Annotated in this window: 49 protein-coding genes (2 of these 49 cut by a window edge); 20 read left to right on the forward strand and 29 right to left on the reverse strand. The window is 68.0% G+C overall.

The genetic code is table 11. The features are described 5' to 3' along the window. Positions 1–874, forward strand: partial view of a TRAP transporter large permease gene (locus OHZ10_RS38215; RefSeq protein WP_059241306.1) — the 3' portion only. 479 nt of this gene lie to the left of the window's left edge; only the last 874 of its 1,353 coding nucleotides appear in the window; the start codon falls outside the window, past its left edge; it ends in the stop codon at positions 872–874. A gap of 92 nt (positions 875–966) precedes the next feature. Further along, positions 967–2,058 (forward strand): lactonase family protein, encoded by a 1,092-nt coding sequence (locus tag OHZ10_RS38220; RefSeq protein ID WP_256087735.1) that lies wholly within the window; start codon positions 967–969, stop codon positions 2,056–2,058. A 22-nt stretch (positions 2,059–2,080) separates the two neighbouring features. On the opposite strand, the gene OHZ10_RS38225 is transcribed toward OHZ10_RS38220, so the two are convergent. The 23 genes from OHZ10_RS38225 to OHZ10_RS38335 are packed head-to-tail and all read right to left on the reverse strand — an operon-like array spanning position 2,081 to position 25,790. Further along, complete coding sequence (locus tag OHZ10_RS38225; protein WP_059241308.1) at positions 2,081–2,323, reverse strand: hypothetical protein; 243 nt, start codon at positions 2,321–2,323, stop codon at positions 2,081–2,083. A 33-nt stretch (positions 2,324–2,356) separates the two neighbouring features. Next, on the reverse strand, positions 2,357–3,766 hold the full coding sequence (locus OHZ10_RS38230; protein WP_342706253.1) for an FAD-binding oxidoreductase: 1,410 nt from the start codon (positions 3,764–3,766) through the stop codon (positions 2,357–2,359). Between the two features lie 2 nt (positions 3,767–3,768). After that, positions 3,769–4,311 carry a hypothetical protein gene (locus tag OHZ10_RS38235; RefSeq protein WP_059241310.1) on the reverse strand — a complete coding sequence of 181 codons (543 nt, stop codon included), beginning with the start codon at positions 4,309–4,311 and terminating at the stop codon, positions 3,769–3,771. A 37-nt stretch (positions 4,312–4,348) separates the two neighbouring features. Further along, entirely contained in the window at positions 4,349–5,428 is a 1,080-nt protein-coding gene (locus OHZ10_RS38240; protein ID WP_342706254.1) for an ABC transporter permease, read from the reverse strand. Next, positions 5,421–6,434: an ATP-binding cassette domain-containing protein gene (locus OHZ10_RS38245; protein WP_342706255.1), complete on the reverse strand. Its 1,014-nt coding sequence runs from the start codon at positions 6,432–6,434 to the stop codon at positions 5,421–5,423. The genes OHZ10_RS38240 and OHZ10_RS38245 overlap by 8 nt, the downstream gene beginning before the upstream one ends. Positions 6,435–6,445: 11 nt before the next feature. After that, on the reverse strand, positions 6,446–7,519 hold the full coding sequence (locus OHZ10_RS38250) for a TauD/TfdA family dioxygenase (protein WP_174992314.1): 1,074 nt from the start codon (positions 7,517–7,519) through the stop codon (positions 6,446–6,448). Between the two features lie 3 nt (positions 7,520–7,522). Continuing rightward, a complete protein-coding gene (locus tag OHZ10_RS38255) occupies positions 7,523–8,185 on the reverse strand; it encodes a class I SAM-dependent methyltransferase (protein WP_174992315.1) in 663 nt (220 codons plus the stop codon). A 28-nt stretch (positions 8,186–8,213) separates the two neighbouring features. After that, positions 8,214–9,461 (reverse strand): citrate/2-methylcitrate synthase, encoded by a 1,248-nt coding sequence (locus OHZ10_RS38260; protein WP_256087739.1) that lies wholly within the window; start codon positions 9,459–9,461, stop codon positions 8,214–8,216. A gap of 1 nt (position 9,462) precedes the next feature. Continuing rightward, positions 9,463–11,310, reverse strand: a complete 1,848-nt coding sequence (locus OHZ10_RS38265; protein ID WP_340625891.1) for an acyl-CoA dehydrogenase — start codon at positions 11,308–11,310, stop codon at positions 9,463–9,465. Next, positions 11,310–12,401, reverse strand: a complete 1,092-nt coding sequence (locus OHZ10_RS38270; protein WP_256087741.1) for a hypothetical protein — start codon at positions 12,399–12,401, stop codon at positions 11,310–11,312. The genes OHZ10_RS38265 and OHZ10_RS38270 overlap by 1 nt, the downstream gene beginning before the upstream one ends. Continuing rightward, a complete protein-coding gene (locus OHZ10_RS38275) occupies positions 12,398–13,975 on the reverse strand; it encodes an acyl-CoA ligase (AMP-forming), exosortase A system-associated (RefSeq protein WP_059241318.1) in 1,578 nt (525 codons plus the stop codon). The genes OHZ10_RS38270 and OHZ10_RS38275 overlap by 4 nt, the downstream gene beginning before the upstream one ends. 20 nt (positions 13,976–13,995) lie before the next feature. Further along, complete coding sequence (locus OHZ10_RS38280; protein ID WP_342706256.1) at positions 13,996–15,171, reverse strand: PLP-dependent decarboxylase; 1,176 nt, start codon at positions 15,169–15,171, stop codon at positions 13,996–13,998. Then, a complete protein-coding gene (locus OHZ10_RS38285; protein WP_342706257.1) occupies positions 15,161–16,150 on the reverse strand; it encodes a 3-oxoacyl-ACP synthase in 990 nt (329 codons plus the stop codon). The genes OHZ10_RS38280 and OHZ10_RS38285 overlap by 11 nt, the downstream gene beginning before the upstream one ends. A gap of 1 nt (position 16,151) precedes the next feature. After that, the gene (locus OHZ10_RS38290) at positions 16,152–17,135 is read right to left on the reverse strand and encodes a ferritin-like domain-containing protein (protein WP_342706258.1); all 984 of its coding nucleotides are present in this window, start codon (positions 17,133–17,135) and stop codon (positions 16,152–16,154) included. Between the two features lies 1 nt (position 17,136). Next, positions 17,137–17,757: a hypothetical protein gene (locus tag OHZ10_RS38295; RefSeq protein ID WP_059241322.1), complete on the reverse strand. Its 621-nt coding sequence runs from the start codon at positions 17,755–17,757 to the stop codon at positions 17,137–17,139. A gap of 1 nt (position 17,758) precedes the next feature. Continuing rightward, positions 17,759–18,634, reverse strand: coding sequence for a hypothetical protein (locus tag OHZ10_RS38300; protein ID WP_256087744.1), 876 nt, complete (start codon positions 18,632–18,634; stop codon positions 17,759–17,761). 7 nt (positions 18,635–18,641) lie between these two features. Further along, the gene (locus OHZ10_RS38305; protein ID WP_011350104.1) at positions 18,642–18,896 is read right to left on the reverse strand and encodes an acyl carrier protein; all 255 of its coding nucleotides are present in this window, start codon (positions 18,894–18,896) and stop codon (positions 18,642–18,644) included. Between the two features lie 59 nt (positions 18,897–18,955). Beyond that, positions 18,956–20,050, reverse strand: coding sequence for a hypothetical protein (locus tag OHZ10_RS38310; protein ID WP_342706259.1), 1,095 nt, complete (start codon positions 20,048–20,050; stop codon positions 18,956–18,958). Between the two features lie 13 nt (positions 20,051–20,063). Continuing rightward, positions 20,064–21,404: a hypothetical protein gene (locus OHZ10_RS38315; protein ID WP_256087745.1), complete on the reverse strand. Its 1,341-nt coding sequence runs from the start codon at positions 21,402–21,404 to the stop codon at positions 20,064–20,066. Then, positions 21,394–22,134 (reverse strand): outer membrane lipoprotein-sorting protein, encoded by a 741-nt coding sequence (locus tag OHZ10_RS38320; RefSeq protein WP_059241326.1) that lies wholly within the window; start codon positions 22,132–22,134, stop codon positions 21,394–21,396. The genes OHZ10_RS38315 and OHZ10_RS38320 overlap by 11 nt, the downstream gene beginning before the upstream one ends. Then, positions 22,131–23,348 carry an ABC transporter permease gene (locus tag OHZ10_RS38325; protein ID WP_174992322.1) on the reverse strand — a complete coding sequence of 406 codons (1,218 nt, stop codon included), beginning with the start codon at positions 23,346–23,348 and terminating at the stop codon, positions 22,131–22,133. The genes OHZ10_RS38320 and OHZ10_RS38325 overlap by 4 nt, the downstream gene beginning before the upstream one ends. After that, positions 23,320–24,030 (reverse strand): ABC transporter ATP-binding protein, encoded by a 711-nt coding sequence (locus OHZ10_RS38330; protein ID WP_342706260.1) that lies wholly within the window; start codon positions 24,028–24,030, stop codon positions 23,320–23,322. Before OHZ10_RS38330 ends, OHZ10_RS38325 begins: the two co-directional genes overlap by 29 nt. Beyond that, a complete protein-coding gene (locus OHZ10_RS38335; protein WP_256087747.1) occupies positions 24,027–25,790 on the reverse strand; it encodes a fatty acyl-AMP ligase in 1,764 nt (587 codons plus the stop codon). The genes OHZ10_RS38330 and OHZ10_RS38335 overlap by 4 nt, the downstream gene beginning before the upstream one ends. Positions 25,791–26,170: 380 nt before the next feature. On the opposite strand from OHZ10_RS38335, the gene OHZ10_RS38340 reads away from it, so the two are divergent. The 4 genes from OHZ10_RS38340 (at position 26,171) to OHZ10_RS38355 (ending at position 30,632) form a co-directional block, all read left to right on the forward strand. Then, positions 26,171–27,118 carry a fatty acid desaturase family protein gene (locus OHZ10_RS38340; RefSeq protein ID WP_059241330.1) on the forward strand — a complete coding sequence of 316 codons (948 nt, stop codon included), beginning with the start codon at positions 26,171–26,173 and terminating at the stop codon, positions 27,116–27,118. A gap of 26 nt (positions 27,119–27,144) precedes the next feature. Further along, entirely contained in the window at positions 27,145–27,996 is an 852-nt protein-coding gene (locus OHZ10_RS38345) for a diiron oxygenase (protein WP_059242424.1), read from the forward strand. 638 nt (positions 27,997–28,634) lie between these two features. After that, positions 28,635–29,627, forward strand: coding sequence for a LysR substrate-binding domain-containing protein (locus OHZ10_RS38350; RefSeq protein ID WP_059241331.1), 993 nt, complete (start codon positions 28,635–28,637; stop codon positions 29,625–29,627). A gap of 180 nt (positions 29,628–29,807) precedes the next feature. Further along, positions 29,808–30,632: an alpha/beta fold hydrolase gene (locus OHZ10_RS38355; RefSeq protein ID WP_174992324.1), complete on the forward strand. Its 825-nt coding sequence runs from the start codon at positions 29,808–29,810 to the stop codon at positions 30,630–30,632. A gap of 60 nt (positions 30,633–30,692) precedes the next feature. Here the strand turns inward: OHZ10_RS38355 and proP are convergent, their stop codons facing one another. Continuing rightward, the gene (gene proP / locus OHZ10_RS38360) at positions 30,693–32,162 is read right to left on the reverse strand and encodes a glycine betaine/L-proline transporter ProP (protein ID WP_340625897.1); all 1,470 of its coding nucleotides are present in this window, start codon (positions 32,160–32,162) and stop codon (positions 30,693–30,695) included. Between the two features lie 464 nt (positions 32,163–32,626). On the opposite strand from proP, the gene OHZ10_RS38365 reads away from it, so the two are divergent. Then, complete coding sequence (locus OHZ10_RS38365) at positions 32,627–33,154, forward strand: hypothetical protein (RefSeq protein ID WP_342706261.1); 528 nt, start codon at positions 32,627–32,629, stop codon at positions 33,152–33,154. A gap of 74 nt (positions 33,155–33,228) precedes the next feature. On the opposite strand, the gene OHZ10_RS38370 is transcribed toward OHZ10_RS38365, so the two are convergent. Then, a complete protein-coding gene (locus OHZ10_RS38370) occupies positions 33,229–34,617 on the reverse strand; it encodes an MFS transporter (RefSeq protein ID WP_340625899.1) in 1,389 nt (462 codons plus the stop codon). Positions 34,618–34,748: 131 nt separating this feature from the next. After that, positions 34,749–35,672 (reverse strand): LysR family transcriptional regulator, encoded by a 924-nt coding sequence (locus OHZ10_RS38375; protein WP_342706262.1) that lies wholly within the window; start codon positions 35,670–35,672, stop codon positions 34,749–34,751. Positions 35,673–35,791: 119 nt separating this feature from the next. Here OHZ10_RS38375 and OHZ10_RS38380 point away from each other — a divergent pair, with 119 nt between their 5' ends. From OHZ10_RS38380 to OHZ10_RS38415, 8 genes are all read left to right on the forward strand, one after another. Further along, positions 35,792–36,370, forward strand: a complete 579-nt coding sequence (locus OHZ10_RS38380) for a YceI family protein (protein ID WP_059241337.1) — start codon at positions 35,792–35,794, stop codon at positions 36,368–36,370. A gap of 27 nt (positions 36,371–36,397) precedes the next feature. Then, positions 36,398–37,003, forward strand: coding sequence for an FMN-dependent NADH-azoreductase (locus OHZ10_RS38385; RefSeq protein ID WP_059241338.1), 606 nt, complete (start codon positions 36,398–36,400; stop codon positions 37,001–37,003). Between the two features lie 36 nt (positions 37,004–37,039). Then, positions 37,040–37,891, forward strand: coding sequence for a pirin family protein (locus tag OHZ10_RS38390; RefSeq protein ID WP_256087751.1), 852 nt, complete (start codon positions 37,040–37,042; stop codon positions 37,889–37,891). A gap of 331 nt (positions 37,892–38,222) precedes the next feature. Continuing rightward, positions 38,223–39,185, forward strand: coding sequence for an ABC transporter substrate-binding protein (locus tag OHZ10_RS38395; RefSeq protein WP_342706263.1), 963 nt, complete (start codon positions 38,223–38,225; stop codon positions 39,183–39,185). 75 nt (positions 39,186–39,260) lie between these two features. Further along, positions 39,261–40,775 (forward strand): sugar ABC transporter ATP-binding protein, encoded by a 1,515-nt coding sequence (locus tag OHZ10_RS38400; protein WP_342706264.1) that lies wholly within the window; start codon positions 39,261–39,263, stop codon positions 40,773–40,775. Then, entirely contained in the window at positions 40,772–41,812 is a 1,041-nt protein-coding gene (locus OHZ10_RS38405) for an ABC transporter permease (RefSeq protein ID WP_059241342.1), read from the forward strand. Before OHZ10_RS38400 ends, OHZ10_RS38405 begins: the two co-directional genes overlap by 4 nt. Then, positions 41,809–42,912, forward strand: coding sequence for a galactofuranose ABC transporter, permease protein YjfF (yjfF, locus tag OHZ10_RS38410; RefSeq protein WP_342706265.1), 1,104 nt, complete (start codon positions 41,809–41,811; stop codon positions 42,910–42,912). Before OHZ10_RS38405 ends, yjfF begins: the two co-directional genes overlap by 4 nt. 18 nt (positions 42,913–42,930) lie before the next feature. Beyond that, entirely contained in the window at positions 42,931–43,200 is a 270-nt protein-coding gene (locus OHZ10_RS38415) for a hypothetical protein (protein WP_174992332.1), read from the forward strand. Between the two features lie 37 nt (positions 43,201–43,237). Here the strand turns inward: OHZ10_RS38415 and OHZ10_RS38420 are convergent, their stop codons facing one another. Together OHZ10_RS38420 and OHZ10_RS38425 are read right to left on the reverse strand one after the other, a co-directional pair. Beyond that, a complete protein-coding gene (locus OHZ10_RS38420) occupies positions 43,238–45,586 on the reverse strand; it encodes an ATP-binding protein (protein WP_342706266.1) in 2,349 nt (782 codons plus the stop codon). Then, positions 45,579–46,412, reverse strand: coding sequence for a response regulator transcription factor (locus OHZ10_RS38425; protein ID WP_059241346.1), 834 nt, complete (start codon positions 46,410–46,412; stop codon positions 45,579–45,581). Before OHZ10_RS38425 ends, OHZ10_RS38420 begins: the two co-directional genes overlap by 8 nt. 1,440 nt (positions 46,413–47,852) lie before the next feature. Between OHZ10_RS38425 and OHZ10_RS38430 the strand changes: the two genes are divergently transcribed. Together OHZ10_RS38430 and OHZ10_RS38435 are read left to right on the forward strand one after the other, a co-directional pair. Continuing rightward, positions 47,853–52,397 (forward strand): YadA-like family protein, encoded by a 4,545-nt coding sequence (locus OHZ10_RS38430; RefSeq protein ID WP_342706267.1) that lies wholly within the window; start codon positions 47,853–47,855, stop codon positions 52,395–52,397. A gap of 127 nt (positions 52,398–52,524) precedes the next feature. After that, positions 52,525–53,187: an OmpA family protein gene (locus OHZ10_RS38435; protein WP_342706507.1), complete on the forward strand. Its 663-nt coding sequence runs from the start codon at positions 52,525–52,527 to the stop codon at positions 53,185–53,187. 175 nt (positions 53,188–53,362) lie between these two features. On the opposite strand, the gene OHZ10_RS38440 is transcribed toward OHZ10_RS38435, so the two are convergent. Beyond that, the gene (locus tag OHZ10_RS38440) at positions 53,363–54,085 is read right to left on the reverse strand and encodes a hypothetical protein (protein ID WP_342706268.1); all 723 of its coding nucleotides are present in this window, start codon (positions 54,083–54,085) and stop codon (positions 53,363–53,365) included. A gap of 446 nt (positions 54,086–54,531) precedes the next feature. Here OHZ10_RS38440 and OHZ10_RS38445 point away from each other — a divergent pair, with 446 nt between their 5' ends. From OHZ10_RS38445 to OHZ10_RS38455, 3 genes are all read left to right on the forward strand, one after another. After that, the gene (locus tag OHZ10_RS38445; protein ID WP_059241349.1) at positions 54,532–55,446 is read left to right on the forward strand and encodes a LysR substrate-binding domain-containing protein; all 915 of its coding nucleotides are present in this window, start codon (positions 54,532–54,534) and stop codon (positions 55,444–55,446) included. 182 nt (positions 55,447–55,628) lie between these two features. Further along, on the forward strand, positions 55,629–56,903 hold the full coding sequence (locus OHZ10_RS38450; protein ID WP_342706269.1) for a dicarboxylate/amino acid:cation symporter: 1,275 nt from the start codon (positions 55,629–55,631) through the stop codon (positions 56,901–56,903). Further along, positions 56,900–57,671: the 5' portion of an aspartate/glutamate racemase family protein gene (locus tag OHZ10_RS38455; protein WP_342706270.1), read on the forward strand. The gene runs 689 nt beyond the window's last position; only the first 772 of its 1,461 coding nucleotides appear in the window; its start codon is at positions 56,900–56,902; its stop codon lies beyond the right edge, outside the window. The genes OHZ10_RS38450 and OHZ10_RS38455 overlap by 4 nt, the downstream gene beginning before the upstream one ends.

Raw genomic sequence — 57,671 nt, forward strand, 5'->3', positions numbered from 1 at the left:
CGCCGCGCAGGGCATCACCGGGATGCTGCACGGCCAGCCGGTGAGCGGCGTGTCGATCGGCGACCTGCTGTTCTCGGGGCTGCTGCCGGTGTTGTGGGTGATGGGCTTCGTGCTCGCCGCCGCGTACTGGCAGGCCGTGCGTCACGGTTATCCGCGCCGGGAAGACGGTTCGTCCGCGCTGCCCGCGTTCCCCGGCTGGTATGCGGTGCTGCGCAGCTTCGTCGGCGCGGTGCCCGGGCTGATGGTGATCGCGATCATCCTCGTGTGCGTCGCGAAGGGGATTGCCACGGCGACCGAAGCGGCCGCGATCGCCGTCGTGTACTCACTCGTGCTGACCGCGGTGGTCTACCGGACGCTGACGGCCGAGAAGCTGCGCCGCGCGCTGTCGCATGCGGCGCGCACGACGGGTGTCGTGCTGCTGCTGATCGCGGTGTCCAACATGCTGCGCTTCCAGATGTCGTACCTGGAGATTCCGGATGCGATCGAAGGGCTGCTGAAGCAGTCGACCGCCGCGCCGTGGCTGATGCTGCTGTACATCAACATCATCCAGGTGTTCCTCGGCACGTTCGTCGACATGGCCGCACACATCCTGATCACGACGCCGCTGTTCCTGCCGATCGCGATGGCGTGCGGCGTCGGACCGGTGCAGTTCGGGATCATGCTGCTGCTGAACTGCTCGCTCGGCCTCGTGCACCCGCCGATCGGGTCGGTGCAGTTCGTCGGCTGCGCGATCGGCAACGTATCGATCGGCGAGACGACGAAGATGGCGTGGCCGTACTACCTCGCGATCTTCAGCGCGATCAACATCGTCACGTACCTGCCGTTCTTCTCGACCTGGCTGCCGAGCCTGATCAGCGGGCACGCGGTGTTCTGAGCGCGCGTGTCGCCCGTCGCGGCGCCGGACGACCGAGGTTGTCCGGCGCCGCTGTCGCTTCTGCGGTTCCCTTTCACGTTTCCGGAAGACCCATGAACACGAAGACACTCTGGCGCGCCGTCGCGGCGGCCGCGGTCGGGATGGCCGTCACGCTCTCGCACGCGGCGACGTATGCGTATGTGTCGAACAGCGACAGCCGCGACATCTCGGTGTTCGGCGTCGACATGTCGAACGGCGCGCTGACCGCGATCGAGACCGTGCCGGTCGGCGGCACCGTGATGCCGATGGCGCTGTCGCCCGATCACCATCGCCTCTATGCGGCGCTGCGCTCGACGCCGTATCGTGTCGTGAGCTTCGCGATCAATCCGCTCGACGGGCGGCTGATCGAACTGGGCCGCGCGCCACTCGCGGAGAGCATGGCGTATGTGTCGACCGATGCGTCGGGCCGCTACCTGTTCTCGGCGTCGTATGGCGGCAACCTGCTCGCGGTGAACCGGATCGGGGAGAGCGGTATCGCGGGCGACGTGCAGCAGACGGTGAAGACCGGCCCGATGGCGCACGCGATCCGGCAGTCGCCGGACGGCCGTTATGCGTTCGCGTCGGTGCTCGGCGCCGATGCGTGGCTGCGCTTGCCGTTCGATGCGTCGACCGGGAGGCTGACCGGCGAGGCGACGCCGGCCTACCGGCTACCGGATCAATCGGGGCCGCGCCACTTCGTGTTTTCGTCGAACGGGCGCGTCGCGTACCTGATCGACGAGCTTGACGGCAAGCTGCATGTGCTCGCGCTGTCGCGCGGCGGCGCCGACGCACGGCCGATCCAGACCGTGTCGATCCTGCCGCCGGATTTCCACGGCGACAAGCCGTGGGGCGCCGACCTGCACCTGACGCCGGACGGACGCTTCCTGTACGCGTCGGAGCGCACGTCGAGCACGCTCGCCGCGTATCGGGTCGACGCGAAATCGGGCCAGCTCGCGCGAATCGGCACGTTCGCGACCGAGCAGCAGCCGCGCGGCTTCGCGATCGATCCGTCGGGCCGGTATCTCCTCGCGGCGGGCCAGTTGTCGCCGACGCTTGCCGTGTACCGGATCGAGCGGAACACCGGGCACCTCGCCGCGATCGGCAAGTATCCGGTCGGCAAGGGGGCGAACTGGGTCGAGATCGTCACCTACGACGGGACGAACTGAAAGCCGGCCGCCGAGCGGGCGGTCAGTCCTGTCGCGCGGCCGGCTCGATGTCGCCGTCGACCGACCGCTCGTCGCGCCAGTCCGCCAGCTCGCGCCACAGCGCCGGACGTGCGTGATCGCGCGGCGGCAGCTTGATCACGTACGCTACACCGCGCACGTTCACGACGACACCCGAGTCGGGTAGCGTGGCCGGGATGCCGGACAACGCCGGATCGGCGTCCGGTTCGGAAGCGGGGCCCGGGCCGGGCGGATGTCGAAACATCATGCGAAATTCTCCGTGGCACCGCAAAACGGCGCATCAGTAGCGGACTCGCCCGATCAGACCCAGCGGGTCGACGGCATGCTGAATTGCGGCGGCGAGTTCCCGTTGCGCGGCCGGCACGTGCTTGCGGTAGTAGGCGATATTGACCGGCCCGACGCCGTGTTCCGCGCTGAAGCAGCCGCCGGCGCGCACGACACGGTCGTACAGCGCGCCGCGCAGCGCCACCTGCTGCAGCGGCCCGTAGCGTTCCGCGCTGGCCTGCGGGATCGACACGACGAGATGGCAGCCGCCGTCGCCGAAATGGCCGAACGCATGACAGCGCAGCGACGGGTGGGTGGCGGCGATCCATTGCTCGGCGTCCGCGACGAATCCGGCCACCGCACCGCGCGGAAACGACACGTCGAACGACAGCGGGATACCGTCCTGCGCCACCGCGGCCGGCAGTGCGTCGCGGATGCGCCAGAATCGTTCGGCCGGCGCGCACGCCGCGTCGAGCACCCTCCGTTCGCCCGCGAGTGCGTCGAGTGCCGCGACGGTCCGTTCCTCGAGCAGTGCATCGATCCCCGGCATGCCGGTCGCGATTTCGACGAGTGCGTAGCACGCGGCATCGTTCGCCCCGAACGGAATCCGCCACGCCGGAAACGCGGCGGCGACACAGCGGACCGCCGCCGCCGACATGAATTCGAACGCCGACAGCATCTCGCCGAACGCATGCTCGAACGCGAGCAGTCCGGCGAGCGCCGCATCGTACGACGCGAACGCGACGAACGCCGCGCACGACGACCGTTCGAGCGGCGCGAGCGCAAACGACACGGCCGTGACGAGCCCGTTCGCGCCGTTTGCGCCGATGAAGCACTGCGTGACGTCGAAGCCCGCGTTGCGCTTGCGCAGCGGCGCGAGCGTGTCGATCACGGTGCCGGCTTCATCGGCCAGCACGGCTTCGACGCCGAGCACGTGGCGGCGCACGTCGCCGTACTTGATCAGGCGGCTGCCGCCGGCGTTCGCGCCGACGAGGCCGCCGGCTGCCGGATCGCTGCCGAGATCGATCGGCACGCAGAGCCCGGCTTCGCCCGCCATGCGGTTGATGTCGGACAGCCGCACGCCGGCTTCGACCGTGATGCTGCGATTCGCGGGATCGAACGCGCGAACGGCGCGCATCCGGTCGAACGACACCACGCATTGCGTGCCGCTGCGATCGGGCACGGCGGCGCCGACGAGCCCGGTGCGCGCGCCCTGGGCGACGAGCGCGATCCGGTGCGCGACGGCGACGCGTGCGAGCGCGCGCGTGTCGGCGGTCGATGCGGGGCGTGCGACGCCGAGCGGCACGCCGCCGTACCGCGCCACGTCGCTCGCATACGGCTCGCACGACGCGCCTTCGAGCCAGCCGTGGCCGAGTGCCGCGGCGAGCGCGTGCCGCTGCGCGTCGCGTTCGGGCAGCGCGTTCATCGTCAGTTCGCCCGCACCAGCTGTTTGCGCAGCCGGCCACGCACGACGACCAGCGCGATCAGCGGTACGACGCCGCCCCACAGCGGGCTGTGCCGCATCGTGATCGACACCGCGAGCGCGACGACGGTGACGGCGATCAGCACGAGCGACAGCGAACGCGCACGCGCGTGATCGACGAACGTGCCATCGACGAAGCCGCCGTCCGACCACGCGGTGTGCACGATGCCGACCACCAGCACGCAGACGAGCATGGCGGCGGGCCCGAGTTCCTCGCCCCACAGACGGCTACCTGTCGGCGATACCAGCGCAAGCACCGCGCCGATCACGAGGAACAGGTCGACGCCGATCGCGATGCTGTTGCGATCCGCGCGGCGGACCAGCCACGCGCCGTGCACGAGGGCGAGCACGCCGCCGATCAGGAACGCATGCGTCCAGCGCACGTCCGGCTGTCCGGGGCCGAGCCGGCCGTAGAACAGGAACACGATCGCCGGCAGGAAGTTGCTCGCGTGCAGCAGGTAGTCGGTTATGGGATTGCTCGATTTCATCGGTGTCTCTCCTTCGTCGAAACAGCGTGGCGACGCGTCATGCGTCGTGCCAGCGGAACAGCCGCGCGGCGGCGAACAGGAACAGCGCCGTGCACGCGGTCATGCCGAGCAGTTGCGGCGCGAGCTGCGCGTACGGCGCGCCGTCGACCAGCGCGCCGCGCAGCGCGACGGCGAACTGGTTGGTCGGCAGGAACGCGAGCGCGGCTTTCAGCCACGCGGGCGCGTCGTGCATCGGGATCGTCAGGTCGCTGAAGAACAGCAACGGGTAGTAGGTGACGTTGCACGCGAGTTCGGCGGCCGCGAGCGAGCGGGCGCGGCTGGCGAGCAGCACGCCGATGCTCAGCACCATCGCCGCGCCGAGCAGCACGATCGGCAACGCGCGCAGCCCGTCCGGCGTCGCGATCGGCAGCGCGATGCCGAACGCGACGCGCGCGACCGTCAGCAGCACGAGCGCCGACAGCGCCATCATCGCCATCCGCGCGACGATCAGCGCGGCAAGGAACACGCCGCGCGAGACGGGGAAGCACACGTACAGCTTGAACGTGTTGCGCTCGCGCAGCGACGCGATCGCGGTGGTCGTCGAGTTGAGGCCGATCGCCATGAACGCCATCACCAGGATGCCGGTCGCGAAGAACGCGCCATAGTCGAACGGGCGGCGCGCCGGCGCCGCATTCTCGAAGCGCGCCTGTGCGGCCGGCACCCCGAGCTGCTGCGCGGCGCAGCGCGCGAGCGCGATCTCGACGACCCGCGATGCCGCCTTGACCGCGAGCGAGCCGTTGAAGTCGTAGCGGATCGTCGCGGGCGTGCGCTCGTCGGCGCCGAGCACGACAGTCACGCGATCGGCCGGCGCACCGCGGCCGCCGAAGGTCGCCTTCACCGTGTCGCTGTGCGACAGGCTGGCGACGATCTGCGCCTGGCACGCCTGGTTGTACGGCGTTGCGCCGCCGGGCAGGTCGAACGCGATGTCGGCGGTGCCGAGCGAGCCTGATCCGCCGAACGCGAACAGCATCACGCTCAGCAGGAACACCGGGAACACGAGCGTCCAGAACAGCGACGAGCGGCTGCGCAGATAGCCGAGCAGCTCGTTGCGCACGAGAATCAGGAACACTTTAGTCATGGGCCGGGCCCTCGGTGCAGAGGCGCAGCAGGTCGCCCGGCGTGCTCGGCGCGAGCGCGAGATGCTGGATGCCCTGTTCGCCGACGATCCGGTGCACGTTCGGATGCAGCGTCGCATCGCCGAACACCTCGACGACATGCGTGGCCGACACGCGCACGCCGGTGACGCCCGGCAGCGCCGCGAGCCGCTTGCGCAGCGTGCGCGCATCGGCTTCGTCGTGGCAATGCAGGACCGCGCGCGCGTCGCCGACGAGTTCGGCGCGCAGCGTGTCCTTGTCGCCCTGGTAGCGCACGCCGCCGTCGCGCACCCACACGAGATCGTCGACGACGGACAGTTCTTCTTCCGAATGGCAGATCATCGCGACGCTCGTGTCGCGCGCACGGTGGCGCAGCAGGTCGATCACGACGCCCGCATAGCGGCGGTCGAGGCCAGTGAACGGCTCGTCGAGCACGGCCAGCTCGGGCCGGTGCGCGAGCGCGACGTAGAGGTCGATGCGCTGGCGCTGACCCTTCGACAGCGCGCGGCACGGCTTGTCGAGCAGCTCGGCGATGCCGAGCGCATCGGTGATCGCCGCATCCGCGTGCCCGTACATCGCGCGGTGCAGCGCGACGATTTCCGAGATGCGCAGGTGATCGGGATACTCGACCTTCTGCAATTGCGCGCCGATCCGCCGCAACGACCGCGAGTCGCGCATGAAGCGCTCGGCCGGCACGTCGAGCACGCGCACGTCGCTGCCGCCGCGCCGGAAGCCGAGCAGCGTTTCGAGCAGCGTGGTCTTGCCGGAGCCGTTCGGCCCGACGATCGCCGTGACGGCGCCGAGCCGGAACCGCACGTGGCGCGCGGAGAAGCGGAAATCGCCGGCCGCGACGTCGATCGCGCGTGCGCCGAGCGCCGCGCCCGGCGCACGCGCATCGGGCAGCGGCGGTGTGCCCGGGTGCGGCGGCCGGTCGAATGCGGTGTGCGGGCCGAACATCGCGCGCACCGAGGAGAGAAACGAAACGCTCATCGCCTGCGCCCTCAGTCGAACAGCATGACCTGCGTGTCGCGCGCGCCCCGGTACGGGTTGCGGCCGTGCGCGACCAGCATGTTGTCGACGACGAGCACGTCGCCGGCTTGCCACGGGAACGCGCGCTCCTCGTCGTCGAACGCGTCGTAGACCGCGACGAGATCGTCGAACGGCATCGGCGAGCCGTCGCCGTAGCGGATTTCGTACGGGAACGCGGCGCGCGCGCCGTACATGCGCTGCAGGTAGCGGTAGCTGAGCTCGCCCATCGAGCGCGGGTTCGGGTGCTGCGCGCTCGCCTGGTTGAACCACACCGTCTCGCCGGTGCGCGGATGCGCGCGCAGCGCGCTGCCGACGTGCGACACGGTCACGCTGCCGTCGTCGAGCCAGCGGCAGCCGACGCCGCGTTCCGCGCAAAGCCGCTCGACTTCGTCGCGCTCGGGAGTGCCGAATGCGTCGTCCCACGGCCGGTGATACGCGGCGAACGGCAGGTTCGGGTTCGCGGCGAGGCCGTCCGCGCGGTCGCCGGGCGCCGCGAAGTTGCGCAGGTACATCACGCCGCGCGCGGCGAACCGCTCGCGCAGCGCGGCCGGCACGCGCGCGGTCACGCGCCGCATGTCGCAGATCGGCGTTTCGCCGCCGGCGTCGGCCGGCTGCCGGCAGTAGAACGCGACGAGGCGCGGGAACGCGGGCATGTAGGCCATTTCCTGATGCAACCCGATCTTGAAGGGCGGCGGCATGCGGGTCGACTCGTAGACCTGGCCGTCGATCTGCCGGCGCGGCGCGGCGCCCGCCGTGTAGCCGTTCGCGTGTGCCGGATACAGCGCGCCGAGGCGGCCGAACGCGGTGGTGTCGGGCACCGCGAAGCCGCGCCACAGCAGCGCGCCGCACGCGTCGAGCAGCGTGTCGATCGTGTCGAGCCGCGAGCGGTACCACGCGACGAACATCTCCGGCGACGTCGCGAGTTCGGCGCTGCGCGGCGTCACGCACAGCGGCAGCGTCGTGCCGGGTGCGACCGCCGCGCAGTGGACGTCGTCGGCGCCGAGCCGCACGGCAGCGTGCGCGGCGAGGAAGGCGAGATCGGTCATCGCTCAGGCCAGCGCCGGTTTCTTCAGCAGAATCTCGAAGCCGAGCGCACCGAGCCCCGCGCTCGGGCTGTAGATCGACGCGACGTCGGCCAGGCCGGCTTCGGCGACGAGCGCATGCGCTTCGTCGAGCGTGATCTTTTCCTCGACGTGGGTCGGCGGATAGTCGGCGGCCGCGCGCATCGCGGTGAAGCGGTCGAGCAGGTGCTGCGGCGCATCGCGGCGCATGTCGTGCACGAGCGCGATGCCGCCCGGTTCCAGCACGCGATACATCTCGGTCAGGCTGAGCGCCTTGTCGGGCAGGTGGTGCAGCGTCGCGCGGCCGACCGCCATCGTCAGCGTGCCGTCGTCGAACGGCAGTGCGAGCGCGTCGCCCACGCGCATCTCGATCGTGTCGTCCAGATCGAGTTCGCGGATCCGCGGGCGGCCTTCGTCGAGCATCGCCGGATCGAGGTCGATGCCGACGTAGCGCCAGCCGCGCATCGCCGGATCGGTCGCGAGCCGCACCGGCACGACGCCGGTGGCCGTGCCGATGTCGGCGATCGTGCCGGGCGTCATTGCGCGCGCCAGCTGGCGGATGCGGCTGATGAACAGCAGGTCCCACGGTTCGAGCGTTTCGGTGGCGAAGCGATCGTAGTCGTTCGCCGGGCGCAGGTTCTTGAGCAGCATGACGTTCCTTGTGCGAAAGGGTGAGGGTTCACAGCCAGCCGACCGGCACGGCGGCCAGCAGCCGTCGCGCGGTCGCGCTGTTGACGCCGAACGCGGGGCGGCGGCGCCGTTCGACCGCATGCGCGGCCATCGCCGCGATGCGTGCGCCGAGCCCGACGCCGACGCCCCACGACGGCGCGGCGACACCGAGTTCGAGCAGCGTCGCGGCGGTCAGGAAATCGATGTTCGGCCGCAGCGCGCGGCGCGCGTCGGCTTGCGCGCAGCACGCGTCGAACAGCGTCACGTACGCGCCGTCGAAGCCGCGTGCGGCGAACCGGCCGCGTATGTGCGGCGGACGCGGATCGGCGACGAACAGCGGATGGCCGAAGCCGTACAGCGTGTGTTTCGCGTCGAGCGCCGCATCGATCGCCGCGCGTCCGGCCGCGTCGAGCGCGGCGGGCGGCGCACCGGCGCCGGCCGGGACCGATCGCGCGAGCGCGGCGAGCCAGTGCATCGCTTCGAGTGCCGCGCCGACGTGCGACGGGCCGCTCGCGAGGAAGCCGGACGCGATCGCCTGCGTCAGCGTGACGCCGGTGCCGATCGCGACGCGCGGCGCGAGCACGGTCGGCGTGATGTAGCCGAAGCCGGCGTGCCAGGCGACGAGCAGCATGTCCATCGCGGCCAGGGCTGGCGTGTCGTGGCGCGTTGCGCCGGTCAGCACGAGCATGCGCTGCGCTTGCGTCGCGGCGGTATCGAGTGACGCGCTGGCGCCGCCGCCCGTACCGGCATCGGCGGCGAACGGACGGCCTTCGATCGCCGCGTGCAGCAGGAACGGCGCGGCGGCCACACCCAGCAGCATCGTGTCGAGGTCGGCGTCGTCCGGCGCGGGGCCGGGCAGCCGTGCCAGCACGTCGTCGAAGCCGCGCAGCAGGCCCGACGCGGCCGCGAATACCGGTGCGACGCCCGCCGCACCGAGTTCCGCGGCAAGCGACTGTGCGACCGAGCCGGGCGCCAGCGCGTCGGCGAACGCCGCGAGCCGCGCGCCGATCGCCGCTTCGTGCGCACGATGGCCGGCGCTGCCGGGCGCGACGTCGAACCACAGATGCGCCAGTGCGCCTTCGAAGGTCGTTGCGCCGATCAGCGCGTTCAGGTCGAGATCGCGCACGCGCAGTGCTTCGGGTTCGAGCGTCGCGCCGTCGATGTCGGTGCCGCGATGGCGCGTCGCCGGTCGGCCGAGCAGGTTGCGCGGCGCGTCGCCGGTCGCGGCGGCGGTGCCGGAATCGAGTGTCGTGTCCATGTCATTCCGCCGGTGCGAGTTCGTCGCTGCTGACGCTGATCGCCGCATGCGCCATCGCGGCGATCACGGCCGCGTGCTGGTCGACGACGGGCAGCACGTTCGCGAAGTAGTAGCGTGCGCTTTTCAGCTTGCCGCGATAGAACGCGAGTTCGGCCGGCGTATCGGCCGTTTCCGGCGCATCGATCCGGCGCGCGGCGATCGTCGCCGATTCGAGCAGTACCCATGCCGACGTGACGACGCCGAACATCTCGAGAAAGCGCGTGTAGAACTGGCTGCTGCGGTGCGTGTGCCCGTCCTGCACGTCGCGCGCGATGTCGTCGAGCGCGGCGGCGATCCGGTCGGCGCCCGTGCGCAGCGCGTCGAACAGCGGCCGCAGTTCCGCGTGCGTGCCGCCGTGATGCTGGTGCGCGAGGAACGCGTCGAGTTCGTCGCGGTAGTACTGGATCAGCCGCGAATGGCGGCCGAAGCCGAGCTTGTCGCGCACGAGATCCTGCGCCTGGATGTAGTTCGTGCCTTCCCAGATCGACAGGATCTTCACGTCGCGCGCGTTCTGCTCGACGGGGCTCGCATCGGTATAGCCGAGGCCGCCGTGCACCTGGATCGCGGTTTCGCAGATCCGCCACGCCTGGTCGGAGATGAACGCCTTGCAGATCGGCGTCAGCAGCAACTGCAGCTTGCGGTGGCGCTCGATCTCGGCCGGGTCGGCGTCGGGCGTCGCTTCGAGCATCGCGGCCCGCGTCGCGGTCGCCGCGAGCTTGCCGAGCAGGCCGCGGCAGCCATCGACGCGGCTTTTCATGTCGACCAGCATGCGCTGCACATCCGCGTGCTCGACGATCGCGACGCGGGCGGCGTGGGTGTTCGACGCGCGCTCGATCGGCCGGCCCTGCAGCCGACGGCCTGCGTACTCGACCGCATGCAGGTATGCGCTCGATGCGACGCCGACGCCGAACATCCCGGTGCTCATCCGCGCCTGGTTCATCAGCGGCATCAGTTGCAGCAGGCCGACATTGCGCCGGCCGCCGAGCAGCCAGCCCTTGGTCGTGCCGTTCGATCCGAACACGAGGTGCGTGTTCGCGCAGCCCTTGAGCCCCATCTTGCGCGGCAGGCCGATGCAGTCGACATGGTTCGGCTGCAGCTCGCCGGTTTCCTCGTCGGGCCAGAAGCGCGGCACGACGAGGCACGACAGCGAGAATGAATCCGGCGACGCGGTGTCGATGCGGCCGAGCACGAAATACAGCGTGTTCTCGGTCAGCTCATGCATGCCGGCCGAGATGTAGACCTTCTCGCCGTCGATCGCGTAGATGTCGCGTTCGAGCGGCGTTGCGCGCAGCGCGACCGCGGTGAGGTCGGTGCCGGCCTGCGGTTCGGTCGCGCAGAAACACGCGTCCCAGCGGTACGCCTCGAGCGGCGCAATGTGCGCTTTCTGGTGCGGCGTGCCGTGCATCTGCAAGAGCTTGATCGCGGGGCGCGTGAAGCCGCCGTACGTCATGAACGACGGGTTCGCGCCCATGAACATCTCGTAGATCATCTGCGTGACGATCGGCGGCAGCCCGTGCACGGTGCCGAACAGCGTGTTCGACCATTCGTCGCGAAAGCGCGCCCACAGCGCGTGGAAATGCGACGGAATGCGCACCTGGCCGTCGTCGAGCAGCGTGCAGCCTTCGACGTCGGCCTGCTGGTAGCTGCGGCCGAGGTCGAGTGCGAAGTCGCGCGCGCGTTCGAGCAGTGCATCGACCGACGCGCGGTCGTGCGTACCGTACGGCCCGTGCGTCAGGAAGTGCCGGTCGGCCTCGAACAGTTCCCACAGAAAGAAGCGCAGCTCGCGCAGGCTCACCTTGTAGGCGCTCATCATGCGTCTCCTTCGATATCGAGCGCGGCATCGAGGCCGCCGGCCAGGTCGACGACGGCGGCGGCCGCCGCGCCATGCAGTGCCGCGTCCCACACGAGCACCGTGCGACGCTCGCCTTCGTCGAGCGCACCGGCGAGCCGGATCAGTGCGGCGGCCGATTCGGCCGACGACAGGTGACCCGACCCGTCGTGCTGGATCCGCGCGCCGAGCGGGATCGAGGCGGCGTCGGCCACGCGTGCCGCGAAGCCGGGATCGAAGCCGGGCGGCACGCACCAGTCGATCCGGTTCGCGCGCAGGTTCGCCTGATCGAGCGCGCGGCGGATCGCGCGCGCGGCGACCGGCGCGAGCGAGTCGCGCAGCGCAGCGGGCGCGTCGGCCCACGGATCGGCGATCGACGGCCCGAATTCGACCGCGACGGACCGCACGCCGCCCCACACGGCCGGCTCGGGCGCGGGGCCCGCGCGCGACACGAGCAGCGCGGCGGCGGCGTCGCCATAGCCGACCAGATCGCCGAACTGGCGGAAGAACGGGTACAGCCACTTGTCGCTGAGGATCACGAGCGCCTGGTCGCCTTCGTCGAGCAGCCCGTCGAGCAGCATCAGCGCCGAATACCAGCCGAGCGTGCCGTTCTGGCCGAGCGCGAACGGCGTCACGCGCTGCAGCCCGAGTTCGTACTGCATGCGGCCGACGACCGAGTCGCCGATGCCCTCGTTGAGCGCGCAGCTCGCGACGATCACGTGGGTCGTGCGCGCGAGCTGACCGGAGCCGAGCTGGTCGCGCAGGTCGAGCGCCGCATCGGCGGCGAGATCGGCGAGGCTGCGCCCGGGCGGCGCGACCCGCAGCACGGGCCGGCCGCCCGGCGCGAGGCGCGTGCCTTCCTCGGGCGTCAGCGCTCCCGATCCGCGCGGCCGGGCGAAGCGCGCCTGCGGCAGCAGCAGGTGCCGGTAGCCGGGATGGCGCTCCTGCGCCTGGATCGCGCTGAACACGACGGCGGGCGGCAGCACCACGACGCCGCCGGACAAGGCGAGCGTGCCGGGCGCGGCCACGCGGGGCGCGCCGATACGGGCTTCTTCGAGCGTCGACAGGGTCATGCGGCGGTCTCCTCGAGGTTCGGACGCGCGAACGCGTCGCGATACTGCGCTTTCAGTGCCGGCCGGTCGATCTTGCCGTTGGGGTTGCGCGGCAGGGCCGGCAACGGCTCGACGACGAGCGGGCTCATGTAGGTCGGCAGCGCGTCGCGGCAGGCGCGCGCGATGTCGGTGCGGCACGCGCCGGCGTCGAGCGTCGACACGACGCACGCGGCGATCGCTTCGCCGAGCGCCGGGTGCGGGACGCCGAACACGGCGGCCTCGCGGATATGCGGCAGCGCGAACAGCACGTCCTCGACCTCGGTCGGGCTGACGCGATAGCCGGACGTCTTGATCATGTCGTCGCCGCGTGCGACGAAGTACAGGTAGCCGTCCGCGTCGCGCCGCACGATGTCGCCCGACCACACGGCGACGTCCGGGCGCGGAATCTCGCCGTGGCGGCGCGGCAGTGCGCGAAAGCGCTGCGCGGTCAGCTCGGGCCGGTTCCAGTAGCCGAGCGTGACGAACGCGCCGCGATGCACGAGTTCGCCGGGCTCGTCGGCCGCGCATTCGCTGCCGTCCGCGCGCAACACGAGGATGTCGGCGTTCGGCACGGCCTTGCCGATCGACGTCGGGCGCAACGCCGCATCGGCCGGCGCGAGGTAGGTCGAGCGGAACGCCTCGGTCAGCCCGTACATCAGGTACGGCGACGCGTGCGTGAACAGTGCCTGCAGGCGGTGCAGCAGCGGCGTCGCGAGATGGCCGCCGGTGTTCGCGAAGCGGCGGATCCGCGTGCGCGCGGTGTCGCTCCAGCCGGCGGATGCGAGCTGCATCCACAGCGGCGGCACGCCGGTGATCGACGTGACGCCGAACGCGTCGCAATGGCGCGGCACCTCGGCCGGCTGCAGGAAGTCGAGCGGCGTGTAGCACGCGCCGGCCGCCAGCGCGGTCGTGAGCTGGCTCAGGCCCGCGTCGAAGCTGAGCGGCAGCACGCCGAGCACGACGTCGTCGTCCGCGAGCCCCTGGTATGCGGCGACGCTGAATGCGCCCGACACCAGGTTGCGGTGCGATACGACGACACCCTTCGGCTTGCCGGTCGAGCCGGAGGTGTAGAGCAGCGCGGCCGGATCGTCGTCCACCGGCCGGCCGGCGGGGGCCGGCGGCGGTGTGCCGGCATCCGGCGCGTCGATTGCCTCCGCGAGTTCCTCGATCAGCAGCGCGCGTGTGCCGACGAGTGCGGCGAGCGCCGGCAGGCGCTTGAGCCGCTGCGCGCCGGTCATGAACAGCGCGGCGCCGCTGTCGGCGACGATATGTTCGATCTGCGCTTCCTTCAACTGCGGATTGACCGGCACGAAGATCGCGCCGAGCGCGTTGGCCGCGAGCATCGCGACCACCGTCTCGATACGCTTCGGCGCGTAGATGGCGACGCGCTCGCCGGGCTGTACGCCGCGCGCCGCGAGTGCGGCGGCGGCGCGCCGGACCGCGCGCGCGAGCCGGTCGTAGGTCATCGTGCCGCCGCCGTCGGCATACGCGGGGTGATGCGGCCAGCGCTGTGCGCCGTGCTCGAGCAGGTCGGCGACGCTGATCAGTGCGTTCAAGATCGGCTCCTCTGGATGGTCTAGGCGGGCCGCACGTACACGTGCGCGGTTTCGTGGGACAGGAAATGCGCCATCGAGTACGTGCGGTGATACGCGCCGCAGCGTGCGAACACCGCGATGTCGCCGGCCTGCGGCGGTGCGCCCGTGTCGTCGCGGCCGATCACGTCCGCGCGGCTGCAGGTGCTGCCGACGTACAGCGTCGGCACGCCACGCGACGGCGGCGCGGGCGTGCGGCGCACGAGCGATGGCGTGGCCAGGCGCGGCATCACCGATTCGGTTTGCGCGAGCAGGAACGCATGGGACAGGCCGCCGTCGCAGACGGCGATCGTGCGGTCCTGCCACGCCTTGACCGCGACGACGCGCGTCGCGAACACGCCCGCATCGGCGAAGATCGCGCGGCCGGCCTCGTGGGCCAGCGTGAAATTGCCGGCCAGCGGCGCCAGCGCGTTCGCATAGCGTGCGAACGCGGCGTCGCCCGGATGATCGTCGGCAAAACCTCCGCCGAGGCTCAGCGAGCCGAGCGGCGCGCCGTTGGCCGGCGCGAGATCGCGTGCGAGCGCCGCGAGCCGTTCGGGCAACACGAGCGTATCGGGTTGCGTCGCGTCCTGGCGGATGAACGAATGCGGGCCGGAGAACACGTGCAGCCCGGCGACCGGCAGGCCGGCGGCCGCAAGCGTGCGTACCGCGTCGTGTGCCTCGTTCGGCGTCATCCCGAAGTGGTCGTGCCACAGCGAGCGTGCGTGCTCGCCGGCCAGCGCACCGGCATTGACGCGCAACAGCACCGCACCCGGCGTGCTGCCGCCGGCCGCCGCTTCGCGCGCAAGCGGCACGAAGCGGGCGACCGCGTCCGGGTTGTCGAGCACGAAATGGCAACGCGACGCGAGCCCTGCGCGCATGAACATCTCGTCCATCGACGGATTGTTCAGGTAGCGCGCCGTCTTGATCCGGCCGATTGCCGCATCGAGTTCGCCGCGGCTCGCCAGCTCGACGCCGTCCTCGTACGCATGCGCGCAACGTGCGAGCAGGTCCTGGTTCGGGTTCGCCTTCAGCGACACGATCAGCCGCGTGCCGAGCCGCGCCTTCAGCGACCGGTAGCGTGCGATCGCGACCTCGGGCTCGTACACGTAGCAGGGCGTGCGCAGGTCGGCGAGCCACGCGTGGTCGCCGGCGGACGGAAGCGGATGCTCAGGCGTCATGGCGGCCCACCGGATGGAGCGTGGCGGCTGCATACGCGCCGCAGTTCGACTGCATCACGCCGAGCACGCGATGGCCATGCGCGACCGCATCGAGGCCGACGTCGGCCAGGTTGATCGGGAAATCCGAGCAGCACGCATGGCCGCGCGCATGGATGTTTTCCGCGTAGAGCCGCTCGGCCGGTACGCGCATCGCCCGGCACAGCGCGTTCCAGCCGGGCAGGTCGGCGTTGTGCGGGAGTACGAGTTCGTATGCGTCGAGCGCGTGCGATTCGAGCGCGACGGCCGCGTCGATCGCCTTGCGCGTGTACGGCCACTCCATCATGATCAGGTCGGCCTCGTTGGCGGCGACGGTGTCCGAGCCGCGGTGCCATTTCGCATGCGTCTCGATCGCGATGCCGCCGAGCCGGTTCTTCGTGCTGTTGCGCGCGATCAGCATTGCGGCCGCGCCGTCGCACTGCACGCCCGTCATCTGCCGCATCCGGTAATCCTCGCCATACACGCGGTCGGACGACACGACGAGCGCCGCATCGAGCTGCGGATAGCGGCGCATCAGCGCGCGGACCGTCTCGATCCCGGCCGCGACCGACACGCAGTTCAACTGCGCGACCGAGCCGAGCCACAGCGGCTCGATGCCGAGCTGTGCGGCCAGCTCGTGCGGCAGGCTGCGCGGCGCGGGCGGCACGCTGAACTGTTGCGTATGCACGTGCACGATCGCGCCGATATCGGACGGATGCACCCGCGCGGTGTCGAGCAGCCGGCCGGCCGCCGCGATTGCGAGGTCGGTCTCGCTCGTGTCGAGCGCCATGTGGAAATAGCGGCTGCCCGATTGCGCGATCGCGGCCGCCCGCTGCGCCGGGTAGTCGCGCTCGGCGGCCCAGGCCTCGATATCGACGGGCAGGCCCGGCAGCTCGTAGGCCACTGCGTCGACACCGATCCAGAAGCCGGCGTCGCGGGATGCGTGGGAGGAGGGCATCGTCATGTCAGTTGAGCGGCATCGCCGCGTAGTCGAGGACGTCGAGCTTGTCGAAGGTCGCCTGCACGGTCGGCGTGAGCAGGCCCATCTCGCGGATCGTCGGCACCAGGCGCCGGAAGATCGAGCGGCGGATCGAGCTCGACACCGGCGATTCGCGCACCATCGCGCTGCATTCGCGCTTCGACAGCCCCATCGGTTCCCAGATGTCGTCCGCGCACAGGTGCTCGTACAGCACGGCCGCGCCTTCGCAGACGAACTGCTCGCGCTCGCGCAGCTCGGTCGAACTCATCTCCGCATACACGCGGCACAGCGTGATCCGGCCGACCGCGAAGTGACGCGACTCGTCGCGCTGGATTCGCACGAACAGGTCCTTGATGAACGGATCGGCGCTATAGGCGACGACGCTCTGGAAGATCGACAGCGCGATGCCCTCGACGAGCACTTGCATCCCGAGGTTCGTCATGTCGAGCGCGCTGCTCGTGATCGTGTCGTGCAGCAGCCCCTTCAGCGAGCGGCTCATCGGGTAGCTGACGTCGAGCTTCTCGTTGACGAGCTTCGCGTACGCCTCGACGTGGCGTGCTTCGTCCATCATCTGCGCGGCCGCGCACAGCCGCGCGCTCAGCCCGCTTTCGGCCGACGCGAGCTTCGACGCGCAGATCAGCGCGGCCTGTTCGCCGTGCAGGATCTGCGACAGCAGCCAGCCCTGCGCGTGATGGCGCACCTCGCGCTTGTCGGCGTCCGACAGCTTGCTCCACAGCTCGGTGCCGTAGATCAAGAGCGTCGGGTCGGGCATGCCGAGCGGATTCGCCGGGTCGAGGTCGTGGCTCCAGTCGACGTCGGTCGCGACGTCCCACTGCGCGGCCTTCGCTTTCTCGTACAGCCGGTTCAGCGCTTCTTCGCGCAGCGCGTAGTCGTTCGACATCAGTGCATCGACGGGCATCGACCAGCGAATATCGGCCGTGTCCTGCATCACGGTTAGCGTGTCAGTCATTTCAGGGTCTCCCCGGCCGCGCGGCGGCGCCGGAATGATGGGCGGAATCGGTCAACGGGACGGCGGCGCGCGATGCGCCCGGGTGTGGCTCGAGGCGGATCGCGAATGCCGGCCACGGGCCGCGCAGCTGCGCGTCGAAGGCATCGGCGAGCCGCGCGGGCCAGATCGCGCAGCACACGCGGTTGTCGCCGGCGAACTCCGCATCGCGCAGGATGCGGTCGCCGATCCACACGACGGGCGCGCCGCGCGCGGCATCGCGCAACGCTTCGTCGTACAGGTGCACGCCGAGCAGCACGTGCGGCGCGAGCAGTCCGGCCGGCAGCGCGCCGAAGTACGGCGCGCAGACTTCGATGAACAGGCGGGCATCCGGATGTACGGCGTCGCGGACGCGCGCAGCGGCTTCCGCGAGGAACGCGAAATACTGGACGTGGTCGAGCAGCACGCGGCGTTCGCCGCCGGCCGCGCCGCCCGCGTCGTACGCATCGCCGGCCGCTTCCGCGAGCGCGGCGCGCGCATAGTCGTCGGGCGTATCGAGCGGCATCCGGTACGCGCTCGCCGCGACGGCGACCGGCTGCCGCGCGTCGCGCTCGATCCGGTAGGTGAAGTGAACGGGGCGCACCATGTCATGCCTCGCCGTCGAGTGAGAACGTCGCGTCCGGCGCGAAGGCCACGTCGGCGACCGCGTAATAGCCGTTCAGCGCGAGCGAACAGATGGCCGCGCGGCGCGGTGTGTCGCCGTCGCGATGCGCGAGCAGCACCGACAGCCACGGATCGCTGCCGAATGCATGTCCGAACACGCCGTGCCCGTCCGGCAGCAGCGGCGTCTTGCCGACGGCGGCGAGCAGCGCGCGGCGCGACGTGGCCGGAAAGAACGGCAACGCCGCGTGCAGGCCGGGGCGCGCCGCGCAGAACGTGCGGATGTCGCGGCCGAGCCGCACGACCGCGCTGGCCGGCGGCGCCGCATCGGCGATGACCGACTGCGCCGGGTCGCGGCCGACATCGACGAGCAGCGTGCAGACGCCGAAGCCCGAGCGCCCCCATGCGGGGTTGCCGTGCCAGTAGGTGTAGCCGTGCACGTCGACGTCGACGATCTGCAGCAGCAGCGTGCGCGGCCCGGTCTCGGCCGCGGTCGCGAGCGTGCGGCGCAGCACGTAGCCCCAGCCCGCGCATTCGTACGAGCAGGTCATCCAGTCGGGCGTGTAGTCGTTCGCACCGGCCAGTGCCTGCGCGAACGCGCGATGCTGCGGCGAGTCGTTCATCAGCAGCATCGACAGGATCGTCGAGCTGACCACGTAATCGTCCGCGCCGATCGCGCCGCACAGCCGCTCGCGCTCGGCGCACGCGAGCGTGCCGATCGCGTGCGCCGTATCGTTGAGCGGCACGGCCGCGCCGTCGCGCGACGGCGCGACGCGCCGATACGCGAGCGCCTGCACGGTCAGTGCGGTCGCCGGGGCCGGTTGGGCGGCGGGAGCCGCCGCGGTCGCAAGGGGCGCGAGCATCGTCGTGTCAGGCGGCGTGCTGCTGGCGGCGCAGTTGTGCGTCGAGCTGCTGCAGCGTCGTGTACTGCGTGATGTTCAGCGCTTCCGGATCGATCGAGCCGTAGAGCTGTTCGCAGAACACGATCAGCTCGACGATGTTCAGCGAATCGATACCGAGTTCGCCGATGCCGGCGTCCGTGTCGACGGTTTCGACGTTGAGGATCTTCGCGACTTCGCGGGACAGGATGTCGAGCGCGTCGGCCGGAACGTTCTGGGTCGTCATGAGGGGAGCTCCTGGAGTTTGAAGTGAATGGATCGGGATCGATCGGCCTGTCGCGTGGGTCAACTGCCGGCTTCGCAGCGCAGGCTCTTGCGAAGCTCGTGATAACAACGGTACGAACTGCCTTCCATCTTCGAGAACGCCAGCAGGTCGCGCTGGTCGTCGAAGAGGGGAACCTTGCCGTCGCGCACGAGCGCGGTCAGGAACTCGTTCGACAGCAGCTTGATCGCGAGCACGCGCTGCACCTTGCCGAAGCTGTAGTGCGCGTCGTCGGTCTGGCTGCGTGCGGCATCGGCGATGAAGCGGTGCACGGCGCGTGCATCGGCATCGAGTTCGACGCGGCCGGTTTGTGCGAGCCAGCCGACGTGGGCCATCAGCGCACGAACGAAGTACGGCCGCACGACGGTCAGGTACTTGTTGAACACGGTCGGGCCGCCGATGCGCAGGCGATCCTCGGCGCTGACGCGCACCTGGCCGCCGACATTCGCGAGCTGCAGGTTGCCCGCGAGGAACGGCGCGCCGCAGGTCGCGCGTGTCAGCTTCCGGTACTCGTCGGGCCACACGAGGTAGGCGGCCGGGAACATCACGCCCGGCAAGCGCGCCGCGACGACGGCCATGCAGTCGCGATGCGCCTCGATGCCCCACACCTTGTCGACGGCGAGCGCGAGGCCGCTGTCGTCGCTGCGGATGACCGTGCGCCACGCGGCGAGCGTCGGGCCGCCGCCGTCGCTCATCAGGAACGCGAAGTTGTGGCCGCTGTCGATGCAGTCGCAGGCGCGACGGTTCTGGTCGTCGGAGAAGAACAGCCCGAACATGATGCGGATGAACGCACGCATGAACGGCTTGAACAGGTGATGAAATCCTTCGCGGCCGATCTGCTCGAGCAACGCTTCGGTGAGCGGCGCCTCGTCGTGCCGCAGCGGCGCCGACGCGGACGCATCGGGCAGCACGCCCGGCGCCTCGGTGTGCAGCGCGATCACCATTTCGCTGTCGAGCAGCCGCACGGTGGCGGCTTCGACGAGCCGGGCCGCGGCGCGCGGCGGCGTGCCGGTCATATCGAGGTGGCGCAGCACCGGATACGCGGCCTGGTCGGCCACGCGCAGCAGCGGCTGCGCCGGCGGCGTGGCGATCGAAGCGGGAGCGGAAAGCGTGGACATGGCAGGGTTCCTGTCAGAAACGCACGCGCACGGCGGCGTCGATGCGGGTGCCGAGACCGACCATCCGGTACTCGGAGTGACTGTCGGAGAATGCGCGGGTGAGCGCGACATCGACGCTCACCCGCTTGTTCACGTCGGCGACGACCTGCGCGATCGCGAGCAGGCCCTTGTCTTGCGGCGAATAGACACCGCGCAGCGAATACTCGACGCGGCCGATCTTCTTGCCGAGCCGCGCGAACAGGTAGTCGCGCAGGTTGCCGTCGACGCTCACGAAATCGGCCGTGCCGCCGAGGCCGGCCAGCGCGGCGCCCGGCGCGACGGGCAGCAGCGCGTTGTTCGCGCGCACCGCGCCGACCATCTGGCGCCACTGGTTCGCGTCGTAACGCGCCTCGTCGTGCGACCACTCGACGATCAGCGACAGGTTGCCGGGCAGTGCGCTCTGCATGCCGACCGCGCTGCGCCACATGTATTGACGGTCGTTGCGGCGATCGACGGCGTCATAGGCAGCTGCCGAATCGAGCGGCGTGCCGTTCGCGATGAACGCGGGCAGCGGCCGCGTCGTGCCGCGTTCGAGCCATGCGCTCGCATAGACGGTGTTCGAGCGCGCGACGTCGAACGACAGCGTCGCACCCGCGCCACCGTGGCCCGCGTGACGTCCCGCGAGCAATGCGGCCGAGCCGCCCGACCAGTTGTACGCGCCGCGCACGAGCTGCGTCGCGCCCTCCACGTCGCGGTTGTCGACGTCGTTGCGCAGCGTGCGGTTCTCGCCGGCGATGAACTGCAGCGTGGTCTGCTCGCCGGCCCATTTCGCTTCGACGAGCGGCGTGCCCTCGACGTCGCCGTAGCGATCGTAGATGTCGGCCGTCGCGGCCCGCTTCTGGAAGAAGCCGAGCGGGAAGAACGCCTGCGACGTGTCGAGCGGGTCGATCCGCTTGCCGGCCGTGAGCGTGATGCCGTTGTCGAACGCGTAGCGCACGCCGGCTTCGTTGAAGCGGCTCGACTGGGCGCCGAGCGAATGATTGCTGGCGACGGCGCGCGCATTCATGAACAGGTTCTCGCCGTCGATGCGCGCGAGCATGCCGGCTTCCTGCTGGTTGCGCGGCGAATCGCCGATCAGGTTGCCGAGCAGCGCGTGGCCGTCCATGCTGTCGACCGAGCGTGCGTACGCGATGCCGTTCAGCGTGCCGAGCGGGTCCATCAGCGACGCTCCATGCGCGAGCGAGCCGCCGAGCGCGAGCGGGACGGCGAGCGCGGCGCGTTGCCACGCGCGCCGGCACGGCGCATCTGCTCGGCCGGACGACGGATGGAGGCGGTCATGACGGGCGTCGGCATGGGCGTCGTGCTCACTGGCCATCGGCGAGCGTGTCGGGATTGAACCAGCCCGACGGAATCTTGCGCGGCTGGCCGTCGAGGATGTCGACGACGCTCGCGCGCTGCTTCTCGACCTCGTTGCGATACGTGATCTTGCGTATCACCTTGCGGCCGTTCGCATCGACCGGCGCGGAGAAATCGGCGCTGCGGAACAGCAGGCCGCTCGCCAGGAAGAACTGCGCGCGTACCGGCACGTCGGCCTCGGGCGTGACCCACAGCTTGATCGTCGGATAGACGTTGTCGGGATCGGTCGCGGTCAGGTCGAGCTCGGTGGCCGGCTTGCCGGCGATCGCCGTGGTGCCGGGCGCGGCCGTCGCGCGATAGCTGTCCGCCCAGTGCGTGCGCGTGATGTCGCTGATCACGACCTCGCCTTGCAGCCGCTGCATCCCGTTGATGCGCACCGCGCTGCGCGTGTTCGGCACGTAGAACCAGTGGCCGCGGGTCGTCGCGAGGTACTTCTGGCCATCGTTCTCGCCGCTGCGCGTCAGTGCGAGCGTGTCGCCGTTGCCGCGCGTGTAGACGAGATAGCGTGTCGCGTCGCCGGACTGTCCGCCGACCTCGTTCGTGATCTCGATGTTCGTCTGCGTATCGGCGGCCGTGCTGCGGTACGCGTCGGCACGGGCGAGCATGGTCTGGGCCGCCGGCGCGTCGGCGGCGCGGGCGAGCGGCGCGCACGCGACGAGCGCGGCGAGCATGAGGCGGATGCGGGTCATGGGGCGAGTCCTTCGAGGATGTTGCGTTTGGCGAGCCCGACGGTCGCGAGCAGCGCGGCGGCCACCCCGAGCACGACGAACGCGCCTTCGACGGCGGCCACGGCGGCCGGCGAGACCGTGAATTCGAGCAGGATCGGCTTCACGCGGCCGGGCGGCGCAGGCAGGTGGATCTGCGCGTGATTGAGCGCGACCATCGTCAGCAGGGCCACCGCGATGCCGGCGGCTGCGCCGAGCAGGCCGAGCAGCGCGGTTTCCTGGATCAGTACGCCGCGCACCGTGACGGCCGGCACGCCGAGCGCACGCAGCGTCGAGATCTCGCGGCGGCGCTCGACGATGCTCATCAGGATCCAGTTGCTCATCGACAGCAGGATCGTCACGCACAGAATTGCGCCGAACACCGAGAACTGGTTCTTGTACAGCGCGACGACCTGGTGATAGAGCGACACAAGCTGGTCCCAGGTCTTCACGTCGAGCGTCGGCAGCGCGGCGCGCAGCGTCGCGGCGGCGGCCGGGGTGCCGGCCGTGTTCGACAGGAACACCGCGATGCGCGATGCGCGGTCGGTGCGCAGCAGCGCCTGTGCGGCCGTGAACGTCACGTCGACGATGCGCTCGTCGACGTCCTTGTTGCCGGTGCTCATCACGCCGACGATCTGCGCGTCGGTCGCGTTGATGCCGCCGTGCGCGGTCGACGCCATCAACTGCACGACCGACCCGACGTGCACATCGAGCTTGCGCGCGAGTTCGGCGCCGACGACGACTTCGGTTCCTGCATTCGTCGGCGACAGGTAGCGGCCCGACAGCACCGAGTGATAGTCGAAGAAGCCGGGCGGTTCGCGGTTCGGCTCGATGCCTTCGCCGACGAAGCCGTAGCTGAGATCGCCGTTCGACACGAGCCCGTCGAAGTCGATGCCGCGCGCGGTCGTCGCGACACCGTGGAGCGTCGCGACGGCGCGTGCTGCCGCGGCCTGCTCGTCGGCCGTCAGCCCGTACTGCAGCGGCCGCTCGCCGATCAGGTCGAGATAGCCGTGATGCAGCACCTGCACATGGCCGACACCGCTGTCGATCGACCCTTCGCGCACCGCGTCGAAGGTTGCGATCACATAGCCGAGCGCGAGGCTCGACGCGAACGCGGCGACGCCGATCATCGCCATCGTCAGCACGGTGCGGCGCCGGTTGCGCCAGAGGTTACGCCACGCAAACGTCGACCAGTTCACGATTCACTCCCGGTACGCCGTCGCGCATCTCGATGCGGCGCGGCAGGTGCGCGCACAGACGATCGTCGTGCGACGCAATCAGAAAGGCGGTACCCAGCGTACGGTTGGTGTCGAGGATCAGCTCGGCGACCGCCCGTGCGTTGGTGCTGTCGAGGCTTGCGGTCGGCTCGTCCGCGATCACGATCGCCGGCTCCTTGGCGAGCGCGCGGGCCAGCGCGACGCGCTGCTGCTCGCCGCCGGACAGCTCGCCAGGGCGGTGGCGTTCGCGCGCGGCGAGCCCCACCGCGTCGAGCATCGCGCGGGCACGTTCGCGGCGCGTGCGCGGCGTGCCCCACGCGAAGCAGCCGAGCTCGACGTTTTCGAGGGCCGACATCACCGGAATCAGGTTGAACTGCTGGAATACGAAGCCGATGCGCTCGCGGCGGATCCGTTCGAGGGTGTCCGGTGCGTCGTCGATCCGGCGGCCTTCGAGCCAGCGCTCGCCGGTGCTCGGCACATCGAGGAAGCCGGCGAGGTTGAGCAGCGTGCTCTTGCCGCTGCCCGACGGGCCGACGAGCGCGACGACGTCGCGCTGGCCGATCGAGATCGTCGCGCCGCGCACGGCGACGACGCGGCCCACGCCTTCGTATCTGCGCGTGACATCGCGCAGTTCGAGCACCGGAGAAAGGGAGCCGGTCGTCATGCGTACGCTCCCTGACCGGCTTCGGCGGCCGCCGTCGCCTGAATGACGGGCAGCGCGCCGTTCGCATAGAGGTCGCGGCATTTCAGGCGCTGCAGCTTGCCGCTCGTCGTGCGCGGCAGCGAGCCGGGTTCGACGAAACACAGATCCTGCGCGGCGAACCCGATGCGCGACGCGAGCAGTTGCTGGCACTCGGTGCGCGTTTGCGCCGTTGCATCGATCGGCCGTGCCTCGATGGCGACGACCAGCCGTTCGGTGCCCGTCTCGGGATCGGGCAGACCGAACGCGATGCAGGTGTTCTTGCGCAGCGCGCCGTGCGACGCCAGCGCTTCCTCGATCTCGTGCGGGAAGTAGTTGCTGCCGCGAATGATGATGACTTCCTTCTTGCGGCCGAGGATATGGAGCTGGCTGTCGGCGACGTAGCCGATGTCGCCCGTGCGGAACCAGCCGTCGGCCGTCAGCGGCGCGGCGATCGTGCCGTCGTCGGGATTCAGGTAGCCGAGCATCACCGACGTGCCGCGGATCGCGACTTCGCCGACGGCGCGGTGACCCAGTGCGTGATCGCCGTCGTCGAGGATGCGGAACGCCATGCCTTCGATCGGCGTGCCCATTGCGAGCACCGTTTCGGTTTCCGTGTCGTTACCGTCGTTCGCCGCGGCCGGTTGCGCGTCGCGGCGCTCGATCAGCGCGCGCCGGTCGAGCGTGTCGGCGATCACGTACGGTGCACCGTCGACCGCGCCTTCATGCCACGCGCGATGCATCGATACCGCGAGCGTCGATTCGGCCATCCCGTAGCACGGCTGCAGCGCCGACGCCGCGAGACCGTACGGCGCGAACGTCGCGGCGAAATCGCGCAGCGTCGCGTCGTCGACGCGTTCGCCGCCGATGAAGATGTTGCGGCACGCGGACAGATCCACGCCGTCCATCGCGGCGGCATTGAAGCGGCGCACGCAGTAGCGCAGCGCGAAGGTCGGCACCGACGTGGTCGTCGCACGCGCCGACGCGATGCGCTTGAGCCACCCGAGCGGATTCCGGATGAAGCTGTTCGGCTGCATCATCAGCAGCGGCGCACGGTAGTGCATGTTCGACAGCAGCGTGAGCAGCCCCATGTCGTGATAGAGCGGCAGCCACGACGCGGTGCCGTCGCCGGCCGCGAGGTCGAAGCGCACCGAGCCGCCGATGCCGAGCACGTTCGCGATCACGTTTTCGTGGCTGAGCACCGCGGCTTTCGGATGCGACGTCGAACCCGACGTGAGCTGGACATGATGCGGATCGCGGCCGCTCTTCGCGCTGATCAGCGCGCGCGCGCCGGCATCGGCCGCGCTCGACAGCGTCGCGAGGCCGACGACACGGGTGGATGCGGCGGGAAATGCGTCGTCGCGCCACGCGGCGGCCTGCGCATCCGCGGCGACGACGAGGCGCGGCCGGTACAACTCGCACGCGACGTCGACCACTTGCCGCCCGGCGGCCGCACGCCGCGCGGGAACGGGCACGGTGCACGGCAGCGCGCCCGTCATCACGCAGGCCATCATCGCGGCCGCATGCTCGACCGACGCGGGCAGCGCGAGCATCACCAGATCGTTCTCGCGGACACCGAGCTCGCGCAGCGCGCCGGCCTGGTGAAACACCGCTTCCGCGAAATGCCGGTACGTGATGCTCGCATCGCGGCCCGCATCGTCGACGAACGTCATGCGATGCGTGGCGCCCGCGACGTCCTCGAGCGATTCGATCAGGCGATGAATGGTGGATGCGCACTTCGTCACGAGGATTCTCCCCTTGAGGAACACGGCCGCTCGCGCCACGGTGCCGGCGGCGCCGTTCGTCGAGTGAAGGGGATTCTTGCCGGATCGATGCGGCGCGACAAACGGAATCTACGCAGGCTATGCATGAGCAGAGCGCATCCACGAGGTGACCGGTCGGTCGCATTCGACCAGTCGTCTAGTTCACGATGTGGTGTGCTCATGCGCGAGGGGCATGCAATGCGTTCGGAAAATTCGTTTGTCCGAAGCATCGACTCACAGAAGAATGGCAACCCGGCACGTGCCAGCGTCGCCGCGTCATCGTGCCGGGCAAGGTCCGGCTCAAGGAGAGCGTCTTGTCCGTCACCTCATCGCTTGTTGCCCGCCCGAAACCGGTTGCAGACATGAAGAGCCGCCCGAGCGGCGTGGTGTTCTCGCTGAAGCTGGCGGTCTACGTCGCGCTCATCGCGCACGGGATGATGTTCGCGCAGTCGGCGATCGTGATCCTGAAGATCGCCGGCATCCTGCTGATCGGCGCGATGTATGCGCACGGCGTCGAGCTGCAGCATCAGGCGCTGCACTACCAGGGGTTCCGGAGCAAGCGCCTGAACATGGTGTTCGGCGTGCTGCTCGGCATGCCGATGCTCGTGTCGTTTCATGCTTACCAGGACAGCCATCTGCGCCATCACCGGCTGCTGGGCACACCCGAGAACAAGGAATTCTTCGACTATGGCGACCAGTACGGCGCGAGCCCCGTCGTCAATCTCGGCCGCTGGGCGTGGCGCCTGTCGATGGCCGCGCACTACATCCAGTTCGCGAAGAACGTCGCGAAGCTCGTCGTGCCGGGGGCGCGCTTCGGCGACAACCCGCTCGTGTCGCGTGCGATCCGGCGCGATCACCTGTTGACGGTCGCGGCGATCGTGCTGCTGGCCGGGCTGTCGTTCGCACTGCATACGTGGTTCGTCGTGTGGGTGTGGGTCGTGCCGCTCGCGTTCGTCGCGGCGCCCGTGCATGCACTGGTCGAGATGCCCGAGCACTACCGCTGCGACCTGACGAGCACCGATCCCTTTCGCAACACGCGGACGATCGAGAGCAATGCATTCATGACGTGGTTCACGAACGGCAACAACTATCACGTCGAGCATCACATGATGCCGAACCTGCCGATCGAACGACTGCACGACCTGCATGGCGCAATCGCGCCGCGCATCCGCTACTACCACCGCACGTACCGGCAGTTCTATTACGCGCTGCTGCGCGGCAGGCTGTCGCCGCGCTCGGTGGACGACGACATGGACGACCGCGAGCCCGATGCGGAGTCGGCTGCGGCGGCGTCCACGCAATCGGCATGACTGCGCCCGCGCGCCTTTCGACGACGATGCTCTACCCGGAACTTTTCAGGTCGCTCGAAGCTGTCCGCTGGGACATGGAGAAGGACATTCCGTGGGACAGGTTCGACGCTTCGCTGCTCACCGACGAGCAGGCGAAGACGATCAAGATGAACGCGATCACCGAGTGGTCGGCGCTGCCCGCGACGGAAATGTTCCTGCGCGACAACCAGCACGACAGCGACTTTTCCGCATTCATGAGCGTGTGGTTCTTCGAAGAGCAGAAGCATTCGCTCGTGCTGATGGAATACCTGCGCCGCTTCAAGCCGGAAATGGTGCCGACCGAGGAGGAGCTGCACGCGGTGCGCTTCCAGTTCGACCCGGCGCCGCCGCTCGAGACGCTGATGCTGCACTTCTGCGGCGAGATCCGCCTGAACCACTGGTATCGCTGCGCGGCCGACTGGCACACGGAGCCCGTCATCAAGCAGATCTACGAGACGATCTCGCGCGATGAAGCGCGTCATGGCGGCGCGTACCTGCGCTACATGAAGAAGGCGCTGAACAACTGCGGCGACGTCGCGCGTGCCGCATTCGCGAAGATCGGCGTGCTGATGGCGTCGGCGCGCCGCACCGAGAAGCCGCTGCACCCGACCAACCTGCACGTGAACCAGGCGCTGTTCCCGCGCGACACCGTGCAGTCGCGCCTGCCGGATCCGGAATGGCTCGAGCGCTGGCTCGACGAGCAGATCCGTTTCGACGGCGAGTGGGAAAAGAAGGTCGTCGAGCGCATTCTGCACAACCTGTCGATCCTGTTCGAGCGCACGTTCGCGACCGCGCAGGAGCTGAACCGTTACCGCCGCGAGGTAACGGTGCGAGCGGGCAGTGTGGCGGACGCCGGCTAGGGACCGGAGGGTCCATGCGTCCCGCGGTCCGCGTTCCGCGTTGTGCGGGCGCACGCCGGATGCGAGCCGGCCCGTCGGCGCAGCGTGTGCGGATTGCCGCCGCCAGCCGGCGGAATGCGCATTTCCGGACACAATTGGTTCATCAATTTCCGGAATTGAATGAGGCGATTAAATTTCGCCCGTTTAGTATATTTCAATAAACATGAAATTCGTGATTTAAATGGTATTTTGAATGAATGTTGAATTTCATTGTTTTTTCGCAATCCGGTAAATGAAATGAATGGTCGGGAAAATGAAATTGATTTGTAGGCATTCGAATACAGCTCTGCCGGGGCGTCGAATGCGCTGCCGAGATGGCAAATCCAGGCAAAAAGCATCTGTTTTTACGGGGTTTTTGCGATCGTCCGAGACATCATTTCGTGCATGTATTAATTTACAAAATCACTACTTCATAATGATTATGTAAGGATATCGGGGCGATGAAAAGTGATAGATAAATACGCGTGTCACGATTGAAAATAAGAATGATATGCATCCATGCTTCAATATAAAATCGTTTCCGAATCCAAATAGGAGAAGCGACACAGGGAGACGAACGGCGACTTGTCTGTCGATGGGTGCAACTTTGAGGTGGCGGTATGGCTAATGTGAGATTGGCAAAGCGATTGAGAAGTTTGCCTTCGCTGGATTTCCTGAGAGGCTTCGAATGCGCGGCGCGCCATTTGAGCTTTACGCGTGCGGGGCAGGAATTGAGCGTCACGCAATCTGCCGTCAGTCGTCAGGTCAAGGCGCTCGAGGAGCAGCTCCGGATCGAGCTCTTTCACCGGCACATCCGTTCACTGACGCTGACCGACAAGGGACGGGAGTTGTACGACGCGATCTCGTTCGCGTTGTCCGACCTGGAATCGGTGATCGGCAAGCTGTCGTCGAGCGTCGGCCAGCGCTCCATCTCGTTGTCGACCACCGTGTCGTTCGCGGCGCTGTGGCTGATTCCGCGCCTCGGTTCATTCCGCGCAAGCTATCCGGACATCGATGTGCGCGTGTCGGCAACGAGCGAAATTGAAGATCTTAAGCGCAAACGTTTGCACCTGGCCGTCCGATATGCGGGGCCGTATACGTCGACCGACGAGACGGAGGTGCTGTTTCGCGAGCGCGTCGTGGCCGTGTGCAGTCCGAGCCTGATGACGGCGGCGGGCGACGCCGCGTCGATGAAGCCGGCCGACCTCGACAAGCACGTGCTGCTGCATCTCGACGATCCGCGCGGCGAGTGGCCGTGGCACGGGTGGAGCCATCTGCTGAAGGAGCTCGGCGTGCCGCGCCTGCGGCCGGCCGGTGCGCTGCATTTCAGCCAGTACGACCAGCTGGTCCAGGCCGCGGTCGACGGGCACGGCGTCGCGATCGGCAGGCGGCCGCTGGTCGACGGGCTGCTGAAGCAGGGGCGGCTCGTCGAGCTGTTCCCGCATTGCACGGTTGCATCGGGCAGCTACGTGCTCGTGCAGAACCCGGATGCGTGCAACGAATTCGATATCGCGGTGCTGACCAACTGGCTGCTCGAACAGGCATGCCATCCGCTCGCGTCGAACCAGGATGCCGCCGGCAGCAACGTGCTGCCGATGTATCGCGTCGGATAGCACGGCCGCCCGCCATGCTTCGTGCGGTTTCGTGCATGTCGCGCCGCCGCGCATGCGGCTCCGTCATGCGCAACACCTGCGACCTGTGCGATGATGCGCCGCTTCGCGTTCGTTGCAGAACGCCGCCGACCGCGGCGCCCGGTTCCGGGTCACCGCCGAGCCCTGATACCCGGAGACGACATGCCCGCACACATCATTCAAGGCAGCACGCTGCATTACCAGGATCACGGCACCGGGTTCCCGGTGCTGTTCGGACACAGCTATCTGTGGGACGCGGCGATGTGGGCGCCGCAGATCGATGCGCTGTCGCGTTCGTACCGCGTGATCGTGCCGGACCTGTGGGGGCATGGTGCATCGGGCGCGCTGCCCGACGGCACGCAGACGCTCGACGATCTCGCCGCGCACGCGAGCGCGCTGCTCGATGCGCTGGAGATCGAACAATGCGCGGTCGTCGGGCTCAGCGTCGGCGGCATGTGGGGCGCACGGCTCGCGTTGCGCGAACCGCGGCGCGTGCGTTCGCTCGTGCTGATGGACGCGTCGCTGGAGGCCGAGCCCGAGGCGACCCGGCTGCGCTACTTCGGGATGCTCGATGCGATCGCGGCGGCCGGCAGTATCGTGCCGCCGCTGCTCGACGCGATCGTGCCGCTGTTCTTCCGTCCCGACGTCAATCTGGCCGACCCGGTGCCGACCGCGTTTCGCGCGGCGCTCGCGAGCCTGCCCGCCGACCGGCTGCGGCAATCGATCGTCCCGCTCGGCCGGCTGATCTTCGGTCGGCCCGACACGCTGTCGGCGCTGGCCGCGCTCGACGCCGAACGCACGCTGCTGATGTGCGGCGCGGGCGACATGGCGCGCCCGCCGTCGGAAACCGTGAAGATGGCGAGCGTGATCGGCTGCGCGCATGCGCTGGTGCCGGACGCCGGCCACATTTCGAATCTGGAAAATCCCGCGTTCGTCACGCGCGCGCTGCTCGACTGGTTCGACGCGCAGCAACTGCCGTCTAACTGACGAACGTGTGTATGGCGACGCCAGCGCATGCCGCACGGCGTCGCGTCACGCCAGACTGCATCAAGCGCGTTCGCCGGCCGGCGTGAACTTCCTGCCGGGTACACGGGCTTCGTCCGCATGCCCGCGCACGAGGCTCAGCGCTTCCGCGCGGCTGGCCACGCACGGCCCGGAGCCGGGCAGCGGCTGCCGCGCCGTCTCGCGCAGCGCGAGCACCGACACGATGCCGATGAACGAGGCGCCCATCAGGTAGTACGCGGGCATCATCAGGTCGCCGGTGCGATCGACCAGCCACGCGGTGACGAGCGGCGTCGTGCCGCCGAACAGCGATACCGACACGTTGAAGCCGATCGCGAGCGCGCCGTAGCGGATCCGCGTCGGGAACAGCGCCGGCAGCGCCGACGGCATCACGCCCGTGAACGTCGACAGCAGGATGCCGTAGATCAGCATCCCGCCGAACACCGGCAGCATGCCGCCGGTGCGGATCAGCATCAGCGCGGGCACCGACAGCACGAGCAGGCCCACGCAGCCGGCCATCATCACCGGCTTGCGGCCGACCTTGTCCGACAGGTGCCCGGCGTACAGCGTCATCGGCATCATCAGCACCATCACGAGCAGCACCATGAACAGCCCGTGCGATTCGCGGAAGTGCAGTGTCGCGGACAGATAGTTCGGCAGGTACGACAGCGCCATGTAGTCGGTCACGTTGAAGATCAGCACGAGGCCGACACACTGCAGCAGCGGCTTCCACTGTTCGGCGAGCAGCGTCGCGAAGCGTTGCTTCGGCCGCGCGCGTTCGTCCGCTTCGCGTGCTTCGGCCTCCTTCCTGAACGCCGGCGTTTCCTCGAGTTTCAGCCGCACGTAGAGGCCGACGAGGCCGAGCGGGCCGGCGATGAAGAACGGTACGCGCCAGCCCCACGACAGCAGCGCTTCCTGAGACAGCGTTGCGGTGAGCAGTGCGACGGTCGCCGCGCCGAGCGTATAGCCGATCAGCGTGCCGAATTCGAGGAAGCTGCCCATGAAGCCACGGCGCTTGTCGGTCGAGAATTCGGCGATGAAGGTGGCCGCGCCGCCGTATTCGCCGCCGGTCGAGAAGCCCTGCACGAGGCGGGCGACCAGCAGCAGCACGGGCGCCATGATGCCGATCGACGCGTAGCTGGGAATCAGGCCGATCGCGAAGGTGCCGACGGCCATCATGATCATCGTCGCGGCGAGCACGCGCTGGCGGCCGATGCGGTCGCCGAGCGGGCCGAACACCATGCCGCCGAGCGGGCGCACGAGAAACGCGGCCGCGAACGTGCCGAAGGTCGCGAGCAACTGCGCGGACGGGCTGCTGGACGGGAAGAACACCTTGCCGAGCGTGACGGCGATGTAGCTGTAGACGCCGAAGTCGAACCATTCCATCGCATTGCCGAACGCCATCGCACCGACTGCCCGCTTGAGGACGGCAGGGTCGACGATCGTGATGTCATCCAGCTTGACGGACTGGCGCGAAGATCGCGATTTCGCAGGGTGCGCTTGCGACGGGCTCAATGAACTCTCCTGGAATTGCCTTGGCAGCCGGCCGGGCTGGAATGCAGTGGAGTCGTGCGGGCCGAGGAGCAGCGAAGGCGGATGTCTCGGGGGCCTCGATGTCGGTGACGTGACGTGCGTTGCGGGCGACACCGGGCAAGTGTGTTGTGAGAGCCAGTTTAGAGAAACGGGTGCAGCCGACTATCGGTCATGCGCCCGGAACCCGGTTGTAAACGACACGGAAGGAACGGTGGCTGCCCATCGTTTCGATGCTCATCAACATCTGCGATCGTTGGCAACGTCGGGTGGAAACCGGGGCAACGCGCACGAGATGAACAAAAGCCATCTGCCGCCGTCTTTGGTGGTAGCGTAGCGTCTCCCGATCGGCCATGACGCAACAGACGATCACTATCAACGGGCGCTGGTGCCGGATAACGGCAGCATCGACTCGCCAGAGGTACTGTCGCCCGAGGCAGGGTGTTGCGATGTCCCGCGAGACGTTCGCACTGCCGCTCGATGGCGGGGCGATCCCGGTTACTTGTTTTTCTCGATTCTCGATGATGACGCTATCCAAGCTCAGTGCATGCGCATGGATCCTCGTCGCGACCGTCGCCAACGTGACGTATGCCCGCGATCTGGACAAGCGCGACCCTGACCGCGCCCCTATACTGGCTGCCGTTCACCGGCTGAACGACCGCGAACCGGACCTGAAGGATTACCACTATTTCGTGGTCGATCTGATCGAGGATCGAGATGCCGCCTTCGCATGCGTGGCATTGACGGATAAGGGCGGCAGCCTGGAGATGACGGATGACCAGGCCGAGATCATGAAGTTCGCGCTGGACAAGCGCAGCGCGCAATGGGTCGCAACCGATCTCGGCGGCGTGGGATTTGCAGCCGGTGCGAAGCCGGTGCAATCGGATTGCAAGGTGGAAGGCCGTATCGTCAACACGCGCGACGATGTGAATATCGCGTTGAAGGCAACGGGGCACAAGCCATTCTCCCCGCGTTGACCGCGGAGAGTGCCCGGGAGACCGACAGGCCGGTGGCGACTTGCCGGATCTGAGGGTTGCCGCGACGGCTGTCGTTACGTATTCGCGGAAACCTCCGCCGCGGAAGTCACGGCCGCGCCCGCCGACTCATCGGCCAGCGCCCAGCGCTTCACGAGCGTCGCGATCACGAGCACGGCCACCGCACCGGCCAGCGGCGCGACGGCCATGATCGGAAGAATCTGGCCGAGGCCCAGCCCCGCGCTCAGGAGGGCCGCACCGGCAAACGCGCTGCCGATCGCGCCCAGCCGTCCGAACGCATGCATCCAGCTCAATCCGGTCGAGCGCGCGACGGTCGGGTAGAAGCGCGCGGTCAGCGCGTTCATGCCGGTATTCGTGCCGGGAATGAACCATCCCCACGCAAACGCGAGAACCTGCAGCGCCCCGAACGTCGACTGCATCCCGTGCACGGCCCACAGCGACAGTGCCGCCAGGCAAAAACTCGCGGCGATCACCCGGTAGCGGTCGAAGCGATCCATCAGCCAGCCGATCGCGACCGAGCCCAGCGTGCCGCCCCAGTTCAGGAAGCCGACCATGATCGCGCCCTGTGCGCTCGTATAGCCGGCGTCTTTCGCCATCGTCGGCAGCCAGTTGTACAGCAGGTAAAGGACGAACAGCCCGACGAAGTAGCACAGCCAGATCAGGACCGTGCCTGCGATATAGCGTGTCGACAGGATCGTGCCGATCGCGCCGCCTTTCACCTTCGGTTGCGCGGGCAGGAAGAATCGCGTGTCGGCGGGCACGGGTGTGCGGCCGATTGCGGAAAGGATCTTCGCGATCAGTTCGGGACGCTTGTTCTGAACCGTCAGGAATGCGACTGATTCAGGCAGCCACAGCATGAGAAGCGGCACGCATGCGACGGCCAGCGCACCGCCCACGGTCAGCATCGTGCGCCACCCGTAGCTCGGGATGATCCATGCCGCGATGAACCCGCACAGCGCGGCGCCGACCGTGAACCCGCTGTACACGACCGTCACGAGAAACGAGCGCCGGCGCTCCGGCACGTACTCGGACCACAGCGTCACGACGTTCGGCATCACGGCGCCGAGGCCGAGCCCGGTGACGAAGCGGATCGGCAGCATCGTCGCGAGCGACGTCGCATGCGCGGTGGCCAGCGTGCCGACGCCGATGATCAGCACGCTCGCGACCAGCACGCGCTTGCGTCCGAACCGGTCGGCGATCGGGCCGCCCAACAGCGCGCCGGCCGCCAGACCGAACAACGCGGCGCTGAGCACCGGCGCCAGTGCGCTCTTCGTGACGCCCCATTCCTTGATGAGTTCCGGCACGACGAAGCCGATGATGACGGTATCCCAGCCGTCCAGCGAGATCACGACGAACGTGAGCAGCCCCACGAGCCACTGAAACGGGCTGACTGCGCGCGCGTCGATGAATTCCCGGACGTTGACGGATCTTCCTGCTGCCGGCATGGCTGTCTCCTGCGATGGGGCTCCGCGCCCTTGCATTGGCGTCAGTCGGTACCCGACGCGATGCCCCGCAGTGTTCGTGCGCCGAAATTCCGCGTCCAACAAGAAATTCCGTTCGCCGCGACAACGAAACGTTATCGGTCGGCCGCGGGCTCCGGGTACCCCGGTATCCCTTGACCGAGCTTCTCCAGCAGAAACTCGGCGACGACCGTGACCGCCGGCGGCAGAGGCGGGCGGCTCGTATAGACGAGCTGCAGCCCGAGGCCAGGGCTCGATCGCCGATAGGACGGCAGCACGCGCACCAGCTTGCCTTGCTCGATCGCCGGTTCGGCGATCAGTTGCGGCACCAGCGCGATGCCGAGCCCGGCGATGCACGCCTGCACGACCACGCGCATGTCGTTGACCGAGAAACGGCCGTCGATCGAGATTTCCTGCGTGCCGCGCGGCCCCTGCAGGCGCCACATGCTGCGCCCCTGGCGGCTGGACACCGTCAGGCAATCGTGACCGGCCAGTTCGCGCGGCGTGCGCGGCGCGGCGCACCGTTTCAGATAAGCGGGGCTGGCGGCGAGGATCATCGTACCCGGCGCGATCCGGCGCACGCGAAAGCTGCCGCCCGTCTCGATGCCGATGCGCAGCGCGAGGTCGATGCGCTCGCCGATCAGGTCGGACGGCGTGTCGTCGAGCAGGAAGTCGATGCTGATTTGCGGATAGCGCGCATAGAACTCGGCCAGCCATTCGAACTGGAAAAATTCGAACAGGCCGGCCATTGCCGCCACGCGCACGGTGCCGGATGGTTCCTGCCCGTGCGCATGCTGCCGCTCGATCTCGAAGATCCGGTCGAGCGCCGGCGCATAGCGCTCGAATAGCGCCTGGCCTTCGGTGCTCGGTGCGAGCTTGCGGGTCGAGCGGTGCAGCAGGCGCGTGCCGATATGCCCCTCGAGCTGGTCGATGCGCCGGCTCAGCGTATTGGCCGGCATGCGCAGGCGCCGCGCGGCCTCCGAGAAACTGCCGGCCCGGACGACCTGGACGAACAGCGCGAGATCATTCAGATCGAGCATCGGATTCCTCCAAAAATGGATTAATCAAATCCTATTTATCCGTCTAGTGTAAAGCAGCTTCCATCTCCATACTGGCCTCACGCTACAGACGAACCCCCTGAAGTCTCAAGGAGATTGAATTGAAGAAGCATCTGACGATCGCGATTGGCGCGCTCGCTGCATCGCTGTCGCTTTCCGCATTCGCGGCCGCATCGACGTACCAGCTCGATCCGAGCCACACGTACCCGAGCTTTGAAGCCGACCACATGGGCGGCCTGTCGGTCTGGCGCGGCAAGTTCGACAAGTCGGGCGGCACCGTGACGCTCGACCGCGCGGCGAAGACGGGCACGGTCGACGTGACGACCGACATCACGTCGATCCGCACGGGCAGCGCGAAGCTCGACGAGCACCTGCAGACGGCCGAGTTCTTCGACGCGGCGAAGTTTCCGCAGGCGAACTACAAGGGCACGATCAAGTTCGACGGCGACAAGCCGGTATCGGTGGTCGGCAACCTGACGCTGCATGGCGTCACGAAGCCGGTGACGCTGAAGATCGACTCATTCAATTGCATGCCGCACCCGATGCTCAAGCGTGAAGTGTGCGGCGTCGACGCCGTCGGCGAATTCGACCGCAGCGACTTCGGCCTCGACTACGGCAAGCAGTACGGCTTCCGGATGAAGACGAAGTTGCTCATCACGGCCGAAGCCCTCAAGCAGTAATCGCGTCATCCCGTTCGGAGATTCCTCATGAAACTGCTGCATATCGATTCCAGCATCCTCGGCCAAGGCTCGGTCAGCCGCGAACTGTCGGCGGATATCGTCGCGACCTTGCGTGCTCGCGATCCCGGCCTCACGGTGACGCGACTCGACCTCGCCGCGACGCCGATCGGCCATCTGACGGCCGGTCACCTCGCCGCCGCGCAAGGCGCGCCGGTTGACGACGCGCTGAAGGCCGACGTCGAGATCGGCCAGCACGCGCTCGACGCATTCCTCGCGGCCGACATCGTGGTCGTCGGCGCGCCGATGTACAACTTCGGCATCGCGTCGCAACTGAGGGCGTGGATCGACCGCATCCTGGTGGCCGGCAAGACGTTCCGCTACGGCGAGAACGGGGCGGTCGGACTGTGCGGCGCCAAGAAGCTGGTCATCGCATCGTCGCGCGGCGGCGTGTACAGCGCAGGGGCGCCGGTGGCATCGCTCGATCATCAGGAAACCTATCTGAAAGATGTGCTCGGCTTTATCGGCGTCACGGACATCACGTTCATTCGTGCGGAAGGCGTCGCGATGGGGCCGGACAAGCGCAGCGACGCCATTGCATCGGCGAAGGAAGCGGTAGCGGCCCTCGCAGCCTGACGCACCGGGCCGGATGCCGGTCACAGGAGAACCACCATGTTGCATGCCCTCGAATCTGGTCCGGGGACCATCGGCGCCTGCCGCCGTATCGTGCTTCGCACGCATGGCCACGCGCACGGGCCGGTCGTCCGGATGGTCAGCCCGTCCGATGTCGGCGAGATCATCAAGCCGTTCGTCTTTCTCGACCTGATCGACACGCAGGCGCCGATCGGGCAGCCGTCCTTCGGCTGGCACCCGCATTCGGGCATCGCGACGCTGACGCTCGCGATCGACGGGCACGGCACCTATGCGGAATCCACCGGCCATGAAGGCGCGATGGCACCCGGCGACATCGAATGGATGAGCGCGGGGCGCGGCGTCTGGCATACGGGTTCCGTGGTGCCGCCGGTCAAGGCGTTCCAGTTGTGGGTTGCGTTGCCGCCGGGGCGCGAGCTGGCGCCGGCGTTCAGCCAGCACTTGTCGATCGACGACATCCCGACCGACGGCCCGGCGCGCGTGCTGCTCGGCCGTCATGGCGACGCGGTCAGCCCGATCGATGCACCGCCGGGCATCAACTATGTCGTCGTCCAGCTGAAGGCAGGCGAGCGCTGGATCTGCCGGCCGCCGCACGGGTATCGGGTCGGCTGGACGGCGGTGATGGACGGCAGCCTGCGTACGCCGGATCCGGTCGGCCAGGGCGAACTGGCCGTGTTCGACTCGTCCGACGCGGGGATCGAATTCGAGGCCGTGACCGACGCGCGCTTCGTGGTCGGTACGGCGATTCCGCATCCGCACGATCTGCATCTGGGTGCCTACTCGGTGCATACGAGCGCCGCCGCGCTGGCGGAAGGCGAGCGCGAAATCGTGCGCGTTGGCCGCGAACTGCGCGCCAGGGGGGTGATGCGCTGAGTTGACGGAAGCCGTTTCACGGCGACGCATCGTCCGCCGCTTCGATCCGGCGCAGAACGATCACTTCCCCTCCGTCCGCTGAAACCCGACGGGCCGGCGCATTCCCGCATGCGCCGGCCTTCGCGCGTTTAGGTGTTTATACGTATGCCGATTCCGATATCGCTTCAATCCAATATTTCATTGGAAGGTTATCGGGCTTGTTCCTAGACTGATGCGGGGCAGGCAGACCGGGCCGGCCGCACGCGCCGGCCGGCGCAGCCCCGATCCGCGCCAGCGCCACGCAGAAACAGAACAGCGCCGCGGCAGACAACGACATCATCGGAGACGAACCATGACATTCATCAGGAAGCTGGCGGCCGGTGCGCTCGTCGCCGCGGCGACGGTATGGGCGCCGGGCGCGTTCGCGCAGCAGAGGCCGATCACGCTCGGGTTCTCGCAGGTCGGCGCGGAGAGTGCGTGGCGCACCGCGAACACCGTGTCGGTGAAGGGCGCGGCGAAGGACGCCGGCATCAACCTGAAGTTTTCCGATGCGCAGCAGAAGCAGGAGAACCAGATCCGTGCGATCCGCTCGTTCATCGCGCAGAAGGTCGACGTGATCGCGTTCTCGCCGGTCGTCGAGTCGGGCTGGGAGCCGGTGCTGACCGAAGCGAAGGCCGCGCACATCCCGGTGATCCTGACCGACCGCGCAGTCGACGTGAAGGATCCGTCGCTGTACGTGACGATGATCGGCTCGGACTTCCTCGAGGAAGGGCGGCGCGCGGGTCACTGGATGGAAGAGCACTACAGGAACGATGCCGGCCCGGTCAACATCGTCGAGCTGCAGGGCACGGTCGGTTCGGCACCGGCCAACGATCGCCGCGCGGGCCTGCTCGAAGTGATCAGGAGCAATCCGAAATTCAAGGTGATCGCGTCGCAAAGCGGCGACTTCACGCTCGCCGGCGGCAAGCAGGTGATGGAAGCGTTCGCGAAGACCTACGGCAAGCAGATCAACGTCGTCTACGCACACAACGACGACATGGCGCTCGGCGCGATCCAGGCGATGGAGGAAGCGGGGATCAAGCCCGGCAAGGACGTGAGCGTCGTGTCGTTCGACGCGACGAAGGGCGGCTTCCAGGCGATGGTCGCCGGCAAGATCAACGTCGATGTCGAATGCAGCCCGCTGCTCGGCTCGCAACTGATGAGCGCCGTGAAGGACGTCGTCGCCGGCAAGCCGCTGCCCAAGCGCATCGTGACGAACGAGACCGTGTTCCCGATGAGCGTCGCGGCGCAGGTGATGCCGACCCGCAAGTACTGACCGGTCCGGCAGATCCGGCACGGGCCGCCGCGCCGCGGCCGCCCGGACGATGGCAACCGCTTCGAGGGAGGATGCATGGAGAGTCCGCCGGTGGTCGAGATGATCGGCATCGACAAGTCGTTTCCGGGCGTCAGCGCGCTGCAGCGCGTGAACTTCCGGCTGTTTCCGGGCGAGATCCACACACTGATGGGCCAGAACGGCGCGGGCAAGTCGACGCTGATCAACGTGCTCACCGGCGTGCATGCGCACGACGCGGGCGAGATTCGCGTCGGCGGCCGGCCGGTGTGCTTCGCCGCGCCGCGCGAGGCCGAGGCGGCCGGCATTCAGACGCTCTACCAGGAAGTGAACCTGTGCGCGAACCTGTCGGTCGCCGAGAATATCTTCGCGGGCCGGCAGCCGATGCGCCGAGGCGCGATCGACTGGAACGCGATCCATGCGCGCTCGCGCGCGGCGCTGGCCGAACTGGACCTGACGCTCGACGTCACGCGCTCGCTCGATGCCTATCCGATCGCCGTGCAGCAGATGGTCGCGATTGCGCGCGCGGTGTCCGTCGACGCGCGCGTGCTGATTCTCGACGAGCCGACATCGAGCCTCGACGACGGCGAAGTCGTGCGGCTGTTCGACGTGCTGCGCCGGCTGAAGGCGTCGGGCATCGCGATCCTGTTCGTCACGCACTTTCTCGAGCAGACCTACGCGGTGTCCGACCGGATCACCGTGATGCGCAACGGCGAGCGCGAAGGCGAGTATCGGGCGCGCGACCTGCCGGTCGATGCGCTGGTCGCGAAGATGACCGGCCGCGAACGGATGTCCGACACGCTGCAGGCCGGTGCGGCGGCGGTCGAGCGTACGGCCGGCGACGCCGTGCCGTTCCTGTCGATGCAGCAGGTCGGGCGGCGCGGGATGATGAACGCGCTCGATCTCGACGTGCACCCGGGCGAAATTGTCGGGCTGGCCGGGCTGCTCGGCTCGGGGCGCACGGAGACCGCGCAGCTGGCATTCGCCGCCGAGCGGCCGGACATCGGCGCGATCGAGATCGACGGCGCGCGCAGGCGGCTCGCCTCGCCGCACGATGCGGTCCGCCACGGTATCGCGTACTGCCCGGAGGATCGCAAGAAGGAGGGCATCGTCGCCGCGCTGTCGATCCGCGAGAACATCATCCTCGCGCTGCAGGCGCGACGCGGCTGGTGGCGGCTGATCGGGCGCGCGCGCCAGCGCGAGATCGCCGATACGTACCTCGTGCGGCTCGGCATCAAGGCGCGCGACGCCGAGCAGCCGATCGGGCTGCTGTCGGGCGGCAACCAGCAGAAGGTGCTGCTCGCGCGCTGGCTCGCGACGGATCCGAAGTTGCTGATTCTCGACGAGCCGACGCGCGGCATCGACGTCGCCGCGAAGTTCGACATCATGGAGCGCGTGCTCGCGCTGTGCGCGACCGGGCTCGCGATCCTGTTCATCTCGTCGGAGATCGGCGAGGTCGTGCGCGTCAGCCACCGGATCGCGGTGCTGCGCGACCGGCGCAAGGTCGCCGAACTGACCGGCGCCGACGCATCCGAGGAGCAGGTGTACCGGCTGATCGCGGGAGGCCAGTCATGACGCGGCTGCGCACGCTGTTTCGCCATCCGCTCGCGTGGCCGGCGCTGACGCTCGCGCTGCTGTTCGCGCTCGACGTCGCGCATCGTCCGGGCTTCCTGTCGATCGCGCTGCTCGACGGTCATCTGTTCGGCGCGCCGATCGATATCCTGAACCGCGCAGCGCCGCTCGTGATCGTGTCGCTCGGGATGACGCTCGTGATCGCAACGCGCGGGATCGACATCTCGGTTGGTGCGATCGTCGCGATTGCAGGCGCGGCCGCGGCGATCGTGCTCGATGCGGACCCGTCGCGGGTCGGCACGGCACTCGCGGCCGCGCTCGGCGTCGGGTTGCTGGCCGGCGCATGGAATGGCCTGCTCGTCGCGTTCGTCGGGATGCAGCCGATCATCGCGACGCTGATCCTGATGGTGGCCGGGCGCGGCGTCGCGCAACTGCTGACGGGCGGCCAGATCATCCCGATCGGCGCGCCGGGCTACCTCGCGCTCGGCGGCGGCTATCTCGCGGCTGTCCCGTGCGCGGTGTGGATCGCCCTCGCGACGATCGCCGCGGCCGCGCTGCTGGTGAACCGCACGGCGCTCGGGCTGTTCATCCGCGCGATCGGCGTGAACCCGGTCGCGACGCGGCTCGTCGGGCTGCGCTCGGGCGCGGTCGTGTTCGGCGTGTATCTGGGCTCGGGCGTGCTGTCGGCGCTCGCCGGCATCCTCGCGAGCTCGAACGTGCGCAGCGCCGACGGCAACAACGCGGGGCTGCTGCTCGAGCTCGACGCGATCCTCGCCGTGACGCTCGGCGGCACGTCGCTGCTCGGCGGCCGCTTCAGCCTCGCCGGTTCCGTGCTCGGCGCGCTGATCATCCAGACGCTCACCTACACGACCTATTCGATCGGCGTGCCGCCGGAGGCGACGCTCGTCGTCAAGGCGGTCGTCGTGATCGTCGTGACGCTGATCCAGTCGGAGGCGGCGCGCGCGCTCGTCGTCCGGCATGCGTCGCGGCTGCTGCCTTCCGCGCGTTCGCGCGCCACCTCCGGAGCGACGCACCGATGACCCGATTCCTTGGCCGGCTCGCCGACCCGCGCACGCTGCCGATCGTCGTGACGATCGTGCTGTTCGCCGCGCTGTTCGGTTTCGGGTCCGTGATGTACACGGGATTTTTCTCGATGCAGGTGCTGACCGGGCTGCTCGTCGACAACGCGTTCCTGCTGATCGTCGCGATCGGGATGACGTTCGTGATCGTGTCGGGCGGCATCGACCTGTCGGTTGGCTCGGTGGTTGCGCTAACAACCATATTGTGCGCAGTCGGCGCCGAGCGGCTGCACTGGCCCGTGTGGGTGATCGTGCCGCTCGTGCTGACGTTCGGCGCGCTGTACGGCGCGGCGATGGGCGCGCTGATCCATTACTTCCGTTTGCAGCCGTTCATCGTCACGCTCGCCGGGATGTTTCTCGCGCGCGGCGCGTGCTTCCTGATCACGACGCAGTCGATCACGATCAACGAACCGACGTTCCATGCGATCGCGGGCGTCAGCGTGCCGGTCGGTGGCGGGATGCTGAGCGCGGGCGCACTGATCGCGCTCGCGACGCTGGCCGTCGCGCTCTACGTCGCGCATTTCACGCGTTTCGGCCGCAACGTGTATGCGATCGGCGGCAACGAGCGCTCGGCGCTGCTGATGGGGCTGCCGGTCGCGCGTACGAAGATCGGCGTGTATGCGTTGAGCGGCTTCTGTTCGGCGCTCGGCGGCGTGGTGTTCACGCTGTACGTGCTGTCGGGCTACGGATTGCAGGCGCAGGGGATGGAGCTCGACGCGATCGCCGCGACCGTGATCGGCGGCACGTTGCTGACGGGCGGCGTGGGCTATGTCGTGGGCTCGGTGTTCGGTGTCGCCATCCTCGGCACGATCCAGGTGCTGATCACGTTCGACGGCACGTTGAGTTCGTGGTGGACGCGGATCGTGATCGGCGTGCTGCTGTGCGTGTTCTGCGTGCTGCAGCGGGTGATTGAACGGCATGCCGCGCGGCGGCGCACCGGCGGCACGGGGCTGGGTACGCGGCAACCGGCGCGCGACAGCGCGCCCGCGCGGCGGGCATCACCGGAGGAACATGCGGCGCGGGTTGCAACGATGCGGCGGCTGCAGGGCGGCCGATCATGATTCCGCGAGGAGAACGGCATGACGCGCAATGACGTGACGGCGAGCGGTGCCGGTACGCTGGCCGTCGAGCCCGGCCGCCGGCCGCTGCTCGACCTGGGCGATGCGCGCGACTGCCGGATCGTGGCCGATGCGCTGCGCGTGCTGCTGCGCGAGCGCTCGGAAGCGCTGGCGTTCGCGATGCGCGTGGCCGACGAGCATGGCCGCCCGCGCCCGGAGGCGGGCGAATTCGGGTTGACCGACATCATTCGTCTCGCCCGCGTCGTCGAACGGGCCGATCGGCAGCGATAGCGGACTCGGGTTGAAACGCGCGAGCGGCGCTGCGCCGTCAGGCCGCGCCGGCTGAGCCTGTCTCGGCATCGAATGACGCATCCGCGACGCGTGCGCGTTTCACCGAGCCGGCCAGCTTCTCGATCGCGGGCAGGTCCAGTGCCTCGAGGTGTTCGCGCACGTGCTGCGCGAAGGCTTCGTAATCCGGCGCATCCGCAACCTGGCCGAGCCATTGCTCGATATCGGTGAGCCGCCCGTCGCGGGCGAGCCGGATCAGTTCGTCGAGCGCGTCGTCGGGCGGGCCGTCCATCGCGGGCGCGGCGCGTTCCGGCCCGGTATCGTCGCCCGGATGAAGCCGCCGGACGAGCTCCGACGCGGGCACGAGTGCATGCCCGACGGCCGGCGCGACGATCGCGAACGAGAACGCCGTGCCGACGCCCGGCTGGCTGGCGACCGCCAGTTCGCCGCCCATGGCGCCGACGATGCGCTGTGCGATGAACAGGCCGAGCCCGGTTCCGCCGTTCACGGCCTGCACCTGCTGGTACGCGCGGAAGATGTCGCGGGTGCCGCTGATGTCGATCCCGATACCCGTATCGGCGACCTCGAACAGCAGGCGCCACGCATCGCCTTCGCGCGCCGCATGCACCGACAGCGTGACGGTGCCGTCGCGCGTGAACTTCGACGCGTTGGACAGCAGGTTCAGCAGCACCTGCTGCAGCCGCATCCCGTCGATCGACACCGTGCGCGGCAGCGGCGTGGCCGGCCGGTAGACGAACCGGTTGTCCTGCTGCGCACACAGCGCGAGCGCGTAGTGGCCGAGATCGTCGAGCAGGCCGGGCAGGTCGGTCGTGTCGGGCGTCACGCCGAGCGGCTGCAGCTCGGCCTTCGTGAACGCGAGCAGTTCGTCGATCAGCGTGAGCTGGTAGCGGATGCTGCGGTCGATCGACCGGATCAGCCGCGCCTGGCTGTGCGTCGCGCTCTGCAGCAGCAGCTTCGCATAGCCGTTGATCGTGGACAGCGGCGCGCGCAGGTCGTGACTGACATAGCCGAGCGTCTCGATCTTCTGCTGCATGTGGGTCGTCACCTGTTGCAACGCGTCGTTGAGCGCGACCGTGCGTCTCGCGACTTCGTCGCGCAGGCGATCCTGTTCGGTGAGCTGCCAGTGTTCGAGCCGCTTGCGCGCCTCGATGCGCTGGCGGCCCACGTGGTGGATCCACGCGGCCAGCACCAGCAGGTGCGTGGCAAGCCCGACGATCGCGATGACCGGGTTCGGGTAGATGTCGGACTTGAGCCAGAACAGTACCGGCGGCAGCGCGTTCATGCCGTCGAGCACGCGGATCAGCATGTTGAAGGTGGCGATCGCGATCGCGATCAGCATCACGCGGCCGGTCGGCGTCCGGCGGATCGCGAGCAGCAGCGCGAGGCTGATGTTGACGATCCCCAGCACCGCGTTCAACCGCAGGCAAAACCACGTGAAGGTCAGCAGGTCGCCGCCTGCGGCGCCCGCCATGCCGATGCATTCGAGCGCGAGGAACGCCATGTAGATCGCGCGCAACGGCAGCCTCGCCTGCTCGCGCCGGGCGACCATCAGGATGAAGGCGATGAAGCAGGCGACAGCCACGTACGCGAAGATCACCTCGCCGCGCGCCGACCATTCGCGCAGCGCGGGCGGCAACGCCATTGCCGTATAGCCGCGGTATGCCGCTTCGAACAGCGTCGTACCCAGCGCCAGCGCGGCCAGGACGTGGAACACGCCGCTGCGCGAAAAGAACCCGATCAGCAGCGCGCACCACGCGAGAGCGAGCAGCCCGCCGAAGAAACCGAAGTCCCACATCGTCGCGCGCCGTTCCAGCGCATCCCAGGCCGCACGGGTGAATGCCGCCGGCGCGAGCCGCATTTCCTTGCGTGACGTGACGCGGATCAGCACGGGGAGGCTTTCGCCGGCGGGCAGCGTGACGTCGAGTGCCGGGTAGCGCGCGGGCGGCGCGGTGGCATCGCCGCCCGCGCCGGTGGCCGGGAAACGGCTGTCGAGCGTCCACCGGCCGTTCTGGCCGACGTAGAAGTCGGCATGGTCGACGCGTGCGTCGCGAATTACCAGTACCAGCGGGCGTGCGGCGCTGTCACGGTTGACCAGCGTCGCGCGGACCCACCATGCCGACCGCGAGAACTCGACGTTGAACGTCGATGCGCCGGCCGCAGCCGCGTCTCGCCCCGGCTCGGCGATGCGCGCGGCGACCTGCTCGGCTGTCATCGTCGTGCTCGCGTCCTCGAACACCGACACGGCGTCCAGTTGCGCGGGATTCGGCGCCGGGGCCGCGCGGGCCGTCGCGCAGGTGACGGCCAGTGCCATCAGAAGCAGCAGCACCGCGCGCCATCCGGCTGCCCACGCCGCGCCGCGACTACGCATCGGGATGATGCCCGCCGGGCGTGAGCGGCGCGTTGATCGCATGGCGCTGGCGCCGCCAGTCGGACGGCGTGATGCCGAAGCGTTCGCGGAACGCCGTCGCGAAATTGCCGGGCGTGGAAAAGCCGATTTCCTCGGCGATGTCGCCGATTCCCATCGATGTCTCCGCGAGGAAGTGCATCGCGGCGCGCAGGCGCGTGTCGCGCAGGTACTCGAACACGGTCTGGCCAAGCTGGTCGCGGAACACGCGCGACAGCCGCTTTTCGTGCGTGCCGACCTGCCGGGCGAGTTCCTCGAGCGCCGGCGGATAGCGCAGGTCGCGCAGCAGGACTTCGGCCGCCGCGCGTACGAGGGCCGCATCCGGGTTGGCGGGCATCTCGGGCAGGTGCGCGAACGGCTGGCTGCGCCGCGCGCGCTTCAGGTGGTTGCGGATCCGGGCCAGCACTTCGATCGGCTCGAACGGCTTGACGATGTAGTCGATCGCGCCGGTTTCGAGCCCCGCGATGCGATCCTCGAGATCGCCCGCGGCCGTCAGGATGATGACGGGGATGGACTGCGTCGACGGTGTCGACGCCAGCAGCCGGCATGCAGCGAAACCGTCCATGCGCGGCATGCGGACGTCCATCAGGATCAGGTCGGGCGCGATCGCCTGGGCGCGGTGATACGCCTGCAGTCCGTCGAACGCGACGCTGATCCGGCATCGCGCGGCACGCAGGATTTCGGTCAGGAGCCGCAGGTCGTTCGGGCGATCGTCGACGACAAGAATATGTGCGTCAGCGAGATCCGGCGTGGAGCGAAGCTGCGCCGGGCTGGACGAGCGGGATGACATGGTGGCGGGCGCGGTGGAAGGGTGTTCAGTCGGATCGAAAGCAGCGCTTTCTGCTCAATTGTTGCGAAAAATTATATGTCGACAACAGTGCCGATTGTGAGGATTCCGTGCGGCCCGTGTGGGCATATCCGGCGGGGCGCTGCGCGGTTTCGGCGCCGACGTCGGGTCGAACGAAATGGAGGTGGAAAAACATGCCGAATTGCATTTCAATATCGGTCTTTATTTCCGGATTTTATCGATTGTAGAATCGAATTGGCCCGCGATATGAATTCGGGAGAGTTGTGTCGAAAGACGATTCCTTTCAATGTGAAATAAATGCGCTCAATCGGTGCTGGCGCGATTAATGGATTTCTACTGGCCGGTCAAGATTCGACTCGATAAAAACCGGATTGCGAGCCGGAATGTATGAAAGTAAATATCGTCCGCTCGGGAAAAGCTTTTTTCCGCTCGAGAAAAGGTTTGTTTGAACGGATGCCTGCACACTAGCCCCGGCGCGGCTGGAATCGGTTCTTCGAGGGGAACGGCTGTTCGTGGATTCCTTGCCGCTTCCAGATTCGGATGACGCGATATTCAATGTGACATCGAATGATGGCAATTCTCAGGATCTGGGAATGCGATGGCAGACAAGAAAATTGGCACGAGGGTAATACAAATTTCATAATTTTCCGAATATGTTCGTATACAGGACAGGCGGAAAAATTGTGAGGTTGGTTGGGGTGTGACGCATCGACTGGAAAAATCGTCAAGAAAATTCGACCGATTAAATCGATGCGGGGGTCGTTCGGCAAGTCGGGCGCTTTTCCGGAAATCCGGAAAAGCGTTTGACTGCCGGCGGAGAGGGTGAGCGGCTTCGCGTGGGCAGCCGGGCGGTCTGATCCGTCCGGGCACGATCGCGCAGCGCGCTCTCGAATCAGGCGGGCACGAAAAAATATGAGCGCGACAGGCATGGCAGATCAACGCACCGGTTCGAGCGAACCGGATGCGCATGCTTCATACCCGGGGACCACGCGGCGTCATCCTCCTCCTGAATGAATCTTGACGGGCCGTCCCGGGGTGCGGGCCGGCATCCGTCCATCCGGCGTCTGAACGACGCCTTCCCATGACATTCGAGGTCGCCGCCGGTTAGACGCGACGGCGCGCGCACGCGGATTCGCGATGCGCGGGGCAGCGCGTCTCCGTCTTTCCCGCGACATCGGCCTTCATGACCCGATAACCGGCGAGTGCCGCCGCGCAGCGTGCCGACGCATGCGTGCGGCGTGCAGTCGCGCGATCGCCCTGGCGATCGCGATTGCCGAGCAGCGTTGTTCGATCGTTTAGTTAGCTATCCAAAATGAAGCGCAAAGCGTCGCGACACGGGCGAGGAGGCAGACCGATGCATCATCGCCTGCCGTCGCGTTCGCTGCTGCGTCATCCAGCACATGAGAACCGAGGGAACACAAGATGAACAAGTCGTTCAAGTCGATCTGGAACGAAGCACTGGGGGCCTGGGTCGCGGCTTCCGAGCTTGACCGTGCGCGCGGCAAGCGAGTTGCGTCGGCGTGCGGCACACGCGAGCATGCGGCGAACGAGGGCGCCGCGATACGCGCGGGCCTGCTTTCGGCGCCGTCGCCGCGACGACTGGCCGTGCTGATGGCGTCCACGTATCTTGCGTTGTTCCATGCGGGCGCGCATGCGCAGTACGCGCAGGATGGCGGCTCCGCGACCGGCGGCGTGACGTCGATCTCGATCGGCGTCGGGTCGAGTGCGGCGCAGCAGAATTCCACCGCGCTGGGTAACCTGTCGACGGCGCAAGGCGTGTCGGCGACGGCGCTGGGTCCGGGCGCGCATGCGATGGCCGATGGGTCGACCGCGGTCGGCATCAACGCGCAGGCGACCGGCGTCAACAGTGCGGCGCTCGGCGTGCAGGCGATCAGTTCGGGACCATTTGCGGTTGCCGTCGGTAATGCAGCGCAGTCGACGCAGTCCGGCACGGTGGCCATCGGCAGCGGCGCGACCGCGAGCGGCACGTCCGCTATCGGGCTCGGAAACAATGCAACGGCGTCTGGCCAGAATGCGGTTGCACTCGGACTCGGCGCGGTCTCGTCGGCCATCGGCACCGTTGCGCTCGGCTTTTCTTCACAGGCGACCAATCAGGGTGCGGTTGCGCTCGGCAACCAGTCGACGAGTTCCGGCGCGGCCGGCGTCGCGGTGGGTAGCGGTGCGCTGACGACCGGCAATTCCTCGATCTCGATGGGTGTCAACAGCGGCGCGAAGGGCGCGACGTCGATCGCGATCGGCTGGGGCGGCACGGCCGGCGTACCGGGCTCGGGTACGCAGTCGCTCGGCACCAGCTCGATCGCGCTGGGCTCGTCCACGACGGCCGGCGCCGATACAGCGATGGCGTTCGGCCTGAACGCCAACGCGTCGGGCGTCAGTTCGATCGCGATGGGCGTGCAGTCGACCGCGACGCAGCAGTTCGCCGTCGCGCTCGGCAATCTCGCGCTCGGCAGCGGCGTTTCGGCGACCGCACTGGGGCCCGGTGCGACGGCGTCGGCCACGAATGCGACGTCCATCGGCATCAACAGCGTCGCGGCGGCGGGTTCGACCGTCGCGATCGGCGACAGCAACTCGGTCGCCGCTGCGGCAGGCGCGGGCTCGATCGCCGGCGGCAACAGCTCGAAGGTGCTGAGCGGTGCCGGCGCCGTCGCGCTCGGCCTGGGCCAGACGGTCAGCGGCAACGGTGCGGTGGCGATCGGCGACCCGAGCACCGCGATCGGCACCGGCGCGGTCACGGCCGGGGCGAACAACACGGCGAACGGCAACGGCGCGGTCGCGATCGGCAATTCGAACATCGCGCAGGGTACCGGCTCGCTCGCGCTCGGCAACACGTCGACGGCCGCGGCGGCCGGTGCGCTGGCGTTCGGCGCGTCGGCCGTGGCGAACAATGCGGGCGATGTCGCGCTCGGCTCAGGGTCGACGACGGCCGCGCCCAACCCGACGGCAAGCGCGACGATCGGCGGCGTCACATACAACTTCAACGGCACGTCGCCGACCAGCGTCGTCAGCGTCGGTGCGCCGGGCACCGAGCGCCAAATCACCAATGTCGCGGCCGGGCGCATCAACTCGGCAAGCACGGATGCGATCAACGGGTCGCAGCTCGATGCGACGAACCAGGCGGTGAATTCGCTGTCGACTTCGACTGCGTCGAGCGTCAGTTCGTTGTCGACGGGTGTGTCGTCGTTGTCGACCGGGTTGTCGTCGGCCAATAGCGCGATCACGTCGCTGTCCACGTCGACGTCGACCGGTATCAGCTCGCTGTCGACGGGGTTGAGTTCGACCAACAGCTCGGTGACTTCGTTGTCGACCTCCACGTCAACCGGGTTGTCGTCGGCCAACAGCGCGATCACGTCGCTGTCCACGTCGACGTCGACCGGCATCAGCTCGTTGTCGACGGGGTTGAGTTCGACCAACAGCTCGGTGACTTCGTTGTCGACCTCCACGTCAACCGGGTTGTCGTCGGCCAACAGCGCGATCACGTCGCTGTCCACGTCGACGTCGACCGGCATCAGCTCGTTGTCGACGGGGTTGAGTTCGACCAACAGCTCGGTGACTTCGTTGTCGACCTCCACGTCAACCGGGTTGTCGTCGGCCAATAGTGCGATCACGTCGCTGTCCACGTCGACGTCGACCGGCATCAGCTCGCTGTCGACCGGCCTGAGTTCGACCAACAGCTCGGTGGCTTCGCTGTCGACTTCGACGTCGACGGGCATCAGCTCGTTGTCCACGGGCCTGAGTTCGACGAACAGCTCGGTCACGTCGCTGTCGACTTCGACGTCGACGGGCATCGGCTCGCTGTCCACCGGCCTGAGTTCGACGAACAGCTCGGTCACGTCGCTGTCGACTTCGACGTCGACGGGCATCAGCTCGCTGTCCACCGGCCTGAGTTCGACGAACAGCTCGATCACGTCGCTGTCGACCTCCACATCGACGGGCATCGGTTCGCTGTCGACCGGCCTGAGCACGACGAACAGCAGCGTGACGTCGCTGTCGACCGCCACGTCGACGAGCATCGGCTCGTTGTCCACCGGCCTCAGCTCGACGACCAGCTCGATTTCGTCGCTGTCGACGTCGACCTCGACGACCGTCGGTTCGCTGTCCACCGGCCTGTCGAGCACGAACAGCAACCTGACGTCGCTGTCCACCGCGACGTCGACGGGCATCGGTTCGCTGTCGACCGGCCTGAGCTCGATCGCGTCGAACAACGGTAACCTCGGTAACAGCACGGCCGGCGCGATCGGCGGCGGCGCCACCTACAACCCGACGACCGGCACGATCTCCGCGCCGTCGTACGTGACGTACAACGGCGACGGCTCGACGACGATCAACAACAACGTCGGCTCGGCGATCGACAACATCAACGCGCACGGCATCAAGTACTTCCACGCGAACTCCACCGCGCCGGACAGCCAGGCGCTCGGGCTCGACAGCGTCGCGATCGGCCCGAACGCGATCGCGAAGGTGGACGGCAGCATCGCGCTCGGCGCCGGTTCGGTGTCCGACCGCGCGACGGTGCCGGCCTCGGGGACCATCCGCAACGGCAGCGCGTCGATTCCGTTCAACACGACCGACCAGACGCTGCTGGGCGCGGTATCGCTTGGCGACGCGACGAGCAAGACGTATCGCCAGATCACCAACGTCGCGGACGGCACCGGCCAGCAGGACGCGGTGACCGTGCGCCAGCTGGCCGGCGCGCTGCAGTCGTTCGCGGTCATGACCACGAAGTACTTCCACGCGAACTCGACGGCCGTGGATTCGCTCGCCGTCGGCGCGGAGTCGGTCGCGGTCGGCCCGACGACGGTGGTCAACGGCGACAGCGGCGTGGGGATCGGCAACGGCGCGATCGTCGATGCCACCGCGCCGGGCGGCGTCGCGATCGGCCAGGCGGCAAGCGCTGCGCAGGCCGATGCGATGGCGCTGGGCAGCGGCGCGACGGCCACCGGCGCACAGTCGGTGGCACAGGGCGCCAACGCGGTCGCGGCGAGCGTCGGCAGCGTCGCGCTCGGTTCGGGCGCGCACGCCACGGCGACCGATGCGCTGGCGCTCGGCGCAGGCGCGTCGGCGACGTTCGCGAACAGCATCGCGCTCGGCGCGGGTTCGCTGACCACCGTCGGCGCGCAGACGAACTACATCGCATACGGCCTGAGCAGCCCGCAGTCGTCGGCCGGCGAAGTCAACATCGGCAACCGGCAGATCACCGGCCTCGCGGCCGGCAAGAGCGGCACCGACGCGGTGAACGTGTCGCAGCTCGACTCGGTTGCCAACCAGTTGACGACGCTGATCACGCAGCGCACGTCGAACCTCGGTGGTTCGTACACGACGAATCCGACCGGCACGAACGTGCCGCCGGGCTCGACGGGATCGAATTCGTCGGCGGGCGGGTCGGGCGCGGTCGCATCGGGTTCGAACAGCACGGCGGTCGGCAACAGCGCGCTGGCGTCCGGCAACGGATCGACCGCGATCGGCGTCGGCTCGACCGCAACGGGCAACGGTTCGACCGCGATCGGCACGGGCAGCAACGACGGCGGGCGCTCGAATGTCGTCGCCGTGGGTTCCGCGGATTCGGCGCGCCAGGTCGTCAACGTCGCGGCCGGTACGCAGGGTACCGACGCCGTGAACGTGAACCAGCTGAACGCGGTATCGAACCAGTTCACGCAATCGCTGAACACGGTCAACAACCAGCTCACGCAGATGCAGCAGCAGATCCAGCAGACCGATTCGATGGCGCGCGACGGGATTGCCGCGACGGCTGCGATGGCATCGATCCCGCACATGGACCGCGATTCGAACTTCGCGATGGGGGTCGGTACGGCGACCTTCCTGGGCCAGAAGGCGATGGCCGTCGGCATGCAGGCGCGCCTCACGGAGAACCTGAAGGCGACGCTGAACGGCGGTTTTGCCGGCAGTCAGCGCGTGGTCGGCGCGGGTATGTTGTATCAGTGGAAGTGATCCGTGCGCATCGAACCGTTCCGGCGGATAGCGCCGGAACGGTTCGCGCCGAACGAGAACGCATCCGCATGCGGCCGCACTGCCGCGCCGCATGTGCGAGATCGAATCGATTTTACGGAGTGAATCAGTGAATAAAATCTCTCTTGCCCTGCTCGTGTCCGTGGCCTCTCTCGCCGCTTGCACGAGCGCGTCCGGGCCGACGTTCAACGCATACGAACTGCAGCCGAGAAACGGCGTCCGGACGTTTCGCGTCGATTGTCACGGCATCCTGTCGAGCGAAAAGACCTGCATGAAGGTCGCGACGCGCATGTGCGACACGCAACCGGTTCGCCTGGTCGATTCGGCTGCGCCGTTCCGCGACGGTGCGGATCCGCGGTCGATCGAGTTCCAGTGCGGCGCGGCGCCCGCGCCGCTTCCGGTGCCCGTGGCGGCGGCACCGGTCGCCGCGGAAAAGGTCAGCCTGACCGGCGACACGTACTTCGCGACCGACTCCGCAACGCTGACGCCCGCCGCCCGCGCTTCGCTCGACGCACTGTTGAGCCGTCAGGCAGACCGGCATTTCTCGGCGGTGAACGTGACCGGCTATACCGACTCGGTCGGCTCGGATGCTCACAATCTCGCGCTGTCGCGGCGCCGCGCGGAGGCGGTCGCGACGTATTTGCGCGAGCATGGCATGAACGCGGATGCCGTGACGGCCACCGGAAAGGGGGAGGCCGATCCGGTGGGTTCCAACGAGACCGCCGAAGGGCGAGCGCGCAATCGGCGTGTGGAGATCCTGCTGCAGAACTAGCGGGCAGTACGCTGCGAGCGCCGGTCACGCGACGGCGCTCGCATGCATCCGATGCGTTGTCAGGCGGGATGCGTGTCGCCTCGGATCGAGACCGCCGGGTTGTCGGCGATGAAGGTAGACGTATCGCCGGCGATCGAGACGACCAGGGCGGGACTGAAAATGGCGAGCGTAGCCGTCAGGTTTCCTGACCTTGCAATCGTGCCGTGTCTTTCGCGCGCTCCGCGACGGTCGTCGGCATGACGACCGCCGTGCCTTCCACGACGACGAGCCCGTTCACCTCGCATCGGGTATCGAGCACGACTCGCCGTCGACTTCCGAGAATCTCCTTGATCGTCACGGTCGCGCAGACGGTTTCGCCAAGCTTGACCGGGCGGCGAAACTGGAGGTCCTGCGACAGGTAGATCGACCCGGGGCCCGGCAGACGCGACGCAATCGCCGCGGAAATCACGGACGCGCCGGAACCTAATGGCACGCCCGCACCGGCGGCGAAGCCGAGTGCGGTCGCTCCCGAGCCGGCGGCATTGGCGGAGCAACCGGCAGCAAGCGAGTTGGTGAATGCGGCGGCCGGGTTGCAGTTGAGGTCGTTGACCGTGACCGATCCCTGTGCCTGCGCGTACCCCAACGCCAACATGCCCGCGGCGAAGATACCGATTGAAGCGGTGACGACCGCTCGCATGGACGGTTGCCGCATGCGTTCGATCGACCGGGCAGCCGCTGCACGATGCTTGACGGAGCATTCGCCGTCGATGGCTTCGCCACGTCGGTCAACGGCACCTGACGCTCCCGGTTTCCCTTTTCCGCCGGCCGTATCGACTTTCGATACGGCGACGAGCGCGCCGCGCGCCTTGCTCCATATGCTCGACCGGCACCCGTCGGACATGTTTTTGTCACGCAGCAAACGTTGCGTATGGGTGCATGCGACATGAACGGTTGGGAAATATAAAGCAATGGAACCGAAATCAAATGTGACTTTTTGTGAAATTCATCAGATGAATCGCATGGCCCGTTAAAACCGGAAAAAATGACGATATCCGGGTAAGTTTTACTCGCGTCGCGTATCTCGATTCGGTTCGCCAACGGCTTCGCACGTGCGGTGAGAAGAGCGCCCGGACCCCGCAGCAGCGCTGCCGGAAGCCAGCCGGAGCCGAACCGCGATCGTTCCGTTTCGGCGCGCCTGGAATTCGGCGCAGGCGCGCCGCGCAAGTTCTCGCAACGCGGCGTTGCGACGCGAGTCGCCCGGTTTGACGAATCGCGCGCCCGCCTCGTAAACTTTTCGCCATCCCGGCCAGCATCGTGACCCAGGTCGGCTTCAAGTCGATCCGGTTGCAGTCCTCCAAGGCAAACATGGAAATCAAGTGGATCGAGGATTTCATCGCCCTCGCTCAATATCAAAGCTTTTCCCGGGCTGCGGAGTTCCGCAACGTCACGCAGTCGGGCTTCAGCCGTCGCATCCAGTCACTCGAGCAATGGATCGGCGCCGAACTGATCGACCGCAGCAGTTTTCCGCCGGTGCTGACGCCGGCAGGGCGGCTGTTTCGCGAGACGGCGGAAGACGTCCTCAGCCGCTTGTTCGACACACGGGCGATCATCCGCACCGAGCAGCGCATCGCGGGCAAGAGCCTGCAGATCGCGGCGGGCCACACGATCGCGCTGAATTTCCTGCCGTCCTGGCTCAAGGCGCTTGCGCCGCATTTCGGCGAGGTGCGGGCACGCGTCGTGCCGACGAACGTCCACGATTCGATCCTGATGCTCGTCAACGGCAACTGCGAGCTCATGTTCGCCTATCACCATCCGGAGCTGCCGCTCCATCTGGATCCGGTCAGATACGAGCACTTGACGGTCGGCCTCGACACATTGATGCCCGCCTGCCGGCCCAACCGCCGGTCGGCACCCGCATTTCGTCTTCCCGGAACGAAGCAGCAACCGCTGCCGCTCATCTCCTATACGGAAACCAGCTACTTCGGGCGCTGCCTCGCGTTGCTGCTCGATCGTGCCGCCGACGCGCCGGCGTTGCAGCTGCACTATGAATCGGACATGGCCGAGGTGCTGAAAAAGCTCGTGATGGAAGGCGAGGGCGTGGCGTGGCTGCCGCGGAGCACGATCGCCGCCGAGCTGGCGGCCGGCGAACTCGTACCGGCCGGGCCGGCGGCATGGAACCTCGAAATCGAGCTGCGCGTCTATCGCGATGCGTCCAATCGCAACGAGTTCCTGGAGACGCTCTGGCAGCATCTGCGCGCCGAACCGTCGCGGCGCGGCTAGGGTTTTCCCGCCTTATGCGAGTCTCGCATACCGCCATGATGCACCGGCATCATGGTGTGTTCGACCGTCCCTACCATTCGTTCCAACGGCAAATGTGACGCATGGCCCGCGTCGCGCGGCCCGTATCGCAGCGCCCGCTCATCGCCTCCAGGCGGTCGGGTGTCACCCAAGGACGGATGGACATGAAAAATCGCCTTACCTTAAGCATCGCAATCGGCATGATCCTCGGCGTCGCGGCCGGCTATGCGTGTCACACGAGCATCGCGGACCCGGGCACGCTCAAGACGATCGCAGGTTATTTCTCGATCGTGACGGACATCTTTCTTCGGCTGATCAAGATGATCATTGCGCCGCTGGTGTTCGTGACGCTCGTTTCCGGTCTGGCCGGCATGGACGGCGGCGAAGACGTCGGGCGCATCGGCCTGCGCTCGGTTGCGTGGTTCTTCTGCGCATCGCTGGTTTCGCTGGGCCTCGGCCTCGTCATGGCCAACGCGTTGCAACCGGGAGCCGGACTGAACCTGGCGGAAACCGCAGGCGAGGCCAACCTCGGGTTGAATACCGCGGCGCTGAACGCCAGGGACGTGATCACGCACGCGTTTCCGACCAGCCTGCTCGATGCGATGGCGCGCAACGACATCCTGCAGATCCTCGTCTTCTCCCTCTTTCTCGGCGTCGCGCTGAGCGCGCTGAAGCACGATGCACGCGTCGGCATCGTCATCCGGTCGATCGACGGCATGGTTCCCGTGATGTTGCGCCTGACGAACTACGTGATGCGCGCGGCACCGCTCGGGGTCTTCGGTGCGATTGCGTCGTCAGTCGCGCTGCGCGGGCTCGACGTGATCTACACGTACGGCAAGCTGATCGGCGCGTTCTATCTCGGGCTGCTCGTCCTCTGGACGATCCTGATCGGCGCCGGATACCTGTTTCTCGGGCGGCGCGTGGGAGCGCTGCTGAAGGCCGTGCGCGAACCCGCGCTGATCGCGTTTTCGACCGCCAGCAGCGAAGCGGCGTATCCGCGCCTGACCGAGCAGCTCGAGAAGTTCGGCGTCGACAAGAAGGTCGTCGGCTTCACGCTGCCGCTGGGTTATGCATTCAACCTGGACGGTTCGATGATGTATCAGGCGTTTGCGGCCATCTTCATCGCGCAGGCGTTCGGCGTGCACATGCCGCTTTCGCAGCAGGTATTCATGCTGCTGATCCTGATGTTGAGCAGCAAGGGCATGGCGAGCGTGCCGCGCGGATCGGTGGTCGTCGTCGCGGCCGTCGCGCCGATGTTCCATTTGCCGGCCGCCGGCGTGGCCATGATCCTGGCGATCGACCAGGTGCTCGACATGGGCCGCACGATGACGAACGTGATCGGCAACAGCGTGGCGACGGCCGTGATCGCGAAGTGGGAAGGCGCGCGGGCCGCGCAGCCGGATGGCGCCGCGTTCGATTCGCAGGAGCTGAACGCATGACGCGCCGGGAAATCGCAGGCACGGGACGGAAGTTCGGCGTGGTCGGCGGCCTCGGGCCGTTGGGAAGCGCCGACGTGTTCTTCAAGCTGGTGAGGGCGACACCTGCGTCGTCCGACGAGGATCATGTCGATCTGATCTTCGAGCAGCACCCGTTCAGGGGTTCGGGTTCGGGCAGCGCGGCGACGACGGCGCGCAAGCTGTACGTGTTCGACATGATCCGCGCGTTCGAGAAACGCGGCGTGACGACCGTGGTGTTGCCGTGCTTCCTGAGCCACACCTTCATCGACGAACTGAAGGCCAATACGCGCCTGCCGATCGTGGATATCGTCGAAGCCGTTCGCAGCCACGTGCAGCGCACGTATCCCGGCACCACCCGTATCGGCGTGCTGGCTTCGGACTATGTGCGGGCCGACGGGCTGTTCGACCGGTATTTCCCGTCGCCGCAGTTCGAGATCGTCTATCCGCGGCCGCGCGGCGATGTCGACCCCGTTACCGAGGCGATCTACGGGCCGGACGGCATCAAGCGCGGCCATCTTCGCGGCCGGCCGGTCGAACTGTTGCGCGACGCCTGCGAGGATCTGGCAGACCAGGGCGCGCAGGTCATCGTTCCGGGGCTGACGGAGATCGCGCTCGTCGCGGACGAAATCGGGCCACGGCGGATACCGCTGATCGATTCGAATCTCGCGTATGCGCAGTACGCGGTTTCGGCACGATGCGGGGCCCGCGCGCCGGTGTTCAAGATCGGGGTCGTCGGTGGCGTCGGGCCGG

The organism is Burkholderia arboris (genome assembly GCF_038723655.1).
Lineage (GTDB): Bacteria > Pseudomonadota > Gammaproteobacteria > Burkholderiales > Burkholderiaceae > Burkholderia > Burkholderia arboris.

Bases quoted from the DNA above. Each gene is read 5' to 3' on its own strand.
- OHZ10_RS38220 (WP_256087735.1), top strand. From the start codon at position 967: ATGAACACGAAGACACTCTGGCGCGCCGTCGCGGCGGCCGCGGTCGGG.
- OHZ10_RS38225 (WP_059241308.1), bottom strand. From the start codon at position 2,323: ATGATGTTTCGACATCCGCCCGGCCCGGGCCCCGCTTCCGAACCGGAC.
- OHZ10_RS38230 (WP_342706253.1), bottom strand. From the start codon at position 3,766: ATGAACGCGCTGCCCGAACGCGACGCGCAGCGGCACGCGCTCGCCGCG.
- OHZ10_RS38235 (WP_059241310.1), bottom strand. From the start codon at position 4,311: ATGAAATCGAGCAATCCCATAACCGACTACCTGCTGCACGCGAGCAAC.
- OHZ10_RS38240 (WP_342706254.1), bottom strand. From the start codon at position 5,428: ATGACTAAAGTGTTCCTGATTCTCGTGCGCAACGAGCTGCTCGGCTAT.
- OHZ10_RS38245 (WP_342706255.1), bottom strand. From the start codon at position 6,434: ATGAGCGTTTCGTTTCTCTCCTCGGTGCGCGCGATGTTCGGCCCGCAC.
- OHZ10_RS38250 (WP_174992314.1), bottom strand. From the start codon at position 7,519: ATGACCGATCTCGCCTTCCTCGCCGCGCACGCTGCCGTGCGGCTCGGC.
- OHZ10_RS38255 (WP_174992315.1), bottom strand. From the start codon at position 8,185: ATGCTGCTCAAGAACCTGCGCCCGGCGAACGACTACGATCGCTTCGCC.
- OHZ10_RS38260 (WP_256087739.1), bottom strand. From the start codon at position 9,461: ATGGACACGACACTCGATTCCGGCACCGCCGCCGCGACCGGCGACGCG.
- OHZ10_RS38265 (WP_340625891.1), bottom strand. From the start codon at position 11,310: ATGAGCGCCTACAAGGTGAGCCTGCGCGAGCTGCGCTTCTTTCTGTGG.
- OHZ10_RS38270 (WP_256087741.1), bottom strand. From the start codon at position 12,401: ATGACCCTGTCGACGCTCGAAGAAGCCCGTATCGGCGCGCCCCGCGTG.
- OHZ10_RS38280 (WP_342706256.1), bottom strand. From the start codon at position 15,171: ATGACGCCTGAGCATCCGCTTCCGTCCGCCGGCGACCACGCGTGGCTC.
- OHZ10_RS38285 (WP_342706257.1), bottom strand. From the start codon at position 16,150: ATGACGATGCCCTCCTCCCACGCATCCCGCGACGCCGGCTTCTGGATC.
- OHZ10_RS38290 (WP_342706258.1), bottom strand. From the start codon at position 17,135: ATGACTGACACGCTAACCGTGATGCAGGACACGGCCGATATTCGCTGG.
- OHZ10_RS38295 (WP_059241322.1), bottom strand. From the start codon at position 17,757: ATGGTGCGCCCCGTTCACTTCACCTACCGGATCGAGCGCGACGCGCGG.
- OHZ10_RS38300 (WP_256087744.1), bottom strand. From the start codon at position 18,634: ATGCTCGCGCCCCTTGCGACCGCGGCGGCTCCCGCCGCCCAACCGGCC.
- OHZ10_RS38305 (WP_011350104.1), bottom strand. From the start codon at position 18,896: ATGACGACCCAGAACGTTCCGGCCGACGCGCTCGACATCCTGTCCCGC.
- OHZ10_RS38310 (WP_342706259.1), bottom strand. From the start codon at position 20,050: ATGTCCACGCTTTCCGCTCCCGCTTCGATCGCCACGCCGCCGGCGCAG.
- OHZ10_RS38315 (WP_256087745.1), bottom strand. From the start codon at position 21,404: ATGGCCAGTGAGCACGACGCCCATGCCGACGCCCGTCATGACCGCCTC.
- OHZ10_RS38320 (WP_059241326.1), bottom strand. From the start codon at position 22,134: ATGACCCGCATCCGCCTCATGCTCGCCGCGCTCGTCGCGTGCGCGCCG.
- OHZ10_RS38330 (WP_342706260.1), bottom strand. From the start codon at position 24,030: ATGACGACCGGCTCCCTTTCTCCGGTGCTCGAACTGCGCGATGTCACG.
- OHZ10_RS38340 (WP_059241330.1), top strand. From the start codon at position 26,171: ATGAAGAGCCGCCCGAGCGGCGTGGTGTTCTCGCTGAAGCTGGCGGTC.
- OHZ10_RS38345 (WP_059242424.1), top strand. From the start codon at position 27,145: ATGCTCTACCCGGAACTTTTCAGGTCGCTCGAAGCTGTCCGCTGGGAC.
- OHZ10_RS38350 (WP_059241331.1), top strand. From the start codon at position 28,635: ATGGCTAATGTGAGATTGGCAAAGCGATTGAGAAGTTTGCCTTCGCTG.
- OHZ10_RS38355 (WP_174992324.1), top strand. From the start codon at position 29,808: ATGCCCGCACACATCATTCAAGGCAGCACGCTGCATTACCAGGATCAC.
- OHZ10_RS38365 (WP_342706261.1), top strand. From the start codon at position 32,627: ATGTCCCGCGAGACGTTCGCACTGCCGCTCGATGGCGGGGCGATCCCG.
- OHZ10_RS38370 (WP_340625899.1), bottom strand. From the start codon at position 34,617: ATGCCGGCAGCAGGAAGATCCGTCAACGTCCGGGAATTCATCGACGCG.
- OHZ10_RS38375 (WP_342706262.1), bottom strand. From the start codon at position 35,672: ATGCTCGATCTGAATGATCTCGCGCTGTTCGTCCAGGTCGTCCGGGCC.
- OHZ10_RS38385 (WP_059241338.1), top strand. From the start codon at position 36,398: ATGAAACTGCTGCATATCGATTCCAGCATCCTCGGCCAAGGCTCGGTC.
- OHZ10_RS38390 (WP_256087751.1), top strand. From the start codon at position 37,040: ATGTTGCATGCCCTCGAATCTGGTCCGGGGACCATCGGCGCCTGCCGC.
- OHZ10_RS38395 (WP_342706263.1), top strand. From the start codon at position 38,223: ATGACATTCATCAGGAAGCTGGCGGCCGGTGCGCTCGTCGCCGCGGCG.
- OHZ10_RS38400 (WP_342706264.1), top strand. From the start codon at position 39,261: ATGGAGAGTCCGCCGGTGGTCGAGATGATCGGCATCGACAAGTCGTTT.
- OHZ10_RS38405 (WP_059241342.1), top strand. From the start codon at position 40,772: ATGACGCGGCTGCGCACGCTGTTTCGCCATCCGCTCGCGTGGCCGGCG.
- yjfF (WP_342706265.1), top strand. From the start codon at position 41,809: ATGACCCGATTCCTTGGCCGGCTCGCCGACCCGCGCACGCTGCCGATC.
- OHZ10_RS38415 (WP_174992332.1), top strand. From the start codon at position 42,931: ATGACGCGCAATGACGTGACGGCGAGCGGTGCCGGTACGCTGGCCGTC.
- OHZ10_RS38420 (WP_342706266.1), bottom strand. From the start codon at position 45,586: ATGCGTAGTCGCGGCGCGGCGTGGGCAGCCGGATGGCGCGCGGTGCTG.
- OHZ10_RS38425 (WP_059241346.1), bottom strand. From the start codon at position 46,412: ATGTCATCCCGCTCGTCCAGCCCGGCGCAGCTTCGCTCCACGCCGGAT.
- OHZ10_RS38430 (WP_342706267.1), top strand. From the start codon at position 47,853: ATGAACAAGTCGTTCAAGTCGATCTGGAACGAAGCACTGGGGGCCTGG.
- OHZ10_RS38445 (WP_059241349.1), top strand. From the start codon at position 54,532: ATGGAAATCAAGTGGATCGAGGATTTCATCGCCCTCGCTCAATATCAA.
- OHZ10_RS38450 (WP_342706269.1), top strand. From the start codon at position 55,629: ATGAAAAATCGCCTTACCTTAAGCATCGCAATCGGCATGATCCTCGGC.